This is a genomic window from Fodinicurvata halophila (genome assembly GCF_042651425.1).
GTDB classification, from domain to species: Bacteria; Pseudomonadota; Alphaproteobacteria; order Kiloniellales; family DSM-21159; genus Fodinicurvata; species Fodinicurvata halophila.
This window is the reverse complement of record NZ_JBHSCW010000001.1, coordinates 503,707-561,112: the sequence shown is the minus strand read 5'-3', so window position 1 is coordinate 561,112 and position 57,406 is coordinate 503,707. Positions and strand designations below refer to the sequence as shown.

49 protein-coding genes (2 of these 49 running past the window's edge) are annotated in these 57,406 nt (G+C 64.6%); 27 read left to right on the top strand and 22 right to left on the bottom strand.

From position 1 onward, the window contains the following. The 9 genes from hisD to ACFOW6_RS02580 all read right to left on the bottom strand — a co-directional run. Positions 1–1,030, bottom strand: the 5' portion of a protein-coding gene (hisD, locus tag ACFOW6_RS02620; protein WP_382420768.1) for a histidinol dehydrogenase. It extends 227 nt beyond the left edge of the window; only the first 1,030 of its 1,257 coding nucleotides appear in the window; its start codon is at positions 1,028–1,030; its stop codon lies beyond the left edge, outside the window. Between the two features lie 70 nt (positions 1,031–1,100). Then, a complete protein-coding gene (locus tag ACFOW6_RS02615) occupies positions 1,101–2,243 on the bottom strand; it encodes an ABC transporter ATP-binding protein (RefSeq protein WP_382420767.1) in 1,143 nt (380 codons plus the stop codon). Between the two features lie 200 nt (positions 2,244–2,443). After that, positions 2,444–3,952: a WG repeat-containing protein gene (locus ACFOW6_RS02610; protein ID WP_382420766.1), complete on the bottom strand. Its 1,509-nt coding sequence runs from the start codon at positions 3,950–3,952 to the stop codon at positions 2,444–2,446. A 120-nt stretch (positions 3,953–4,072) separates the two neighbouring features. Then, on the bottom strand, positions 4,073–7,129 hold the full coding sequence (locus ACFOW6_RS02605) for a VWA domain-containing protein (protein ID WP_382420765.1): 3,057 nt from the start codon (positions 7,127–7,129) through the stop codon (positions 4,073–4,075). A gap of 202 nt (positions 7,130–7,331) precedes the next feature. Next, the gene (locus ACFOW6_RS02600; protein ID WP_382420764.1) at positions 7,332–8,090 is read right to left on the bottom strand and encodes an ABC transporter ATP-binding protein; all 759 of its coding nucleotides are present in this window, start codon (positions 8,088–8,090) and stop codon (positions 7,332–7,334) included. Then, entirely contained in the window at positions 8,087–8,848 is a 762-nt protein-coding gene (locus ACFOW6_RS02595; protein WP_382420763.1) for an ABC transporter ATP-binding protein, read from the bottom strand. The genes ACFOW6_RS02600 and ACFOW6_RS02595 overlap by 4 nt, the downstream gene beginning before the upstream one ends. A 3-nt stretch (positions 8,849–8,851) precedes the next feature. After that, entirely contained in the window at positions 8,852–10,012 is a 1,161-nt protein-coding gene (locus ACFOW6_RS02590) for a branched-chain amino acid ABC transporter permease (protein WP_382420762.1), read from the bottom strand. A gap of 3 nt (positions 10,013–10,015) precedes the next feature. Continuing rightward, positions 10,016–11,032 (bottom strand): branched-chain amino acid ABC transporter permease, encoded by a 1,017-nt coding sequence (locus tag ACFOW6_RS02585; protein WP_382420761.1) that lies wholly within the window; start codon positions 11,030–11,032, stop codon positions 10,016–10,018. An 89-nt stretch (positions 11,033–11,121) separates the two neighbouring features. After that, positions 11,122–12,483 carry a substrate-binding protein gene (locus ACFOW6_RS02580; RefSeq protein ID WP_382420760.1) on the bottom strand — a complete coding sequence of 454 codons (1,362 nt, stop codon included), beginning with the start codon at positions 12,481–12,483 and terminating at the stop codon, positions 11,122–11,124. Between the two features lie 208 nt (positions 12,484–12,691). Between ACFOW6_RS02580 and ACFOW6_RS02575 the strand changes: the two genes are divergently transcribed. Beyond that, on the top strand, positions 12,692–14,269 hold the full coding sequence (locus tag ACFOW6_RS02575; RefSeq protein ID WP_382420759.1) for a short-chain fatty acyl-CoA regulator family protein: 1,578 nt from the start codon (positions 12,692–12,694) through the stop codon (positions 14,267–14,269). Positions 14,270–14,352: 83 nt separating this feature from the next. Continuing rightward, a complete protein-coding gene (locus ACFOW6_RS02570; RefSeq protein WP_382420758.1) occupies positions 14,353–14,736 on the top strand; it encodes a response regulator in 384 nt (127 codons plus the stop codon). Positions 14,737–14,743: 7 nt separating this feature from the next. Here the strand turns inward: ACFOW6_RS02570 and ACFOW6_RS02565 are convergent, their stop codons facing one another. Then, entirely contained in the window at positions 14,744–15,445 is a 702-nt protein-coding gene (locus ACFOW6_RS02565; RefSeq protein WP_382420757.1) for a GntR family transcriptional regulator, read from the bottom strand. Further along, positions 15,442–16,806, bottom strand: coding sequence for a formimidoylglutamate deiminase (locus ACFOW6_RS02560; protein ID WP_382420756.1), 1,365 nt, complete (start codon positions 16,804–16,806; stop codon positions 15,442–15,444). Before ACFOW6_RS02560 ends, ACFOW6_RS02565 begins: the two co-directional genes overlap by 4 nt. Positions 16,807–16,923: 117 nt before the next feature. Here ACFOW6_RS02560 and hutI point away from each other — a divergent pair, with 117 nt between their 5' ends. The 17 genes from hutI (at position 16,924) to ACFOW6_RS02475 (ending at position 34,987) form a co-directional block, all read left to right on the top strand. After that, on the top strand, positions 16,924–18,093 hold the full coding sequence (hutI, locus tag ACFOW6_RS02555; RefSeq protein WP_382421005.1) for an imidazolonepropionase: 1,170 nt from the start codon (positions 16,924–16,926) through the stop codon (positions 18,091–18,093). Beyond that, positions 18,090–19,628: a histidine ammonia-lyase gene (hutH, locus tag ACFOW6_RS02550; RefSeq protein ID WP_449267345.1), complete on the top strand. Its 1,539-nt coding sequence runs from the start codon at positions 18,090–18,092 to the stop codon at positions 19,626–19,628. The genes hutI and hutH overlap by 4 nt, the downstream gene beginning before the upstream one ends. Then, positions 19,625–20,449: an N-formylglutamate deformylase gene (gene hutG, locus ACFOW6_RS02545; RefSeq protein ID WP_382420755.1), complete on the top strand. Its 825-nt coding sequence runs from the start codon at positions 19,625–19,627 to the stop codon at positions 20,447–20,449. The genes hutH and hutG overlap by 4 nt, the downstream gene beginning before the upstream one ends. Continuing rightward, positions 20,442–22,124, top strand: coding sequence for a urocanate hydratase (hutU, locus tag ACFOW6_RS02540; RefSeq protein ID WP_382420754.1), 1,683 nt, complete (start codon positions 20,442–20,444; stop codon positions 22,122–22,124). The genes hutG and hutU overlap by 8 nt, the downstream gene beginning before the upstream one ends. Positions 22,125–22,202: 78 nt before the next feature. Beyond that, positions 22,203–23,294: a TRAP transporter substrate-binding protein gene (locus tag ACFOW6_RS02535; RefSeq protein ID WP_382420753.1), complete on the top strand. Its 1,092-nt coding sequence runs from the start codon at positions 22,203–22,205 to the stop codon at positions 23,292–23,294. A gap of 60 nt (positions 23,295–23,354) precedes the next feature. Then, positions 23,355–23,879, top strand: a complete 525-nt coding sequence (locus tag ACFOW6_RS02530) for a TRAP transporter small permease subunit (protein ID WP_382420752.1) — start codon at positions 23,355–23,357, stop codon at positions 23,877–23,879. Then, positions 23,876–25,426, top strand: coding sequence for a TRAP transporter large permease (locus tag ACFOW6_RS02525; RefSeq protein ID WP_382420751.1), 1,551 nt, complete (start codon positions 23,876–23,878; stop codon positions 25,424–25,426). Before ACFOW6_RS02530 ends, ACFOW6_RS02525 begins: the two co-directional genes overlap by 4 nt. 98 nt (positions 25,427–25,524) lie before the next feature. Further along, positions 25,525–26,445 carry a DMT family transporter gene (locus tag ACFOW6_RS02520; RefSeq protein WP_382420750.1) on the top strand — a complete coding sequence of 307 codons (921 nt, stop codon included), beginning with the start codon at positions 25,525–25,527 and terminating at the stop codon, positions 26,443–26,445. 138 nt (positions 26,446–26,583) lie between these two features. Continuing rightward, the gene (locus tag ACFOW6_RS02515; protein WP_382420749.1) at positions 26,584–27,465 is read left to right on the top strand and encodes an NAD(P)-dependent oxidoreductase; all 882 of its coding nucleotides are present in this window, start codon (positions 26,584–26,586) and stop codon (positions 27,463–27,465) included. Positions 27,466–27,590: 125 nt separating this feature from the next. Then, positions 27,591–27,998: a hypothetical protein gene (locus tag ACFOW6_RS02510; protein ID WP_382420748.1), complete on the top strand. Its 408-nt coding sequence runs from the start codon at positions 27,591–27,593 to the stop codon at positions 27,996–27,998. Further along, positions 27,995–28,849: an alpha/beta fold hydrolase gene (locus ACFOW6_RS02505; protein WP_382420747.1), complete on the top strand. Its 855-nt coding sequence runs from the start codon at positions 27,995–27,997 to the stop codon at positions 28,847–28,849. Before ACFOW6_RS02510 ends, ACFOW6_RS02505 begins: the two co-directional genes overlap by 4 nt. Before the next feature lie 64 nt (positions 28,850–28,913). Then, positions 28,914–30,092, top strand: coding sequence for an ABC transporter substrate-binding protein (locus tag ACFOW6_RS02500; protein WP_382420746.1), 1,179 nt, complete (start codon positions 28,914–28,916; stop codon positions 30,090–30,092). A gap of 69 nt (positions 30,093–30,161) precedes the next feature. After that, a complete protein-coding gene (locus tag ACFOW6_RS02495; RefSeq protein WP_382420745.1) occupies positions 30,162–31,025 on the top strand; it encodes a branched-chain amino acid ABC transporter permease in 864 nt (287 codons plus the stop codon). Between the two features lie 3 nt (positions 31,026–31,028). Then, complete coding sequence (locus tag ACFOW6_RS02490) at positions 31,029–32,009, top strand: branched-chain amino acid ABC transporter permease (RefSeq protein WP_382420744.1); 981 nt, start codon at positions 31,029–31,031, stop codon at positions 32,007–32,009. Continuing rightward, positions 32,006–32,788, top strand: a complete 783-nt coding sequence (locus ACFOW6_RS02485; RefSeq protein ID WP_382420743.1) for an ABC transporter ATP-binding protein — start codon at positions 32,006–32,008, stop codon at positions 32,786–32,788. Before ACFOW6_RS02490 ends, ACFOW6_RS02485 begins: the two co-directional genes overlap by 4 nt. Then, entirely contained in the window at positions 32,772–33,485 is a 714-nt protein-coding gene (locus ACFOW6_RS02480) for an ABC transporter ATP-binding protein (protein ID WP_382420742.1), read from the top strand. The genes ACFOW6_RS02485 and ACFOW6_RS02480 overlap by 17 nt, the downstream gene beginning before the upstream one ends. Before the next feature lie 11 nt (positions 33,486–33,496). Then, positions 33,497–34,987 (top strand): aldehyde dehydrogenase, encoded by a 1,491-nt coding sequence (locus ACFOW6_RS02475; protein ID WP_382420741.1) that lies wholly within the window; start codon positions 33,497–33,499, stop codon positions 34,985–34,987. 9 nt (positions 34,988–34,996) lie between these two features. Here ACFOW6_RS02475 and ACFOW6_RS02470 read toward each other — a convergent pair whose 3' ends face one another. After that, positions 34,997–35,755: an IclR family transcriptional regulator gene (locus ACFOW6_RS02470; protein WP_382420740.1), complete on the bottom strand. Its 759-nt coding sequence runs from the start codon at positions 35,753–35,755 to the stop codon at positions 34,997–34,999. Positions 35,756–36,074: 319 nt separating this feature from the next. Beyond that, positions 36,075–37,022 carry a helix-turn-helix transcriptional regulator gene (locus ACFOW6_RS02465; protein ID WP_382420739.1) on the bottom strand — a complete coding sequence of 316 codons (948 nt, stop codon included), beginning with the start codon at positions 37,020–37,022 and terminating at the stop codon, positions 36,075–36,077. A gap of 225 nt (positions 37,023–37,247) precedes the next feature. On the opposite strand from ACFOW6_RS02465, the gene ACFOW6_RS02460 reads away from it, so the two are divergent. The 6 genes from ACFOW6_RS02460 (at position 37,248) to ACFOW6_RS02435 (ending at position 46,542) form a co-directional block, all read left to right on the top strand. Then, positions 37,248–37,700, top strand: a complete 453-nt coding sequence (locus ACFOW6_RS02460) for a hypothetical protein (RefSeq protein WP_382420738.1) — start codon at positions 37,248–37,250, stop codon at positions 37,698–37,700. Continuing rightward, positions 37,700–39,805 carry a WG repeat-containing protein gene (locus tag ACFOW6_RS02455; RefSeq protein WP_382420737.1) on the top strand — a complete coding sequence of 702 codons (2,106 nt, stop codon included), beginning with the start codon at positions 37,700–37,702 and terminating at the stop codon, positions 39,803–39,805. Before ACFOW6_RS02460 ends, ACFOW6_RS02455 begins: the two co-directional genes overlap by 1 nt. Before the next feature lie 36 nt (positions 39,806–39,841). After that, positions 39,842–40,549: a hypothetical protein gene (locus tag ACFOW6_RS02450; protein ID WP_382420736.1), complete on the top strand. Its 708-nt coding sequence runs from the start codon at positions 39,842–39,844 to the stop codon at positions 40,547–40,549. Then, positions 40,546–43,344 (top strand): Ig-like domain-containing protein, encoded by a 2,799-nt coding sequence (locus ACFOW6_RS02445; RefSeq protein ID WP_382420735.1) that lies wholly within the window; start codon positions 40,546–40,548, stop codon positions 43,342–43,344. The genes ACFOW6_RS02450 and ACFOW6_RS02445 overlap by 4 nt, the downstream gene beginning before the upstream one ends. Positions 43,345–43,511: 167 nt before the next feature. Beyond that, positions 43,512–45,581 (top strand): WG repeat-containing protein, encoded by a 2,070-nt coding sequence (locus tag ACFOW6_RS02440; RefSeq protein WP_382420734.1) that lies wholly within the window; start codon positions 43,512–43,514, stop codon positions 45,579–45,581. A gap of 34 nt (positions 45,582–45,615) precedes the next feature. Further along, the gene (locus ACFOW6_RS02435) at positions 45,616–46,542 is read left to right on the top strand and encodes an OmpA family protein (protein WP_382420733.1); all 927 of its coding nucleotides are present in this window, start codon (positions 45,616–45,618) and stop codon (positions 46,540–46,542) included. 209 nt (positions 46,543–46,751) lie between these two features. On the opposite strand, the gene ACFOW6_RS02430 is transcribed toward ACFOW6_RS02435, so the two are convergent. Beyond that, positions 46,752–47,663 (bottom strand): DMT family transporter, encoded by a 912-nt coding sequence (locus ACFOW6_RS02430; protein WP_382420732.1) that lies wholly within the window; start codon positions 47,661–47,663, stop codon positions 46,752–46,754. Positions 47,664–47,737: 74 nt separating this feature from the next. Here ACFOW6_RS02430 and ACFOW6_RS02425 point away from each other — a divergent pair, with 74 nt between their 5' ends. Beyond that, complete coding sequence (locus tag ACFOW6_RS02425; protein WP_382420731.1) at positions 47,738–48,280, top strand: TetR/AcrR family transcriptional regulator; 543 nt, start codon at positions 47,738–47,740, stop codon at positions 48,278–48,280. A gap of 151 nt (positions 48,281–48,431) precedes the next feature. Here the strand turns inward: ACFOW6_RS02425 and ACFOW6_RS02420 are convergent, their stop codons facing one another. Both ACFOW6_RS02420 and ACFOW6_RS02415 read right to left on the bottom strand, forming a co-directional pair. Continuing rightward, positions 48,432–49,601, bottom strand: coding sequence for a Fic family protein (locus ACFOW6_RS02420; RefSeq protein ID WP_382420730.1), 1,170 nt, complete (start codon positions 49,599–49,601; stop codon positions 48,432–48,434). Between the two features lie 116 nt (positions 49,602–49,717). After that, positions 49,718–50,629 (bottom strand): LysR family transcriptional regulator, encoded by a 912-nt coding sequence (locus tag ACFOW6_RS02415; protein ID WP_382420729.1) that lies wholly within the window; start codon positions 50,627–50,629, stop codon positions 49,718–49,720. Between the two features lie 337 nt (positions 50,630–50,966). Here ACFOW6_RS02415 and ACFOW6_RS02410 point away from each other — a divergent pair, with 337 nt between their 5' ends. Continuing rightward, entirely contained in the window at positions 50,967–51,521 is a 555-nt protein-coding gene (locus ACFOW6_RS02410; protein ID WP_382420728.1) for a class I SAM-dependent methyltransferase, read from the top strand. Between the two features lie 178 nt (positions 51,522–51,699). Here ACFOW6_RS02410 and ACFOW6_RS02405 read toward each other — a convergent pair whose 3' ends face one another. From ACFOW6_RS02405 to dctP, 6 genes are all read right to left on the bottom strand, one after another. Then, complete coding sequence (locus tag ACFOW6_RS02405; protein WP_382420727.1) at positions 51,700–52,995, bottom strand: NAD(P)/FAD-dependent oxidoreductase; 1,296 nt, start codon at positions 52,993–52,995, stop codon at positions 51,700–51,702. 48 nt (positions 52,996–53,043) lie between these two features. Further along, positions 53,044–53,565 (bottom strand): MarR family winged helix-turn-helix transcriptional regulator, encoded by a 522-nt coding sequence (locus ACFOW6_RS02400; RefSeq protein ID WP_382420726.1) that lies wholly within the window; start codon positions 53,563–53,565, stop codon positions 53,044–53,046. Positions 53,566–53,638: 73 nt separating this feature from the next. After that, positions 53,639–54,952, bottom strand: a complete 1,314-nt coding sequence (locus tag ACFOW6_RS02395; RefSeq protein WP_382420725.1) for an NAD(P)/FAD-dependent oxidoreductase — start codon at positions 54,950–54,952, stop codon at positions 53,639–53,641. A gap of 16 nt (positions 54,953–54,968) precedes the next feature. Further along, positions 54,969–56,273 (bottom strand): TRAP transporter large permease, encoded by a 1,305-nt coding sequence (locus tag ACFOW6_RS02390; protein ID WP_382420724.1) that lies wholly within the window; start codon positions 56,271–56,273, stop codon positions 54,969–54,971. Between the two features lie 3 nt (positions 56,274–56,276). Beyond that, entirely contained in the window at positions 56,277–56,840 is a 564-nt protein-coding gene (locus ACFOW6_RS02385) for a TRAP transporter small permease (RefSeq protein WP_382420723.1), read from the bottom strand. Between the two features lie 72 nt (positions 56,841–56,912). Next, positions 56,913–57,406, bottom strand: partial view of a TRAP transporter substrate-binding protein DctP gene (gene dctP, locus ACFOW6_RS02380; protein WP_382420722.1) — the 3' end only. The gene runs 517 nt beyond the window's last position; only the last 494 of its 1,011 coding nucleotides appear in the window; the start codon falls outside the window, past its right edge — the gene reads right to left on this strand; the stop codon is at positions 56,913–56,915.

Genomic DNA, 57,406 nt, shown 5'->3' with positions numbered 1-57,406 from the left:
AGACGACCGAGGCCTCGCGGCCGATGAAGAGCGAACCGTAGTTGCGCAGGCGGCGGCCCACGCCGTGCGGATCCCGGGTGTGAACCTGCAGGTGTTCCGGCGCGATCCGATCCATGTAGGCGATCGCTTCCTCGAGATCGTCACAGAGGGCGATCTCGCCCTGCTTTTCCCAGGCCGCCCGGGCCACTTCAGCGGTGGACAGGCTCGAGAGTTGCCGTTCGATCTCCTCCAGCGTCGCCTCGCCCACGTCCCGTGAGGTGGTCACCAGACCAGGCCGAGAGGCCGTGTCGTGTTCCGCCTGTCCCAGCAGGTCGGCAGCGATCCAGCGCGGGTCGCCGCTGTCGTCCGCAAGCGTGTAGATCTCGCTGGGACCGGCGAGCTGGTCCAGCCCGACCGTACCGAACACCTGGCGTTTGGCCTCGGTGACAAACTTGTTGCCCGGTCCGACGATCATGTCCACGGCAGGGATGCTTTCCGTGCCGAACGCCATGGCCGCAACAGCCTGTGCCCCGCCGACCTGGAAGATCCGATCGGCGCCGGCGAGGTGCGCCGCGGCGAGGACCGCCGGATGGGTGTTCGGCGGCGTGCAGGCGATGACCTCCTCGACGCCCGCCACCTTGGCCGGGATGATGCTCATCTGGGCTGCGGACAGCAGGGGATAGCGACCGCCGGGCACGTAGCAGCCGGCGCGGTAGACCGGGATGTGGCGATGGCCAAGATGAAGCCCGGGCCGGGGTTCGCATTCCAGTTCCTTCAGGGTTTCCCTCTGCCGCCTGGCGAAGTCGGTGATGCGCTCGATGCCGTAGCGCATGTCCCTTTCGAGAGCCTCGTCCAGGCTCTCGATCGCCTCGGATATCTGTTGCGGTGAAACCTCCAGCGCCTCGAGCCGAACCTTGTCGAACTGCTCGGTAAAGCTCCTGAGAGCCGCGTCCCCCCCGCTGCGGACGTCGTTCAGGATGTTCGCGATGGTGGTTGTCAGATCACTCTGATCCTGGGCGTTCTGCGGTTGCGGTGCCTTGATATGTCTCATGGAAAGCTGTCTTCCGGGAAATTTCTTCTGGTTTCGGGCAGGTGGTCCTGTTGGCGGACCGTCAGAGTATCTAGGCGGGATCCAGGGCGCGGCAGTCATCGGCCTGCCAGCCGATGTGCAGGTTGTTGCCCACCTGGAGGCCGCCACGGTTTTCCGTGTTGGGAACCTGGATGATGAACTCTTCTTCGCCGCCGAAGTCCACGCCCACGCGGATATGATCGCCCATGAAGATGGTTTCGAGAATTCTGGCCTCGAAGGCGTTGTCGCAACCCTTGGCGCCTTCGCCGATGCGGATCCGTTCGGGACGCACGGACAGGGATGTCCTGCTGCCGGGCCCGCCGGTCTTGATGTCCAGGGCCTTGACCTGATTCCTGCCGTCGTCCAGTTGCACGAGGCAGTGGTCGCCTTCGCTGCTCTCGACCTTGCCGTTCAGGCGGTTGTTCTTGCCGATGAAGCCGGCGACAAAGGCGTTCCCGGGCGCGTCGTACAGCGTGTCGGGTTCAGCGAGCTGCTGGATCTCGCCGGCATCAAACACGGCCACCCGGTCCGACATGGTCAGCGCCTCCCCTTGGTCATGGGTCACATAGACCATGGTGACGCCCAGCTGTTGATGGATGTGCTTGAGTTCAATCTGCATCTCTTCGCGCAGGTTCTTGTCCAGCGCGCCGAGGGGCTCGTCCAGCAGCACCAGTTTCGGCTCGAAGACCAGGGCGCGGGCCACGGCGACGCGCTGCTGCTGGCCGCCGGAGAGCTGGTTGGGCTTGCGGTTCCCGAAGTCCTGCAGGCGCACGATCTCCAGTGCGCGTTCCACGCTCTGCTGGGCGTCCTTGCGGGAGATGCCCCGCACGTCGAGCGGGAAGCGCAGGTTCTCGGCTACGGTCATGTGCGGGAAGAGAGCGTAGTTCTGAAAGACCACGCCGATGTCTCGCTTGTAGGGCGGGACGCGCGTGATCTCCTGCCCGCCAATGCGAATGGTGCCGCCCGTGGGGGTCTCGAAGCCGGCCAGCATCATCAGGACTGTGGTCTTGCCCGAGCCCGAGGGCCCCAGAAGGGTCAGGAACTCGCCACGCTGAACATCCAGGTTCAGCCCCTCTATGACGAGAGTTTCTCCGTCATAGGTCTTGGAGACGTCCGTGATTTCGACGAGGGTTTCCCCGGTTCGTGCGCTTTGGCTGTCTGTCTTGTCCATCCCGGCGGTTGCGGTGCTGTTCATCCTGTTGTCTCTACCCTGTCCAGAGAGTCCGAAGCTGTGGAATTCCAGGGAGATCGCAAGGCCTCACGGTTCCCTGATTCTAATTATGAGGCGGATACCGGGACCCTGGTGGCTCCCGGTATCCGCCTGCTAGAGGTACCCAATCTTCGAGACAGGGTCAAATACTGGCCGTGGCAAGGATCCAGATCGCAGTCGATCGGTCAGCCCTGCTCCCCGTCGGTTTTCTGCTGGCGCAGCACCACCTGGCCGTCCGGGTCCAGGTAGACGTAATGGGCATCGGGGTAGCTTGGCAAGCCGAGGCCAAAGGCGCCTTCGCCGCAGCTTTTTCCGTCATCAGCCACCAGCAGGCGCAGCAATCCGTCATGGAACTCTGTCAGGGTGCTGGTATGGCAGGGAGCCAGGCCCGGAAGCCGCTCCGGCACGAAGGCGATCTGGCCCTGAGTGTCGATATAGGCCAGGACGGACCGCGTGTCCTCTGCCAGCGTCACCTTGACGGGGGCTCGGCCATTGCGGAATGCGCCTCCCATCTCGATTTCAGTCTTCGTGCCGGTTTCCGGATCGTGAACTCGTTCGATCGCGAAATCTTCCTGGTTCATGTAAAGCGTGGTGAAGGCCTCTACGGAGACCGGGGCCAGCCCCTCGGAAAAGGGCCGTGCGGACTCCAGTGTCCATTTACGTGGCAGGACTAACTGACCGGCGGGGTCGATGAAGCCGGCCCCACCCCTTTGCGATTCAGCCGGCGCCAAGCCGTCCACGAAATCTCCGGCATCGGCGTATTCGGCCGGTATGGCGACCTCACCCTGACTGTCCAGCCAGCCGTAGTTCCATTCCAGGTCCTCACTCCAGGAAAACCAGGCCAGGCCTTCCGAGAAGTTGCCCAGTCCGGCCAGTTCCTCTCCGTTCGGAAGTGTGGGGCGATGGAGGCCGCCGTCGCGATCGACAAATACATACTCTGCCTCACTGGTAAAGATCTCCGCCGCCGCGCAGCCTTCCGAAAACAGGTTGAAGGGGGATCCGAAGATCCTTTGATCCTCGACGGTGCTGTAAGAGGGACTCTCGTATTCGGGCTCCAGCACGTACGTCCCGGCGCGATCGATCACGCCCCAGCGTTGCCAACTCCCAACGGCCGCTCGCCCCTCGGAGAAGTTCTCTGCCTGTTCCCATTGTGGCTCTATGACCCAGTTGCCGGCGCGGTCGACGTAGCCCCACTTGTCCTCTCTTGGCATGGGATAGAGCGAGTCACCCTCTGCTTCCACCGGTTGACCGCATGGCAAGGGGCCCTCTGGGGAGGCCTGTTGTGCAGCATCGGCCGAGGGGCCGCCCAGAACCTGATAGAACTCTCCCTGACAGCTGGCTTCTGGCCCGCCGCCTTCCAGGCAGGACCGCAACTGATTCTTGACTTCGGACTCCAGATCCGTGGCCGAGGGATCAACGAGGAAGGTCAGCGGTTTTTCCGCAAGCTGCGGATTCGGATTCTCAAGGTAGGTGAAGCGCAGGCGGCAGTGCTGTCCTTCCTGTCCGACCACATCGTAACGGACGACGGCACCGCTTCCTTCGCTGGTGGTGAATTCACCGGCTTCGCAAGCGGCCACCTTTTCCAGGTAGTAGTCCTCGGTTGGGTGCCAGGTTTCCGGTTCTTCCATTTCGGCCATCGCGGGTGTGGCGAAAGCCAGAAGTGGCAGGGAGCAGGCCAGCAGTTTCTTGCGCATGGCTTTTCCTTCTTGCTGTAAGGAGTGGAGGTCGTGTCGGACCTGAGCGAGGTGCATTAGACGCACTGCTTCTTCATGTTGCTGGCATGTCGGGGACAGCAGTCAGCCAGATGCGGCAGGCTATTGGACGTCTATGATGGAGCGGCTGAGCACTTTCCGGCCCGGTATGTCGAGCAGGCGGAATTCGTACTGTCCCGCGTCCTCGGGAAGGGTAAAGCTCAGGGGCGGGCCCTCCGATGCCGACTGAACCTCGATCCAGGTGAAGTCGGCCTGGTCAGCCTGCGCCAGCGCGATGCGTTGATCTCCGCTTTCGGTATCGACCGACCAGGATATCTCGATGGTCTCGCCGGCAGCTGCCGTTTCCGGAACCTCCAGCGATCCGCCCCGGTCGAGGGCCGCGGTTTCATCGACGATCTCCACATTGTGACGGGCGAGTGTGCGCCGGCCTTCGTCGAGGACATAGCGAACCTCATAGAGTCCCGTCTGTTCGGGGGCTTCCAGATCGGTTTCGCTGTTGCTTCCGACGCGGTCGTGATTGCCGATCTCGCCTTCCGCTGCACCCATTGGCACGATGGTAATGAAATCGCGCCGGTGCGGCGGCGTGCCGCTCCAGGAGATCCCGATTTCCGAGCCGGCCCGCACCTTGTCCGGTCCGCTGAGCTCTATGCCGGCTTCCGTGATCTCAATCTCGGTGGAGGCCAGAGTCTTGCGGCCCTCGTCGAGGACGTAACGAACCTCGTAGAGACCGGGCTCGCTTGGGGCGCGCAGTTCGGTTTCGCTGCTGCCTCCGACGCGGTCATGGTTGCCGATCTCGTCGTCGTCCGACCCCAAGGGCACGATGGTGACGAAGTCGCGGCTATGGATGGTGCCGGTCCAGCTCACCGGGAAGGTGGAGCCGGTGGTGGCACTGTCAGGCGCGCTTATCGTGACCTCGGGCTCGGTGATCTCGATTTCGGCGGAGGCCAGGGGCTTACGGCCTTCGTCGAGGACGTAACGAACCTCGTAGAGACCGGGCTCGCTTGGGGCGCGCAGTTCGGTTTCGCTGCTGTCCCCGATGCGGTCATGGTTGCCGATCTCGTCGCCGTCGGCGCCCAAGGGCACGATGGTGATGAAGTCGCGGCTATGGATGGTGCCGGTCCAGCTCACCGGGAAGGTGGAGCCGGTGGTGACACTGTCGGGGGCGCTGACCGTGACCTCGGGCTCGGTGATCTCGATTTCGGCGGAGGCCAGGGGCTTGCGGCCCTCGTCGAGGACGTAACGAACCTCGTAGAGACCGGGCTCGCTTGGGGCGCGCAGTTCGGTTTCGCTGCTGTCCCCGACGCGGTCATGGTTGCCGATCTCGTCGCCGTCGGCGCCCAAGGGTACGATGGTGACGAAGTCGCGGCTATGAATGGTGCCGGTCCAGCTCACCTGGAAGGTGGAGCCGGTGGCGGCACTGTCGGGAGCGCTGACCTCGACTTCCGGCTCGGTGATCTCGATTTCGGCGGAGGCCAGGGTGCGATCGCCTTTGTCGAGAACATAGCGGACTTCGTAGAGCCCGGTATCGGCCGGTGCCTGGAGCTGTCCCTCGCTGTCTTCCCCGACGCGGATGTAGTCGGTGTAGGCGCCCTCGTCGGTGCCCATCGGCACGATGGTGATGTAATCCTTGGGATGCACGTTGCCGGTCCAGCTGACCGGGAAGGTGGCTCCGGTGGTCGCCGTCTCGGGCGCGCTGACCGTGACCTCGGGTTCGGTGATCTCGATTTCGGCGGAGGCCAGGGTGCGATCGCCTTCGTCGAGGACGTAGCGGACCTCGTAGAGGCCGGTCTCGGCCGGTGCCTGGAGTTGGCCCTCGCTGTCTTCCCCGACGCGGATGTAGTCGGTGTAGGCGCCTTCATCGGCGCCCATCGGCACGATGGTGATGTAATCCTTGGGATGCACGTTGCCGGTCCAGCTGACCGGGAAGGTGGCTCCGGTGGTCGCCGTCTCGGGCGCGCTGACCGTGACCTCGGGTTCGGTGATCTCGATTTCGGCGGAGGCCAGGGTGCGATCGCCTTCGTCGAGGACGTAGCGGACCTCGTAGAAGCCGGTTTCGGCCGGTGCCTGGAGTTGGCCCTCGCTGTCCTCCTTGACGCGGATGTAGTCGGTGTAGGCGCCTTCATCGGCGCCCATCGGCACGATGGTGATGTAGTCCTTGGGATGCACGTTTCCGGTCCAGCTGACCGGGAAGGTGGCCCCCGTGGTCGCCGTCTCGGGCGCGCTGACCGTGACCTCGGGTTCGGTGATCTCGATTTCGGCGGAGGCCAGGGTGCTGTCGTCCTCGTCGCGCACGTAGCGGACTTCGAACATACCGGTTCCGCTCGGCGCACGCAGGCTGCCCTCGCTGTCCTCCTTGACACGGAAATAGCTGGTGTAAGCGCCCTCTTCGGCGCCCATCGGCACGATGGTGATGTAATCCTTGGGGTGTTGCGTCTCCGCCTGCCAGCTGACCGGAACGGTCTCGCCGCTGATGGCCGTTTCAGGGGCGGTCAGTTCCACTTCGGGGGCGGGCTCCGGCTCTGGTTCGGGTTCCGGGGCCTTGGCCACGGTTGCCCCCACCTCGCTCAAGGCCGTGCCGAGCTCGGCGGCATCGCCGGCCGGAAGAAAGCGTCCGCCCGTGCGTTCGGCGATGCAGGCGACGGCCTCATGCTCCTCGTCCTTGAGGTCGAAGCCGACCACGTGGGCGGTGAAGCCGACACCCATGCGCTCCAGCTCGTCGGCCAGTGCGCAGGGATCCCGCCGGCAGGTCTCGATACCGTCGGTGATCACAACCAGCGTGGCCGGGTTGTCGCGATAGGCGAGGGTTTCGGCGGCCTGTTCAATCGATGTCGTCAGCGGGGTCTTGCCGCGGGGCGTGATGTCTCCGACCTTGGAAAAGAAGGCCTCGCGATCGAAGGGGCCCGGCTCGATAAGGGTCTCGATGTCCTCGCAGTCAGCTTCCCGCCGGTGGCCGTAGGCCATCAGGCCGACGTTGGTGCCCTCCGTCCATTCGCCCATCAGGCTGTCCATGGCATCGCGGGCAATCTCGATCTTGGCGGTGCCGGCGATCTGCCCCCACATGGAATTGGAACCGTCGAAGACCACCATCACATCGTCTGCCGCTGCAGCGGCACCGGTGGCCATGAGCCATGCGATTGCGGCGAGCAGTGCTTTACGCATTGCGGAGTCTCCCCCTATTCCTTGGCAAATGTTAGCGGCAAGGCTCTTGCCGGAGCAAGTTTTCTCACGCCCCACTATTGCTCATTTCACGTCCAGATCCCCCGTTTGTTTTGAGGGGGTGCACGAAAAAACCCCGGCGAGTGCCGGGGCTCAGGTGCCTCCCAAGGGGCCGAGGGCTGTGTTCACGCTGCCATGATCTGGTCTAGACGGCCAGGTACTGGTCGCGCAGCTCCTTGTTGTCGAGCACCTCCTGGGAGGTGCCGTCGAAGACGATCTGTCCGTTGTCCATGATGAGGGCCCGGTCGGCCAGTTTCAGGGCGGCAATGGCATTCTGCTCGACGATGATGGTGGTGATGCCCAGCGACTTCACGTTCTGCAGGGTTTTCTCGATCTCCTGCACGATGACCGGCGCCAGCCCCTCGTAGGGTTCATCCAGCAGCAGGATCTTGAGATGGCGGGCCAGGGCACGGCCGATGGCCAGCATCTGCTGCTCGCCGCCCGAAAGCGTGGTCGCGTCCTGCTCGTGCCGTTCGCCCAGGCGCGGAAAGAGTTCGTAGATGCGCTCGATGGTCCAGCCGTGGGGCTCGGCGATCTGGGCCAGCTCCAGGTTCTGCCCCACGGTCAGGCCGGGCAGGATACGGCGATCCTCCTGGACCAGCTGCAGTCCCAGGCGTGCGGCCTGCCAGGATTTCATCTCGTGCAGCGGCTGGTGGTCGAGCCAGATCTCGCCGCCGTGAAGCTCCGGCTCGCTCATGCGGGCCAGGGTGCGCAGCGTGGATGTCTTGCCCGCCCCGTTGCGGCCCAACAGGGCGACGATCTCGCCTTCACGTACGTCCATGTTCACGCCCTGCACGATATAGCTCTCGCCATAGTAGGCGTGGACATCCCAAGCGGAGAAGAACGCCGGAGCGGACCCCCGTGCCGTGACGGGTTTGCTGGTAGGCACCTGTACCGAGCTCATGGCTGCTCTCCTCCGAGATAGGCTTCCTTGACCTTGGGATCGTTGCGGACCTCTTCGGGCGTGCCCTGGGCGATTATGGCGCCCTGGGCCAGGACGCTGATCCGATCGGCCAGACTGAACACCACATGCATGTCGTGTTCAATGATGACCTTGGTCATGCCGCGTTCCTTGATGTTCTTCAGCAGGTCGATGGTCCGATTGGTATCGTGCCGCGACATGCCGGCCGTGGGTTCGTCCAGCAGAACCAGCTTCGGGTGCTGGACAAGGCACATGGCCAACTCGAGCCGGCGCTTGTCGCCGCGGGACATGGCACTGGCCAGCTGGTCCTTGTGCTGGATCAGATCCAGATCCTTCAGGGTGTGCTCGGCCTCCTCGAGGATGTCCGGTTCGTGATAGAGGCTTTTCAGGATCTTGAAGTTGAACTGGCCGTCGCGCTTGGCCAGCGCCGGGACCATGGCGTTCTGCAGAAGGGTCAGGTCCGGGAAGATCTCCGGGGTCTGGAAGACGCGGGCGACTCCCATCTGGTTGATCTCGTAGGGACGTTTGCCGGTCAGTTCATGCCCGTTGAATTTCACGTGTCCCCGAGTGGGAGGGAGTCGGCCGACGATCACATTCAGCAGGGTCGACTTGCCGGCGCCATTCGGTCCGATGATGGCGTTCACCGTGCCTTCCTCGATCTGCAGATTGATATCGCTGAGTGCTTCAAGGCCCCCAAAGTTCTTGTCTACCCCAGCGACATCGAGAATGACATTCCCCATGGATCAGGCCTCCTCCGACGAGCTTTTCTGTGTCTGATGATGCTGTCGCTTATGCCGCCCATGGCGGATCAGGCGCCAGGTGCGCTGGATGCCTTCCATGATTCCGCCGGGCAGGAAGATCACGATCAGCATGAAGACCAGGCCCAGGGTAAGATGCCATCCTTCGCCCACGAAGAGGCCCAGGAAGGCGGTAATGATCTCCGCCAACCAGTCCGGCAGGAAGGAGAAGGCGGTCATCAGGACATTCTCGTTGAAGGCGGAGAAGATGTTCTCGAAATACTTGATGACTCCGGCGCCGATCAGCGGGCCGACCAGGGTGCCGGCCCCGCCCAGGATGGTCATCAGCACCACTTCACCCGACGCCGTCCACTGCATGCGCTCGGCTCCGGCCAGCGGATCGGTCACGGCCATCAGCGAGCCTGCCATGCCGGCATACATGCCCGAGATGACAAAGGTCGTCATCAGGAAGGGGCGTGTATTGTAGCCGGTGTAGTTCATGCGCGTCTGGTTGGACTTGATGGCCCTGAGCTTCAGGCCGAAGGGCGAGCGGAAGATCCGGAGCGCAATGAAGAAGGCGATCAGCATGAACACGGCACAGATGTAGAAGCCGGAGAAGCCGGCGGCCGTGATCCCGAAGATGTCGGGAAAGGGCAGTGCGGACGTCGCCTCTATGCCGAACATGCGATCCAGGATGCGCGGATCGTCCTGGCTGAGCTGCAGGCCGGTCTCGCCGTTGGTGATGGGCGTCAGTACCGAGTAGGCCAGGTTATAGGACATCTGGGCAAAGGCCAGTGTCAGGATGGCGAAGTAGATGCCGGCCCGGCGCAGGCAGACGAAGCCGATCAGGAAGGCGAAGACGCCGGAGATCAGCGTGCCGAAGATGACCGCCGGTATGACGTTCATGGTGAGCAGCTTGAAGGACCAGACGGCGGCGTAGGACCCGATGCCCAGGAAGGCGGCGTGCCCGAAGGAGAGATAGCCGGTCAGGCCGAACAGCAGATTGTAGCCGATGGCCAGGATGCCGTAGATCATAAAGGTCTGCAGCAGGTCCGGGTAGGAGGCCCCGAAAGGCTGCAGCCAGATTGGCATGGTCAGCACCACGGCCGAGAGCACCAGCATGTAGATCAGGTCCTGGCGGGGAGAGGCTATATCGGTGTTTATCATTCTTCAGCCCTCCATCACGCCGCGCCGTCCCATCAGGCCGCGCGGGCGGGCCAGAAGGATCACGACGGCAACAAGGTAGATGATGATCTGGTCGATGCCCGGAAAGATATCCTTGACCGCGGTCATCGAGGCGAAGGACTGCAGGAGGCCCAGGAGGAAGCCCGCCGCCACGGCACCGGGCAGCGAGCCCATGCCGCCGACCACGACCACCACGAAGGAGATCACCAGGAATTCCATGCCAAGGTGATAATCCGGCGGCAAAATGGGGGTGTACATGACGCCGGCCAGACCGGCGACGATGGCAGCAATGCCGAAGACGATGGTGAACCGCTTCTCGATGTTGATGCCCAGCAGTTCCACAGTTTCGCGATCGGCCATGCCGGCCCGTACCACCATGCCGTAGGTGGTGAAGTGCAGGAAGGAAAAGACGGCGCCGATGACGATCAGCGAGAAGGTCAGGTAGATCAGCCGCCACCAGGGATAGGCGATGGACTCGCCGATACCGAAGATCATGCTGAGATCCGCCGAGCCGGAGACGATTTCAGGGGCGGACTGCGGAATGGGGTTGGCCCCGAACATGAGCTTGAGGATTTCCTGCAGCACGACGGCCAGGCCGAAGGTGACCAGGATCTGTTCGGCATGGGAGCGCCTGTAGAAGAAGCGGATCAGCCCTCGCTCCATGATCACCCCGATCAGCAGCATGACGGGTATGGCAACGATTATCGACAGCGGCACCGACCAGTTGATGATCTGCGTGCCGATGTCACCGAACCAGATTTCCAGGTAGGGCGTTTCCTTGTAGGCCGCGAAGGCGGTCACCGACTCGTCCTTGACCCGTGCCGAGATGGAGAGAAGGGCGTTGAGGGAGACCGCAACGAAAGCGCCGAGCATGAAGATGGCGCCATGAGCAAAGTTCACCACGCCGAGCGTGCCGAACACCAGGGTCAGGCCAAGGGCAATCAGGGCGTAGGCCCCGCCTTTGTCCAGACCATTCAGGATCTGAAGGAGTATCGCGTCCATGGGTTATCCGCCGCAATTGGAACTGCTGCCGAGGAGGGCATACGACAGGGGGCCTGCCGCCCGGCAGGCCCCCGTGGTCGCACGGAGTATCAGACCTTGTAGGGTCCCAGTTCGCCCTCGAACATGTCGGCCGGGTACTCGACCTGGGAACGGGGCACCTGCTGAACGACCTCGAGAATGTCGAACTCGCTCTGCGGGTTTTCCTTGCCTCGCACAACCAGGACATCCTTGAAGCACTGATGGTCCTCCGCCCGATAGAGTGTCGGGCCGTTGCCCATGCCGTCGAACTCGAAGCCTTCGAGCTGGCGGATGACTTCCCAGGGTGCGAAGGTGCCGGCCATCTCGCAGGCATTGGCATAGAGCAGGGTCTGCACGTAGCAGGTATGAGCCGCCTGGGACGGCGGGAACCCGTACTCCTCGCCGAAGGACTTGACGAACGCCTGGGAGCCTGCGTCATCGAGCGACCAGTGCCAGTTGGTGGTGCCCAGAATGCCCTTGGCGGCATCGCCCGCGCCCTGGGCCATCAGGCGGGAGTAGAGCGGGACCACGATGACGAAGTCCTTGCCATTGACCACACGCTCCTTCATGCCGAACTGCACAGCCTGGCTGAGCGAGTTCACCATGTCCTTGCCATAGTGGTTCAGGATCAGGACGTCGGCGTCGGAATCCTGCACCGGCGTCAGGTACTGCGAGAAGTCGCCGGCGCCTACCGGGGTCTTGACGGTCTCCACCGTCTCCCAACCGAGGTTCTCGGTCGCGGCCCGGATCGATTCCTCCTGGGTCCAGCCCCAGGTGTAGTCCGCCGTCAGGTGGTAAGCCTTTCGATCGTTACCGTATTCATCTTCCAGGATCGGTGCGATTGCCTGGCCCGACATGTAGGCATTGAAGAAGTGGCGGAAGCCATAGCGCCGCCGATCCTTGCCGGTGGTGTCGTTGGAGTGGGTCAGTCCCGCCATGAAGATCACGCCCATCTCCTGGCAGAGGCTCTGCACGGCGATGGCCACGCCGGAGGACGAGCCGCCGGTGACGATGAGAACGTTGTCACGCTCGATCATGCGGCGTGCCGAGGAACGGGCAGCATCGGACTTGGTCTGGGTGTCGCCGGTCACGTACTCGACCTTCTTGCCGAGAATGCCGTTCCCGCTGAGTTCGGAGGGCTGCATGGTGTTGATCATGCCGCCGTCACCCTCGCCGTTCAGGTGCTTCACGGCCAGTTCGTAGGCGCGCAGTTCGTCGGCGCCCTCGTCGGAGTAGGGACCGGTCTGGGGCACGTTGAAGCCGAGGACCACGCTGCCGCTGTCACCGGGATCGCCCCGGAACTCCTGTGCAAAGGCGTTGCGCACGAAGTGCATGGGCGCCGTACCTCCGAGCAGGGCGGCACCGGTTGTGGCCGCCGTACCCGCAAGGACCGAGCGCCTCGATACCTTTATGGAATCCTTGGTTTTCGACATCTGTTTTTCCTCCCTCATCCGCTTACGGATGCTGTTTATTGGAGTGCGCGGCCGGTTCTTGCGCAGGACATTCTCTTTATCCGGCCCAGCGCCAGCATGGAGGTGTAGTGAAAAAAAATCAATAAAGTTTTGATTATAAAAACTTTTTCTGTAAAAATAATAGCAGGGAAAATGAAAATCTGTAAATCCTGTGAAAGGGGGCGCTGTCATGTCCCGTCAAGTTCCCGTTGGCCACCGGCTTCGCCGACACCGCAAGGATCTCGGGCTGACCCAGATGGCCCTGGCCGAGGCGATAGGGATCTCGCCGTCCTACCTGAACCTGATCGAGCACAATCGGCGTCCCATCGGGGGCGGCCTGCTGATGCGCCTGGCAGATGCGCTCGGCCTCGAGCCAGGTGCCCTCTCGGGCTCGGAGGACGGGCGCCTGCTGGCCGACCTGGGGGAAATGACGGCGGATCCCGTGTTCGAGGAGGCCCCCCTGGATCCAAAGGAATTCTCGTCGGCCATTGCGACCACGCCGGCGATGGTCAGGGGTTTGCTGGCGCTCTATCGGGCCTACCGGTCCTCCCTGGACGAGGTGGACATCCTCTCTGAGCGGCTCAGTCACGATCCTTTCCTGGCGGATGCCAGCCACTCCGTACTGACGCGGATTACGGCCATCCGCACGGTGGCGGAAATCTTTCACAGCTACGACGACCTGGAGCCCGAGCAGCGCGCTCATTTCAACCAGACCCTGATGCGCGAGTCCGAGCGTCTTGCGGAATCGGCCACCGAGATCTTCAATTTCCTGGAACGCGGCTCTGCCGGCCGGCGGGCCGTCAATCCCGCCGAAGAGGTCGACGACCTGCTCTATGACAACAACAACTACTTCCCGGAGCTCGAGGAGCGTGCCGAGGGCCTGCGGAAGGCGGTGGACCCCGACGGCGGCCTGTTCCTGACGGACCTGATCCTTCACCTGGAAGCGCATCACGATGTGCATGTAGAGCGTCTGCCCTCGGAGGAGCTGCCCTCGCGCGGCCACTACTGGAATCCGGAGCGCAGGATCTTCCAGCTCTCGCGGGCCCTGCCGATCACCTCGTCGCGATTCCTGGCGGCCCGCCTGATCTGCCGGCTGGAGGCCGCCGAAGAAATCGAGGCGGTGGTTGGGCGCGCCCATCTGACCTCGGAGACCGCCCGGGAACGGGCTGCCGAGGCCCTGATCTCCTATACAGCGGCAGCCCTGCTGTTCCCATACGAGGCCTTTCGCGAGGCCGCACTGGACCTGCGCCATGACATCGAGATGCTGCAGCAGCGCTTCGCCGCCAGCTGGGAGCAGGTCTGCCATCGTCTGACAACCCTGCGCCATCCGGGACGTGAGGGTGTTCCCTTCCATTTCCTGCGCACGGACATCGCGGGCAACATATCGAAACGCTTCTCGGCCTCCGGCCTGCAACTGCCGCGCTACAGCGGTGCCTGTCCGCGCTGGGCGGTGCACGAGGCCTACCTGACACCGGATCGGCTGGTGACCCAGTACGTGCGCCTGCCGGATAACACGACCTATCTCTTCGTCGCCCGTGCCGTGCGTCGCGGCGGCGGTGGCTATTGGGCGCCCCAGGCCGTGCATTCCGTCATGATCGGCTGCGATACTGCATTCTCGAAGGATATCGTTTATGCTGACGGCCTGCCGCTGGACAATCCGGATGCAGCCGTTCCCGTCGGTATCGGATGCCGGCAGTGTCCGCGTGTCGACTGTCTGCAACGGGCCTATGACCAGGCCGAGCCGGCCCTGGAAGGCGGTACAACCTGAAATCGGGGTTTATAACCCTCACGCGAAGCGGCTAGAATAACCAGAACGACTGCGCAGACAGTCGGAGGATTTAGGGGGGCAAGGTGGCCCGGAAATCAACGGTCCTGATCGCAGAAGACGAGAACACCATCGCCGAATCATTGAGCTTCCTGATGCAGAAGCAGGGCTTCGAGGTCGGTGTGGCGAAGGACGGCGATGCGGCCATCGCCATGGCGATCAGGGACGTCCCCGATATCCTGTTGCTGGATATCATGATGCCCGGATGCGACGGGTTCGAGGTGGTGCGCACCCTGCGCGGCGATGCGCGCACCCGAGGCATTCCCATCATCATGCTGACCGCGCGCATTCGCGAGGTGGACCGCCGCAAGGGGATCGAACTGGGTGTCGACGATTTCGTGACCAAACCCTTCTCGACCACCGATGTCGTTGCCCGCGTGAAATCCCTGCTGGCACAGAGGCCGGCCTAGAACAGGTCTAGAGTTCCGTCACCATGCTGTAGTCGGCGCGATAGGACATGCGTACGAAGGTGATCGGGCTGCAGGCGAGCCATGTCGTGCGCTCGACGATGAACAGGGCACTGCCTTCGGCCACCTCCAGCAATTCCGCTTCGCGCGGCGTGGCATTGGCGGCCGAGAAGAGGATGCGACCGTGCGAGTAGGGTACTTCCTGGACAAGCCATTCGTTGGCGCTGAGCCGGTCCAGCGGGGCCTCCAGAATGCCGGGGGCGGCCGGGATGTGCACCCAGCGATCCTCGAACTGGAAGGGTCGCTGATCGGCCAGGTGCATGCAGGAGACGTGGAGCATATCGGCATCGGCGGGAAGCTCCAGCCGGGCCTGCACCGTGGGCGTGGGGCCGGCGCGTGTCCGCTCGACCAGGTTGTAGCCGTAGGCCGCGCCCCGGCTCTCGATCTCGTGACGCGTGATGGGAATGTCGAGCACGGCCTTGCGCACAGGGTTCAGGGCGACCCGCGTGCCGGCCCGGCGCTTGCGTTCGAGAATGCCGGTCTCCGCCAGCTCGCGCAGCGCCCGGTTCACCGTGGCCCGGGCACAGCCAAAGGCTTCGGCCAGCTCCATTTCGCCGGGGATCAGCGTGCCTGGCGGCCATTCGCGCCCCTGGATGCGCTTCATGATCTCGGCCTGCACGGCCTGGTAGGAATTGATCTGCGCCTGGCTCACAGGGATGCTCTCAATCTGGCGAGAACAGCGCGGTAGCGGGCCTCGATCGTCTCTCGCGCCTGGTGTCGCCCGCCCTGGACAATGTGGCGGCCGGCCGACCAGACATCCTCGACCAGGCAATCGTCGCCGGCAAAGATCCAGGTATCCAGGATCTCGTCCCCCCGCGCACCCATCAGGGCCAGGCTGTTGCCGTCGAGACAGACGATGTCGGCCAGATAGCCGGCCTGCAGTGCCCCACAGGCGCGCCCCAGGGCCCGGGCCCCGCCAGCCAGACTCGACTCATAGAGAAAGCGCCCGGCGGAACGCGTCCCGTCAGCCAGGATGACGCGCCCCTGGTCCTTCAGGCGCTGGCTGTATTCCAGGCTGCGCAGTTCCTCGGACAGCGCGATGCGCACGTTGGAATCCGTCCCGATGCCAAAGAGCCCGCCGGCGGCAGTGTAGGCGCGGCCTTCGAAGATGCCGTCGCCCAGGTTGCTCTCGGTGATGGGGCACAGCCCGGCCACCGCACCGGATGCCGCGAGTGCGGAGGTCTCCTCCGGTGTCATGTGAGTGGCATGAACCAGGCACCAGCGGGCGTCTACCGGCAGGCTGTCCAGCAGCCAGTCCACGGGACGCCTGCCATAGGTTTCCTCGACGGCCGTGACCTCGGCCATCTGTTCGGCGATATGAATATGCACGGGGTCGGTGGGCCTGAGCTCGCTCGCCTGGGCCAGCGCCTCGGGCGCTACGGCGCGCAGAGAATGGGGTGCGAGCCCCAGCCGGGCATCCTCGGGCAGGGACTTCAGTCCCTCGGCGGTATCCTCCAGCAGCCGTGCGAAGCGCTCCAGGTCGTTGCCGAAGCGTTGCTGGGCCGTCTCCAGCGGACGGTTGTCCAGGCCGCCGCGGCTGTAGAGCACGGGCAGATGCGTGAGGCCGATCCCGCTTTCCAGGGCGGCCGCCTGGATGCGCCGGCCCGTCTCGGCGAGCTGGCCGTAGGGGGTGCCGTCGGGCTGGTGATGCAGGTAGTGGAATTCCGCGACGGAGCCGTAGCCGGCTTCCAGCATCTCCATGAAGGCCAGGGCGGCAATGGCTTCAATGTCCTCGGGCGTCAGCTGCTCGAGAAAGGTGTACATCAGCCGGCGCCAGGACCAGAAGGAATCCTGGCCGTCCGGTCCGCGCCGTTCGGTGAGGCCCGCAAGTGCCCGCTGGAATGTGTGACTGTGCAGGTTGGCGGCGGCCGGGACGGCGCAGGCGGTGGTGTCCGCCGGAAGCTCACAGCCACTCCTGACCTCGGCAATGAGGCCATCGTCCCCGATGTCGATTTCCACAGCGTCGCGCCAGCCGTCCGGCAGGAGGGCCTGGCGCGCCCGGATCGTTTCCATGGCCGCTCCCGAGGGTGATGTTGACAAATATGTGCAGACATATTCATATTATGTCAAGTTCATTGAGGGGAGGCAGTCTTGGTCGATTGCGTGCTGACCGGGGGACGGGTGGCCACCATGACGAAAGGTGGTGCGCCCTATGGCCTTATCGAAAACGGTGCACTGGCCTTGCAGAACGGCCGGATTGCCTGGGTGGGGCCGGCCGATGCGCTGCCCTCTGCCTGGCAGGAACTGCCTCAGGAAGCTCTCGGGGGACGCCTGGTCACGCCCGGCCTGATCGATTGCCACACCCATCTGGTCTACGGCGGGGATCGCGCCCGCGAGTTCGAGATGCGCCTGGAAGGCGCATCCTATGAAGAGGTGGCCAAGGCCGGCGGCGGTATCCTTTCCACCATGGAGGCCACGCGTGTCGCCAGCGAGGAGGAGCTGGTGGCAGCGGCCCTGCCGCGCCTGGATGCCCTGATCGCCGAGGGCGTCACCACGGTGGAGATCAAGTCCGGCTATGGGCTGAATATTGCGGACGAGATGAAGATGCTGGCGGCGGCCCGCCGGCTGGGAAAGGCACGCGCTGTCCATGTGGAGACGACCTATCTGGGCGCCCATGCCCTGCCGCCCGAGTACAAGGGGCAGGCCGACGCCTATATCGACGAGGTGGTCTTGCCCGGACTGGAGCAAGCGGCCGAGGCGGGCCTGGTCGATGCCGTCGACGGGTTCTGCGAGAAGATCGCCTTCTCCACGGCGCAGATCGAGCGCGTCTTCCGGAAGGCCCGGGAGCTGAACCTTCCGCTCAAGCTGCATGCCGAACAATTGTCCAACCAGGGTGGCACGGCGCTGGCCGCAAGCTATGGCGCGCTGTCGGCCGATCATCTGGAATACCTGGATGACGCCGGCGTGAAGGCGATGGCCGAGGCCGGAAGCGTGGCGGTCCTGCTGCCCGGCGCCTTCTATACCCTGCGTGAAACACAGCTGCCGCCCATGGACCTGCTGCGCCAGGCCGGCGTGCCGCTGGCGCTGGCGACCGACTGCAATCCCGGGTCCTCGCCGCTGTTCTCGCCGCTGCTGGTCATGAACATGGCCTGCACGCTGTTCCGCATGACGCCCGAGGAGGCGCTGGCCGGCCTGACCCGCGAGGCCGCGCGGGCGCTGGGCCTGTCCGACGACATGGGCACCCTGGAATTGGGCCGGCGCGCCGACATCGCCATCTGGGAGGTGGAGGAGCCTGCCTCGCTGGCCTATCGCATCGGCTTCAATCCACTCTACAAGCGGATCAGCGGGGAGCAGGCATGACACTGACGCTGACACCGGGAGCCGTAAGGCTGGCCGACCTGCAGGCCATCCTGTTCGAGGGACAGGCCGTCCGGCTGGATGCGCAGGCTCGCGATGCCGTCGAGGCCAGCGCCGCGCAGATCGAGCGGGCGGTCGAGGCCGGAGCTCCGGTCTATGGTGTCAACACCGGCTTTGGCAAGCTGGCCAGCGTGCGCATCTCGAAGGAGGATACTGCCGCCCTTCAGCGCAACCTGATCCGTTCGCACTGCGCTGGCGTGGGCGAGCCCCTGGACCACGAAATCGTGCGCCTGGTCATGGCCCTGAAGCTGGTCTCCCTGGGCCGCGGCGCCTCGGGCGTGCGCTGGGCGCTGATTGAACAGCTGCAGGCGATGCTGGAAGCCGGCGTACTGCCCGTCATTCCGGCCCAGGGCTCGGTGGGCGCTTCCGGCGACCTGGCGCCCCTGGCGCACATGGCGGCGGCCATGATGGGTGAGGGCGAAAGCTATTACGGCGATGCCCGGATGAAGTCCGCCGAAGCGCTGCAGCGGGCGGGTCTTACGCCCCTGACCCTGAGGGCCAAGGAAGGCTTGGCGCTGATCAACGGCACCCAGGTTTCCACCGCCCTGGCCCTGGCCGGGCTTTTCCGCGCCTGGCGGGCCGGCCTCTCCTCCCTGGTCACGGGCGCGCTGTCTACCGACGCGGCCATGGGCTCCAGCGCCCCCTTCCGTGTCGAGATTCACGAGCTGCGCGGGCAGCCGGGACAGATCGATGCCGGCGCTGCGCTGCGGCACCTGCTGGCGGACTCGGAAATCCGCGAAAGCCATCGCGAGGGCGACGAGCGGGTGCAGGATCCCTATTGCCTGCGCTGCCAGCCTCAGGTCGCGGGTGCGGCCTTCGACCTTTTGCGCCAGGTCGGACGCACGTTGGCGATCGAGGCCAATGCTGTCACCGACAACCCGCTCGTTCTCGAGGACGGCTCCATCGTCTCGGGCGGAAACTTCCATGCCGAGCCCGTGGCCTTTGCCGCCGACCAGATCGCGCTGGCCGTGGCCGAACTGGGCTCGATCGCCCAGCGGCGCATCTCGCTGCTGGTGGATCCGGCGCTGAGCTTCGGGCTGCCGGCCTTCCTCTCGCCCAACCCGGGTCTCAATTCCGGATTGATGATCGCCGAGGTGACCTCGGCCGCCCTGATGAGCGAGAACCGGCAGCGGGCGCATCCGGCCTCGGTGGATTCCACACCCACCTCGGCCAACCAGGAGGATCATGTCTCCATGGCCTGCCACGGCGCCTACCGCCTGCTGGCCATGACGGCGAACCTGGAGCGGATCATCGGGATCGAGGCGCTGGCCGGCGCCCAGGGCGTGGAGTTCCGGGCGCCGCTGAAGACCGGGCCACGATTGCGTGACGCCATGGAGGTGATACGCCGCTCGGTGCCGAGCCTGACCGAGGACCGTTACCTGAGCGACGAGCTTGAAACCGCGGCGCGCCTGACGGCGGAGGGCGCGCTGCTGGCCGCCCTGGAAGGGCAGGTGCCGCAGCTGGAGGAGGTCTCATGACGGCCGTTGAGGTGGAGCGCGGCGACAGCCCGGTGGTGCTGAGCTATCCGCACAGCGGGACCGACCTGCCCGAGGCGATATTCCAGCGCCTGAACGCGCGCGGGCAGCAGCTGGCCGACACTGACTGGCACATGCCCCGACTCTATAGCGGGTTGCTGGAGAACGCGACCCAGGTCAAGGCGCTGTTCCACCGCTATGTCATCGATGCCAACCGCCCGCCCTCGGGCGAGTCCCTCTATCCGGGCCAGGCGACCACGGGCCTGGTGCCCGAGACCGATTTCGACGGCAATCCCATCTGGCGTGACGGCGAGGTTCCGGACGATGCGGAGGTGGCCGAACGCCGCCAGGCCTTCCACGAGCCCTATCACGCCGCCATCACGCAGGAACTGGAGCGCATTCGCGCACACCATGGCTTTGCCATCCTCTATGATTGCCATTCCATTCGCTCGCGCGTACCGCGCCTGTTCGAGGGGCGCCTGCCGGACTTCAATATCGGCACCAACAACGGGGCCTCCTGCGCGCCGGTCCTGGAGCAGCGGGTGGCCGCGGTCTGTGCCGCGGCCGAGGGCTACAGCCATGTGGTCAACGGACGCTTCCGGGGCGGCTGGACCACGCGCCACTACGGCCGGCCGCAAGAGGGGTTCCATGCCATCCAGATGGAGATGGCACAGATCGCCTATCTGAAGGACGAGGAACCGCCCTTTGCCTATGACGAGGACAAGGCGGCGGCCATGCGGGGTCATCTCGCCGCGCTGCTGGAAAGCCTGGAACGCGCGGCCCTGGACGGCGCGCTCACGGAGAAGGAACAAGGGAATGCCTGACAGTCGACACAACATCCGCGACGTGAAGAGCCCGCGCGGCCCGGTGCTGACCTGTGGCTCCTGGACCACGGAGGCGCCGTTCCGCATGCTGCACAACAACCTGGATGCCGAGGTGGCGGAGAACCCCCACGAGCTGGTGGTCTACGGCGGTATCGGCCGGGCGGCGCGCACCTGGCAGGACTTCGATCTGATCGCCTCGACCCTGCAGCGCCTGCGCGAGGACCAGACGCTGCTGGTGCAGTCGGGCAAGCCGGTGGGCGTGTTTCCCACCCACAAGGATGCGCCACGCGTGCTGATCGCCAACTCCAACATCGTGCCGCACTGGGCGAACTGGGATCATTTCTCCGAGCTCGATCGCAAGGGCCTGATGATGTACGGCCAGATGACGGCCGGCTCGTGGATCTACATCGGCTCCCAGGGCATCGTGCAGGGCACCTTCGAGACCTTCGCCGAGGCCGGGCGGCAGCACTACGACGGCGAGCTTAAGGGGCGCTGGATCCTGACCGCCGGTCTGGGCGGCATGGGCGGTGCGCAGCCGCTGGCCGCCGTGATGGCGGGGGCCTGCTGCCTGGCGGTGGAATGCAATCCCGACAGCATCGATTTCCGCCAGCGTACCCGCTATCTGGACGAGAAGACCGAGTCCCTGGACGAGGCGCTGGAGATGATCCGGCGCTGGACCGAAGCGGGCGAAGCCAAGTCCGTCGGACTGTTGGGCAACGCCGCCGAGATCTTTCCCGAGTTGGTGCGCCGCGGCGTGCATCCCGACATGGTGACCGACCAGACCTCGGCGCACGATCCGGTCAACGGCTACCTGCCCAAGGGCTGGAGCATGGGCGAATGGCGCGAGAAGCGCGAGAGTCAGCCCAAGGCGGTGGAGAAGGCGGCTCGCGCGTCCATGAAGGAGCATGTCGCCGCCATGGTGGACTTCTGGAACGCCGGCGTACCGACGCTGGACTACGGCAACAACATCCGCCAGGTGGCCAAGGAGGAGGGGCTGGAGAATGCCTTCGCCTTTCCCGGGTTCGTGCCGGCTTATATCCGGCCGCTGTTCTGCCGCGGCATCGGCCCGTTCCGCTGGGCGGCGCTGTCCGGCAACCCGGAGGACATCTATCGCACCGACGAGAAGGTCAAGGAACTGACGCCCGGCAACGAGAAGCTGCACCAGTGGCTCGACATGGCGCGTGAGCGCATCTCGTTCCAGGGCCTGCCGGCGCGCATCTGCTGGGTCGGGCTGGGCGATCGCCATCGCCTGGGCATGGCCTTCAACGAGATGGTGGCCAACGGCGAGCTGGAGGCGCCCGTGGTGATCGGGCGCGATCACCTGGATTCCGGCTCGGTCGCCAGCCCGAACCGCGAGACCGAGTCCATGCGTGACGGCTCGGACGCTGTCTCGGACTGGCCGCTGCTCAATGCCCTGCTGAACACCGCTTCGGGGGCGACCTGGGTGTCGCTGCACCACGGCGGCGGCGTCGGCATGGGCTTTTCCCAGCACGCCGGCATGGTGGTTGTCGCCGACGGCAGTGAGGATGCCGCCCGCCGCTTGGAGCGCGTGCTCTGGAACGATCCGGGTACGGGTGTCATGCGCCATGCCGACGCCGGATATGAGGACGCCCTCGACTGCGCGCGCGAAATGGGACTGGACCTGCCCGCCATTCTGCCGCAAGAGGGAAAGTGAGAGACAACAACAACGAGTGTTCTTGGGGAGGTTCCTGGAGAGCTTCACGTCAACCAACTGAAGAGGGAGAATGAAGAGATGAAAAGACGTCAATTCCTGGCCACCGCCGCTGGCGGCATGGCTGCAACCACCACCTTTTCCGCGCCGGCCATCGCCCAGAACGACGTGCGCCGCTGGCGCATGGTGACGGCCTGGCCGAAGAACCTGCCGGGTCCGGGCGTGGCCGCACAGATGCTGGCCGACCGTATCACCGCCCTGTCGGGCGGACGCATTGAGGTCGAACTCTATGCTGCCGGCGAAATCGTGCCCGGCAGCGGCGTCTTCGATGCCGTCGGCGAGGGCACGGCCGATCTCTACCACGCCGTTCCCTCCTACTGGGGGTCCAAGTCCAAGGGCATCCTGCTGTTCGGCTCGCAGCCCTTCGGCCTGCGTGCTGCCGAGCAGCTTGGCTGGCTGCAGTACGGCGGCGGGCAGGAGCTTTATGACGAGGTCTATGCCCAGTTCGACCTGAAACCCTTCCTGTGCGGCAACTCCGGTCCCCAGTGGGCGGGGTGGTTCAACAAGGAAATCAACAGCGTCGACGACCTGCGCGGCCTGCGCTTCCGCACCACCGGCCTGGCCTCGGAGATGTGTTCGAAGATCGGCATGTCGACCCAGGCCATGGGCGGCGGCGACATGTTCCAGGCGCTGGAGTCCGGTGCGATCGATGCCGGCGAGTTCATCGGTCCCTGGACCGACAGTGCGCTAGGCTTCCACCAGATCGCTGAGTACTACTACTGGCCCGGTGTGGGCGAGCCGTCCTCGGCCGAGGAATGCGCAGTCAACCTGGCCGTCTACAACGACTTGCCCGACGACCTGAAGCAGGTGGTCACCTATGCCTGCCAGAGTCTCTACAATCCGGTCTGGACGGAATACTCGACCCGCCATGCCGAGGCGCTGCGGCAGCTGGTGGACGAGCACGGCGTGAAGGTTCGCAAGCTGCCCGACGAGGTCATGACGGAGATGGGCAACGCCGCCGGCGAGGTTATGGCCGATATGCGCGAGGACAACGACGAGCTGACCCGGCGCATCACCGAGAGCTTCCTTGCCTATCGTGACCTGATCAGCGAATACATGGTTCACGCGGATGGCGGGCAGCTGAATGCCCGGGCGCTGGACTACCAGTACTGATGAACCACTGCGGCGGCGCCCTGAAAGGGCGTCGTCGCAGCCTTCGGGGGCGAGAGCGGCATGAACTGGGTGATGGCGGCCTGTGATGCGATCAACCGGAGCGTTGGTGCCCTGGTGCGCTGGCTGGCGCTTTTCATGGTCCTGCTCCAGTTCTTCATCGTGGTGTTGCGCTATGTCTTTGGCGTCAGCTTCATCTTCCTGGACGAAAGCGTTCTCTACCTGCACGCGGCCTTCTTCATGCTGGGCGCGGGCTATACGCTGCTCGTCGACCAGCATGTCCGGGTCGACATCTTCTATTCCAAGGCCAGCGCACGCGGGCAGGCGGTCATCGATCTGATCGGGCATGTCTTCCTGTTGTTCCCCGCGATGACCGTGCTGCTGATCTTCTCCTGGCCCTCGGTCGCGCGTTCCTGGGCGACTCTCGAGGGGCCGATCTCGGTGGGCGGCATTCCCGCCTCGTTCCTTCTGAAATCCCTGATCCCTGCCTTCTGTGTACTGCTGTTGATCCAGGGAGTCGCCTGTGTCCTGCGTGACTGGCTGCGCCTGCGCGCACAGCCAGTGGACAAGCCGAGGGCGCTTTCGTGACGATTCCTCTCGATATCCTGATGTTCGCGGCGATGATCGGCGCGATCCTGCTCGGCTATCCGGTGGCCCTGACCATTGCCGGCGTGGCGGTGATCTTTGCCGGCGTGGGCGTGGCGACGGGGGCCTTCGACAGCAGCCTGCTGGGCGCGCTGGGCCAGCGGGTCTTCGGGGTTCTGACCAACACCACGCTGATCGCCATACCGCTGTTCGTGTTCATGGGCGTGATGCTCGAGAAGAGCCGCATTGCCGAGGACCTGCTGGAGAAGATGGGCCGCCTGTTCGGCCCGCTGCCCGGCGGGCTGGGCGTATCGGTGGTGATCGTCGGCGCCCTGCTGGCGGCCTCTACCGGCATCGTCGGAGCCACGGTGGTCGCCATGGGCCTGATCGCGTTGCCCACCATGCTGCGCAACGGCTACGACCGCAAGCTGGCCTCCGGCATCATTTGCACCGCGGGAACACTGGGCCAGATCATCCCGCCCTCGACCCTGCTGATCATCCTGGCCGACGTGATGTCCAACGCCTATCAGCAGGCCCAGTACGAAGAGGGCAAGTTCTCCGTCAGCACCCTGTCGGTTGGGCAGATCTTCGCCGCCGCCCTGATGCCCGGGCTGCTGATGGTGGCGCTCTATATCATCTACCTGCTGGTGCGGGCCTGGTGGCTTCCCAACGATGCACCGCCCCTGAAGGAAAAGGTTGCGCGTCCGTCTGCAAAGGAGACGCTGCTGGCTGTGGTGCCGCCTATCCTGCTGATCATCGCCGTCCTGGGGTCGGTGCTGGGCGGTGTGGCAACCGCGACCGAGGCCGCCTCCGTCGGTGCCGTGGGAGCGATGCTGCTGGCCGGGTATCGGATGGGGGGACCGGCACGCCTGATTGCGTTGGGTGCGTTCTGCTTCCTGGTTCTGGCGATTGCCGCAGGGGCGGCGCCCGTGCGCCTGCAGCGCACGGATACGGGCCTGACGGAACTGCTGCAGGGCATCTTCTATGGCGTGCTGATGCTGGGGGGTGCCGCCGCGGTTCTGCTGGCCATCCGCCAGAGCATCCGTGAGAGGATCCTGAAGCCGGTGCTGACCTCGACCATGGTGGTCACGGCCATGATCTTTGCCACCATCCTGACGGCCAGCGTCTTCGCCCTGGTCTTCGTGGGCCTGGGCGGCGACGAGACCATCGAGACGATCCTGACCGCCATGCCGGGCGGGGCGACCGGCGCTCTGATCTTCGCCATGGCCCTGATCTTCATCCTCGGCTTCTTCCTGGATTTCGTCGAGATCAGCGTGATCGTGCTGCCGCTGCTGGCGCCGCCGCTGATCCTGCTGGGCCATGACCCGCTGTGGCTGGCCGTCCTGATTGCCATCAACCTGCAGACATCCTTCCTGACGCCGCCCTTCGGCTTCTCCCTGTTCTATTTCCGCGGTGCGGCCCCGCCGGAGGTCACGACGGGGCAGATCTACCGCGGCGTTATGCCCTTCATCGGCCTGCAGATCGTCGCCGTGATCATCATCTGGAACATCGAGGCGATCGCCACCTGGCTGCCGTCGCTGCTGTACTGAACAGGGGCCATTCTGGTCTGTCCGGACAGAACGTTGTTTCCTGGCGTCGGCGGCCCTAGGGTGAGGCAACGCCCACCTGCACGTTCCCGGAGATCCAAGTGACCCTTCAGACCTTGCCGGTTCTGCCGCTGATACTGGCCTTCGTCCTGCTGTGGAACTCGGGTTTCATCGGCGCGGAATACGGCCTGCCCTATGCCCAGACCTTCACCCTGTTCTTCTGGCGCTATGCGGCGCTTACGCTGCTGCTGCTGGCGGTGCTGTGGTTGCGCGGCCGCAGCCTGCGCCTGCCGCCGCGCCAGGCGGCGATGGTCGGGGTGATCGGGATCCTGGCTCATGGCGTCTGGCTCAGCTGTGTTCTGCTGGCGATTGCCCGCGGCGTGCCCGCCGGAATCGTCGCCCTGATCGTGGCTCTGCAGCCGCTGACGACCGGGGCCTTGTCCGGGGTGCTCACCGGCGAAGCGACAAGCCGTATTCAATGGCTCGGACTGCTGCTCGGTTTTGCCGGCGTGGTGGTGGCCGTGGGCGCGCGCCTGCAAGACGGAGAGGTGCCACTGAGCGGCTATCTGCTGCCCTTCGGCTCGGTGGTGGCGATCACGCTGGCGAGCCTGGTCAGGCGCCGGCAGGTGCTCGCCGGTGAGACCCTGCCGCTGGACCTGGACCTGTTCTGGCAGAGCCTGGCCACCATGCTGGCCCTGGCCGTGCCGGCCGTCCTGCTGGAAGGCCTGGAGACCGAGTGGACGCTGCCTCTCGGCGCGACGCTCGCCTGGCTCGTGCTGGCGGTCTCGCTGGCGGCCTATGGGCTGATGTGGATCCTGATCGAGCGCCTGGATGCAACCCGGGTGGCCAGCCTGTTCTACTTCGGCCCTCCGGTAACCATGGTGATGGCCTGGCTGGCCTTCGGCGACCTGATCCTGCCGAGCGACCTGCTCGGTTTTGCCGTGGTCCTGGCCGGTGTCGCGTTGGTGCACCTGAGTGCCCGGAAAAGGCCGGCCCCGGGCTCTCCCGCGGCGAAGGGGTGACTGCCCGCAGTCGTGTCTTCGCGTACGCGCCTTGGACCGACAGGTCCCGGTTCCGGCTCTCCTGTCCGCTTTGAGTGTTGCACTCAATGAAATAGCGTTCTATTTTGCGCAAAACTTTGGTTGCGGGGAGAAGCGAGCATGGCGCAGGCGCGCATCGGTTTCATCGGCCTTGGCGTGATGGGTGAGCCCATCTGCCGGAACATACTCACCGGCTCGGGACTGGACTTCACGGTTTTCGACCTGGCCGAGGCGCCGCTGGAGCGCATGGCGGAGCGTGGGGCGCGCGTAGCCGCGAACCTGTGCGAGGTCGTCGAGTCCAGTGACATCATCTTTCTCTCCCTCCCGGGGGGTCCCGAAGTCGAGAAGATCGTCCTGGGCGAGGAGGGAGTGCTGGCAAGCGGGCGAGCGGGTCAGTGCGTCATCGACCTGTCCACGACACCGGTGGATCTGACCCGGGAGCTGGCGGGCCGGCTGGCCGAGAAGGGGCTGCGCTTCGCCGATGCGCCCGTGGCTCGCACGCGACAGGCCGCCGAGGACGGAACGCTCAGCATCATGGTGGGCGCCGACGCGGCCTTGTTCGGGGACGTCCGGCCGCTGCTTGCGCATGCCGCGACGGAGGTCACGCACTGTGGCGACGTGGGCTGCGGCCAGGTGGTGAAGATCCTCAACAACATGGTGCTGTTCGAGACCGTCGTCGCCCTGGCCGAGGCGCTGACCATCGGCGAAGCGGCCGGCGTCGATCGCACGACACTGTTCGAGACCCTCTCCAAGGGCTCCGCCGACAGCTTCGCCCTGCGCAATCACGGCATGAAGGCCATGCTGCCGGACAATTTCCCGCAAGGTGCCTTCCCGACCGATTACGCCATCAAGGACTGCAGCTATGCCCTGGCCCTCGCCGAGCATGTGAACCTGAAGGCCCCCGGAGCCAATCACGCGCTGTCCATGTTGAAGACCGCCCGCGCGGCCGGTTTCGGCAAGGAGTATTTCCCGGTCCTCGCCCGCGTCACCGGCAAGGACTGATATCCGCCCAGCCCAGCATGGGAGCGGACCGCAGGCCGTGAACGCAGAAACGGGTTGCATTCCTCTTCAGGATACGGTCTATTAAGCAGAATAAAGTTCTGAACAACGGAACACCGGGGGAGGACATGCCCGAAAACCCGCAGGCGCTGTGCAAGCAGGCGCTTGAGTCGATACCCGAGCGACTGGAGAGCGACGCGCACCTGCAATGGCAGGGGCGGCGCTTGAACTGCTGCTTCCTGGTGGGGGTCGGCGAGACACCGTACTATTTCGATGTCGCGCAGGGGCGCATTGCCGCCATGACCCGGGGGCCGGTCCTGATGCGCTCCTGGGACTTTGCCCTGAAGGCGCCGGCCGAGGCCTGGCTCGGCTATTGGGCGGCGATCCCGAAGCCCTGGTACCACGACCTCCTGGCGCTCTCGAAGGCCGGCAAGCTGACCATCGAGGGCAACCTCCATCCCCTCATGTCGAACCTGCAGTACATCAAGGACCTGCTTGCCCTGCCGCGCGGAACCGTGCTGGGAGGTGAGGCATGACCCCCTATGTCGAGCCCGTTGTCGGGCGCTACCTGCACCTGGAAATCGACGGCCGGTCGCAGCGGCTCTATTACGAGGAGGCGGGCGAGGGCATCCCCTTGCTCTGCCTGCACACGGCCGGTGCCGATGGCCGGCAGTTCCGCGCGCTGGTGAACGACGAGGAGATCACCCGGCATTTCCGCGTGATCGCCTTCGACCTGCCGTGGCACGGCAAGTCCAGCCCGCCGGCCGGATACCATAAAGAGGAATACCGCCTGACCCGGGAGCTCTACGTCAAGACGATCCTGGCCGTCAGTGAGGCGCTGGGACTGGATCGCCCCGTGGCCATGGGCTGTTCCATCGGCGGGCGCATCGTCCTGAACCTGGCTGCGGACCATCCCGAGCACTTCCGGGCCCTGATCGGCCTGCAATCCGCCGATCACCAGACACCCTGGTACGACACCGACTGGCTGCACCGCAGCGACGTACACGGCGGCGAGGTCTGTGCCGCCCTGATCTCCGGCCTGATCGCGCCCGGCGGCCCCGAAGAGGATCGCCACGAGACGCTCTGGCACTACCTGTCCAGCGGTCCCGGCATCTTCAAGGGCGATCTCTACTTCTACCGGGTCGACGGCGACCTGCGCGAGGTGACGCCGCGCATCGATACCGCGCGCTGTCCGCTGTACCTGCTGACCGGGGAGTACGACTTCTCTTGCACGCCGGAGGATACGCAGCGTACGGCCGAGCGGATTCCCGGTGCCCGCGTGACCGTCATGGAGAAGCTGGGCCACTTTCCGATGAGCGAGAACCCAGAGCAGTTCCGGCAGTACCTTTTGCCTGTGCTGCAGGAAATCCGGACCGGCGCACCTTAGCAGTCCGATGCCGGTTCGTGAGTGTGAGAAACCCGATAACCAATTCCTGGGAGGAAACCTGAAAATGAAAATCAAGAGTACACTGGCGCTGGCCGTTGGAGCGGCCATCGCGTTCTCCGCGCCACCCACCGTCGCGCAGGAGAACAAGACCCTCAAGATCGGTGCATTGGTGACCCTGTCCGGCGCCGGCGCCAGTTGGGGTCGCGGCATGCTGGAGGCGACCGAACTCGCGGCAAGCAAGTACAACGAGGCCGGCGGCATCGAGGTTGGCGGCGAGACCTATGACATCGAGGTCATCGCCTACGACGACAGCTACAAGGCCAACGAGGCCGTGTCGGCCGCCAACCGCCTCGTCTATGACGACGAGGTGAACTATATCATCGGCACGGTTGGCTCCGCGCCGATCCTGGCGATCCAGCCGATCACCGAGAAGGAGGGCGTCATCACCATGACGCTCGGCTTCACCAGCGAGGCGCTGTCCCCGGACAAGCCCTACACCTTCCGTCCGAACCTGACGACGGCCGAGGTGGCACAGCCGCAGATCGACTGGGTCGTGGAAAGCCAGGGCATCGAGACGGTCGGCGCGCTGTTCCCGAACGACGAAACCGGCGAGGCGATCGCCAAGGATGTCTCGGCCGCCTATGGGCGGGCCGGGGCCGACATGTCCGCCATCGAATTCTTCGAGCGCGACCAGGTGGACTTCGTGCCGCTGCTGACACGCATCATGTCCCAGGGCGTGGATGCCATCGAGCTGGACGGCAACTCGCCGGAAACGGCGGGTCAGATCGTTCAGCAGGCCCGAGACATCGGTTTCGAGGGGGCTATCATCCGCACCGGCGGTCCGGCCACGGCCGAGATCGTGAACGTGGCGGGCGCCGAGGCCGCGGAAGGCATGTTCGTCCATGCCGGCCTGGACCCCAGCAAGGAGTCCGTGAATGCCTACATCACGGAGTACGAGGAGACCTTCGAGCACTCCATGAACGGCTTCAGCCCCTTCTTCTACGACGGTGCGAACATGCTGTTCCAGGCCATGAAGGACGCCGGCACCGTCGAGGATACCGATGCCGTGCGCAAGGCGCTGGAGAGCATCGAGTCCTACGAGGGCGTGCTGGGCGAACTCTCCTGGACGGGCGAGGAGCGCTACGGCATCGCGCATCAGATCGACGCTCCCTTCTATGTGGCGCAGGTGCGCGGCGGGAAGGAAGAGATCGTTGCGACCTGTGACCTCGAGGGCTGCGAGTAAGCTCCGGTCTTGGTGAAACCGGCCGCCGGGTGAACGGCACCCGGCGGCCCATTGCAAGGGCGTGCCACCGTGAGTTTCCTGATCATCCAATCCCTGGTGAACGGGGTCATCCTGGGGTTGCTCTACCTCCTGATGGCGATCGGCTTCACCCTGGTTTTCGGCATCATGCGCGTGGTGAACTTCGCGCATGGCGAGTTCTACATGCTGGGGGCCTTTGCGGCCTATTTCGCCTTCGCGGTGGCCGGCCTGCCCTATCCCGTGGCCGTGGCCGGCGCCTTCGGTGGCGCCATCGTGCTGGGGGCGATCATCGAGCGCGTGGTCTTCCGCCCTTTCCGGGGGGATGAGCTTTCGGGCATGATCGCCTCGATCGGCCTGGCGCTGGTGCTGCAGAACCTGGCGCTCATCGCCTTCGGTCCCGATCCGCTGTCCATGCCCAGCCTGGTGTCCGGCGCCTACAACTGGGCCGGCATCATCCTGCCCAAGTCGCGCCTCGTGGTGATCCTGGGCTCCATGGTGATCCTGGCCATCTTCTATGTCTTCCTCATGCACACACGTACGGGTCGCGCCCTGCGGGCCCTGGTCCAGGACCGCGAGATCGCGGCCGCCTATGGCGTGCGTGTCGAGTTGATGTATCCGCTCGGCCTGGCTCTGGGCGCGGCGCTGGCGGCCATTGCCGGCGCCTTCATGGCGCCGCTGTTCGGGGTTTCCCCCTTTATCGGCAGCACGCCGCTGCTCAAGGCCTTCATCGTTGTCATCCTGGGCGGTCTGGGCAGCATTCCCGGCGCCGTGATCGCCAGCATGCTGCTGGGCCTGATCGAAAGCACGACCGGTACCTTCTTTGGCGCCTCGACAGCGGATATCGTAGTCTTCGCGCTCGTCATCGCCGTCCTGCTGGTGCGTCCGTCGGGCCTGCTTGGTCACAAGGAGGCCTGATCCATGGAAAAGAGCACTGTACAGCCGGCCGGGACGCAGGAGGCCTTCTGGACACCGGGACGGGGCGTGTTCGCACTGGCCCTGCTGGCTGCCGCGCTGTTCCCTGTGATCAGCGGCAGCGCCTTTCACTTCCACATCGCGATCATGATCTGTATCGGCATCATCGCCACGATGGGCCTGGGCGTCATCGCGCGTGTCGGGCAGCTGTCGCTCTGTCACGGAGCCTTTGTCGGGGTCGGCGCCTACACCTCCATGCTGATGGTGATGCGGCTCGATCTGCCCTTCATGGCCGGCGTCGTCGCGGCGGTGGTCGTGACCGCCCTGGTCGCGGCCGTGATCGGCGGGCCGCTGCTGCGCCTGCGCGGGGTCTACTTCGTGCTGATTACCTTCGCGCTGAACGAGCTGTTCCGTCTGGTCATGTTGGAGTTTCCTGGCCTGTCGGGTGGCTCCAGCGGCATCGCCAACATTCCGGCGGCCAGCTTCGGCAGCCTGGTGCTGGACGAAAAGGCAAGCTTCTATCCCCTGGCCCTGATCTCGGCTGTCCTGGTGGTGGCCCTGGTGGCCCTGATCGATCGCAGCATGATCGGCCGGCGGTTCTCGGCCGTTGAGGAAAACATCACTCTGGCCGAGTCCTCGGGCATCGCCACGGCCCGCACGCAGAACCTGGCCTTCATCATCGGCAGCGGGATCGCCGGCTTTGCCGGGGCGCTGATGGCGCACTACATCGGTTTCCTCTCGCCGGAAACCTTCCACTTCGAGCTGTCGGTGTCCTACATCATCATGCTGGTGGTCGGCGGTCGCCTGGCGCTGTGGGGTCCCGTGGTGGGGGCGCTTGTCCTGACACCGCTGCCCGAGTTCCTGCGCGGTGCCGTGGAATTCCAGCATGTCTTCTACGGCATTGCCCTGATCGCCATTCTCAGTTTCCTGCCCAACGGGCTGGTATCACTGCCGGAGAAGCTCGCGAAGCTGGGAGGTCGGAAATGACGACACCGATCCTTTCCGTCCAGGGCCTGACCAAGCGCTTCGGCGGCCTGCTGGCCCTGTCCGACGTCACCTTCGATGTCGCACCCGGCCACATCACCGGGCTGATTGGCCCGAACGGCGCGGGCAAGAGTACCGCCTTCAACCTGATCAGCGGGACCCTGCCGGTCAGCGCCGGGCAGGTGACCTTCCAGGGCGAGACCATCACCGGCAAGGCGCCGCACCTGGTAGTAGAGAAGGGGCTGGCGCGCACCTTCCAGGCGGCCACGATCTTTCCGCGCTCCAGTGTGCTCGACAACGTCATCCGCGGTGCCCTGGTGCGCCACGGCGTCGGCTTCTGGCCGCAGCTCTTCATGACCGCCGCGGCACGCCAGGAACTGGAACATGCCAGGCGCGAAGCGGAGGCGATCCTGGAAAGCATGGAGCTGGCGCATCTGCGGGACGTCGAGGCGGGCACCTTGGCCTATGGCCACCAGAAGCGCCTGGGCGTTGCGATCGGCCTGGCTACGCAGCCGCGGCTGCTGCTGCTGGACGAGCCGGCCGCCGGGCTCAATCCCGAAGAGGTCGACAATTTCAGCCGTATCCTGGGGCAGGTTCACAAGAGCTATGACCTGACGCTGCTGGTGGTGGAGCATCACATGCGCCTGATCATGCAGATCTGCGACAAGGTCGTGGTGCTGGACCATGGCACCAAGCTGACCGAAGGCACGCCGGCGGACGTCCAGAACAATCCGAAAGTCATCGAGGCCTATCTTGGGAAAGAACATGCTGGGACAGCTTGAGGTCAGCAACCTGGTGGTGCGTTACGGACCCGTCGAGGCCGTCCGCGACCTGTCATTTTCCGCCGAGCCGGGGCAAGTGGTGGCCCTGATCGGCGCCAATGGCGCCGGCAAGAGCACGACCCTGAAAGCCATCATGGGCCTGTGCGAGCGCCAGCAGGGCCGTGTGCGCGTGGATGGAGACGACGTCCGCGCCCGGCCCGGCGCAGCCCTGGCCCATGGCGTGGCGCTGTCGCCGGAAGGCCGGCGCATGTTCGCGCGCATGACGGTTCAGGAGAACCTGCTGATGGGAGCCTATTCGGGTCAGGGACAGCGCCCGCAGAAACAGGTTCTGGAGCAGGTCTACCAGTACTTCCCGCGTCTGAAGGAGCGCCGCAAGCAGATGGCGGGTTCGCTGTCCGGCGGTGAGCAGCAGATGGCGGCCATCGGCCGGGCCCTGATGGCACAGCCGCGCATCCTGATGCTGGACGAGCCCTCCCTGGGCATCGCGCCCATCATCGTTGCCGACATTGCGCGGATCATTCGCGAGATCAACGAGGATACCGGCGTGACCGTCGTCCTGGTCGAGCAGAACGCACAGATGGCGCTGCAGCTGGCCTCGCGCGGCTATGTGCTGGAAAGCGGGCGGATCGAACTCGCCGGGACAGGCGAGGAACTCTTGGCCAACCCCGAGGTCCGCAAGGCCTATCTTGGAAACTGATGGATAAAGCAATGAGTGTGAACACACCGCACCCCGAGGCGACGCGGATCGAGCTGGGCCGTGACGGCAAATTTCCCCTGCTGCTGGCCGGGCGCTTCCTGGAGGGTGCGGCTGCGGAGATGGAGGTCGTGAACCCGGCCAACGGCCGTGGGATCGGGCGTGCGGCATTTGCGTCCCAGGCCCAGATCGACGAGGCGGTGCGGGCCGGCCGCGAGGCCGCTCTGGCGCCCGATGGCTGGGCGGCGCGCCTGCCGCACGAGCGCGCGGCGGTGCTTTATGCCATCGCCGACGACATCACCCGCAATGTGGATCGCATCGCCGAACTGCAGATGAGCGAGAACGGCAAGACGCGGACGGAATCGCGCGGCCAGGCGCTGAGTGCCGCCGGCACCTTTCGTTACTATGCCGGGGTCTGCGAAAGCCTGGGCGAGGAGATGCCGCCGGCCCGTGGGGACTATTTCAACATCACGGTGCACGAGCCGCTGGGGGTGGTGGCCGCACTGACTCCCTGGAATTCGCCGCTGACCATGGCCGCCCAGAAGATCGCGCCGGCGCTGGCCGCCGGCAATGCCGTGGTCCTGAAGCCGGCCGAGACCACCTCGCTCGTCACCCTGGCCCTGGCCGACTGCTGCGTCGCGGCGGGCCTGCCCGACGGCCTGCTCAGTGTCCTGCTGGGCGGGCGCGCGGTCGGCGAGGGCCTGGTCAACCATCCGCAGGTGGATTGCATCTCCTTCACCGGGGGAACCGAAACCGGCCAGGCCATCGCGCGGGGCGTGGCCGATCGCCTGATCCCCGTCATCCTGGAGTTGGGCGGCAAGTCGCCACATATCGTCTTCGCCGATGCCGACCTGCCGGCCGCGGCCAGGGCGGTCGCCTCGGGCATCTTCGGCGGAACGGGGCAGTCCTGTGTGGCCGGCTCGCGCCTCTTCGTCGAGGCCCCGGTGGTGGATGAATTCCGCCGTCTGCTGATCGCCGAGGCGGAGAAGATGGTAGTGGCGCCGCCGGACACGCCGGAGGCGGTGATCGGACCGCTGGCGTCCTTTTCCCATCGCGACCGGGTCGAGGCCTACGTGAAGCTGGGCCTGGAAGAGGGGGCCACCGTCAGCTATGGCGGCAGGCGCCCGGAGGGCCTGAAGTATGCCGAGGGCGCCTATTACCTGCCCACCATCCTGGAGGGGATCGATAACTCCGCCCGCGTGGCGCAGGAGGAGATCTTCGGGCCGGTGCTCTGCATGATGACCTTCGCCGATGAGAGCGATCTGATCGCCCAGGCCAACGACAGCGCCTATGGCCTGGCCTGCGGCATCTGGACCGGCGACTACAAGTGCGCGTGGCGCGTGGCGCGCGGGGTCGAGGCCGGCACGGTATGGGTCAACACCTACAAGCAGCTGAGCATCGCTGCCCCCTTCGGCGGGTTCAAGCTAAGCGGCCTGGGCCGCGAGAAGGGCATCCAGGGCGTGCGCAGCTATCAGCAGAGCAAGTCCATCTATTGGGGACTGTGAGGCGGCCGTTCAGGCCGCGATGCGGGGAAATCGCCCGCCGAGGGATCCGGTGATCTCCTGCACCGCCTCCATCAGCAGGGGCTGCATCCGGGCGATGTTCTCTTCAGTAAAGCGTTCGCGCGGCCCTGACATGGACAGCGATCCGACCAGGCCGCCGTCGGCCCCGAAGACGGGGGCAGAGATGCCGGCGCAGCTGGCATCGCGTTCGCCCAGGGACAGGGCGTAATACTGGGCGCGAATGCGTTCGGCCTCGTCCCCCTGCTCTCCCTCGAAGGCCAGGATGATCTTGCCCGCCGCGCCGCGGTCGAGTGGCAGGATATCGCCCACGTGCACACGGTCGAGGGTCGAGTGGTTGGAGTTCAGCCGGAACAGACACAGCCGGGTGCGCTCGTCGTGGCGGATGTGGAAGGAGGGGCTTTCCGTGCCGGCCTCCACCAGGCGCTGGAAGATCGGCAGCACGTGTTCGCGCAAGGGGTTGCGCCGCTCGTAGGCCATGCCCAGGCGGTAGACCGTGGGTCCCAGGGCATAGCGTGTCTCGAGGATGCGCACGACATAGCCATAGGCGTGCAGCGTTTCCATCAGGCGCAGGATGGTGCTCTTGTAGAGGCCGGTCTTGCGCGACAGGTCCGAGAGGGTCAGCGGCTCGGACTCGCTTTCCAGCGCGGAGAGGATCGACAGGGCGCGATCGACGGCGGCCACGCCTTTCTGCGGGGCCTCGCGCTCTTCGCCCGCCGTGCTGCTGTCCTTCCGTGCTGACGTCTTGTTCATGTGGTTTTCCCGTAACTCCGCAAGGGATCGACAAAGGCAGGTGGCGGATCCCGCGTCCCTCCATGAACGGTCCGACGGGCCTGTCGCGCGGAAAGGTGCCTCCGGTCGCGAGCTTGGCCGTTACGCTAGCAGAAACAGAATGTGCGTTCTAGCAAATAGAATGCACAGGCGTCGCCTCTCCACTACACCTGAAATGGTATTTCCGGGTGGAAAGTCGATGCCCCGCTCCTGAACCTTCGAGTGTAGAACCTCTTGGCGCTCATGGAAATGGTCTGGTTCGCATGGACGGTTCGGCACCGCCATCGGCTGTGAAAGACTTTCATTTGCGGAAGTTCTCGAGCGCCAGAATGGCCAGCTGCTCACGGCGCCTGATCCCGCATTTCTGCAGAATCGCTTCGCAATGCCTGCGTGCGGTGTTGTATTTCACGCCAAGTGTCCGGGAGATGGACGCCGTTGTATGCCCGGCCAGTATCAGGGCGCTGACCTCCTGTTGCCGCAACGTCAGGCCGAAGGTCCTGGCCAGCATGAAAGCCATTTGTTCAGGGCGTATCTTCTGGACTGAAAGGTGAGGAGAAGGGTTGCGCCCTGTGCTGAGTTCCGGCAGCGGCAGTTGCAGCAGGGCTTCGGGGTCGGGCGGATCTTCGGCGCCCACAATGCGTGCCGGCAAGGGAGAGCTCTCTATGAGCTGCCGCAGCCGCGCCTGGTGCATGTTCCTGCGGTCGATTGCCTGAAATCCCGCTTCGAAGGCCGGCATCAGGAGGCCAAGGAGGGCTTCTGTCCGGCCACTGACGAACCCGGGCGAATCCGGTTCGGCGAAGCCGAAGGCGAAGATTGCCTCGCCGACCGCCAGCCGGGCCGTCATGCCGATGACATGGGGCATGCCGGCAGGTGCGAAGCCGTTCTGAAAGTAGGCCGTTTGCTCGATCTCGTGGCGCGGGGCCAGCGTCTGTTCATTGTAGACCCCGCTGCCCAGCTGTCGCCTGCGCCGGTTCAATCGATCCAGGTCGGGGTCGCGACTGCGGATGTTGCCGTCACGATCCACACCCGCAAGGTTTTCCAGAAGGAAGGGGACAAGCTGCGGTCCCGTTTCCCAGGTCACGAGCCAGGGCTGGCCGTCGTCGAGCCATCCGGCAAAGGCCGCATCTGCGCCGACAAGTTCGGCAATCTCGCCAAGCATGTCCCGAACGCGGCCTTCTTCAAGATCCAACTGCAGGAACTTGCGCTGCAGCTCGATCAGGCGACTGACCGTAGTGGGATCGAGTTCCATCAATGCAGACGCTATCGAAATTCACGATTTAGTGCAAATGCACCATGCATGCGAGGTGCGGGCTGCAGTAGCCTCAAAGGACGTCCTGAAGGTGTTCGGATGCTGGCAGCACGCCGTGGAGGACAATGAACTCTAAGGGGGGCTTTATGAAAAATGGCAAACTCTGTGCAGCCCTGGCGATCCCGTTTCTGATCGACAGAGGCTCAGGAGCTTGACTCGCAGACCATGCTGGTCCTCGACGGGTCCGGCAGCATGTGGGGGCAGATCGATGGGGTGGGCCGCTATGCGGATGTCGAGAACTTCGTGATTGCGCGACTCTACCGCCAGGGCAATTCCAACGATGACATGCACCTGCAGCTGCTTGCGGTCTCGAACGGCAATGAGACCAAGCAGGCTGTCCAGATTGCCGGAGACCTGCGCGGTTATGACCTCGAACAGCTCCTGAAGGATTTCGAAGAAAAGGGCGCCGAACTTACGCTTTCCAAGCGTGGACGGGAGTATCAGGCGAGCCTGAGCATGAACGGCTGGACCCTGCAGGCAGACGGCCCGGAGAGCGTCGAGACGGACCCGGTCACCGTACTGCGCAGCATGGGAGACCCTGTGCTGTTCTCGGGAACATGGGGATCGGAGCAGACGATCAGCGAATTCAACCGTATCGAGATTTTGGAGGTGGAGTGATGCTGATGACCCTGCCTGTCCTGCTTTCCAGGTCGCGCGGACAGGTGCTGTCCGGCGCCATCGTCTTCACCGGTCTGCTCCTGCTGTCACCGGCCGTTGCCCAGGGCTGCGGACCCGCGACGGACTCGGCCCAGGCGGCGGAGGAGGCGGCACTCTACCCCCTGCACCAGGAGGACCTCTGGGGCTATGTCGGTCGCGAGGGGCAGTGGCAGATTGCCCCGCAATGGCGACAGGCGCGGCCCTTCTCGCAAGGGCGCGCTGCCGTCGAAACGGAGGATGGCTGGGGCATCATAGATCGCTCGGGCAGCTACGTCGCCGCGCCCGGCGCGCGTGATGCGGACTCTGTGCGCATTGACGGCGCCGACTATCACCTCCCGCCCTTCAAGCCCTACAGCGAGGGCTGCTCTGCCGCAACGCCGCAGGACGGAGTGCCCCACTACCTTGACCTGGAGGGGGAACGTTGGGATCCGCCCGGGCTGGAAGGCTACCAGGTGAGCGACCTGGGGCCCTTTTCCGAGGGTCTGGCTTGGGTCCGTGTTATTCCCGAAAGCGACTCGGGCGACTCCCGTGTGGGCTGGATCGATGAGCAGGGCGACATGGTGATTCCACCGGAATTCGCCCATGGCGGGGATTTTTCGAAAGGCTGGGCACCGGCTGCCCTGTCGGACGAGAACTGGGGCTACATCGATCGTGAAGGCAACCTCGTCTTTCCCAGGAAATTCATCCTGAGCAAGGCGTCTTCCTATTCCGACGGTCTGGCTGCGGTAACCCAGGGCCAGGACAAGGGGTACAAGGATCAGGAAGACTGGGCCCTGCGCGAACTGACCGAGCCAGACGGCACGACACGCGCCTTTGATGATATCGAGTCCTTTCATGAAGGACGTGCTGCCGTAAAGCCGGAGCGTGCCCCGCAGCGTATTGTCTGGATCGATTCCGAAGGACAGGTGGCCGTAGACCCAGAACGCAATGGGCGCCTCTCCATCTGCGATCCCGAGCGGATGCCGCGCTATCGTCAGGGTCTTCTGCCCCTGGTGGTGGCCAGGGGCGGGAATGTCTGTGGCCAGCCGCTCGAGTTGTCCTGGGATGACAGCCGAGATCCACGCGGCCTGTCGGCGACGCCACCGGGTGTGAAGAGGTTTCCCAAGGCCAAGCTGGTCTATCTGGACCGCACGGGAAAGGTCGTGATTGATTCCACCGACTGTCGCCCCGAACCGGGGGCTGCGCCCCTGTCGGCCACGACGGAAGATGGGGATTTGGCGCCCTCCGCCTATGACATGACCCTGGAGGGCCATGCCACCGGGAGCGTCGCGCCGCAGCGCGCCGATTCCCCATGCAACCTTTCGCGTTATACGGCCTCGGGCCTGAACGCCGAAGGTCCCTGGCAGCTCAGGCTGGAAGGCACGGCTACATGGAAGGATCACCCTGTACACGCTTCCCTGTCGTTCAACCTGCCCACAGGCCTGGAAGAAGGCGAGCACGTCATTCAGGGCGGCTTTGCGGATGACGCCCTGAGAGCCAATCTCTGGCTCAGTCCTATCGGCGCAGCGCCCAGCGCCGAGCGGCCCGACAGCTATCACTCCGTTGAAGGCGGGACACTGGAATTGACGCGGTTCGATCGCGAGGCGATGAGCGGCCGCTTCGCGATGACGCTTGCAGCTTCGGACACACCGGAGAACACGATCGAGCTGTCGGGCCGGTTCCGTGAAATTCCCTACAGCTATGCGCCCGAAGTGGTCGTGAGCGAGGCGACGGGATCCTTTGCCGAGATGGCCGAAGCCATGGAACGGCCAGCGGCCCAGATACTCAGCCCCGGCAAGGCTGAAATCGCCGAGGGCGAATTGAGGGTCCAACTGGGCAGGTGGGGGCCGCAACTCCTGCTGCGTTTCCCGGAAGACCAGGCGGATGGCCCATTCCAGGCAGGTCCGGAACAGCCCGTGAAGGCCAGTTTCGCTGACAATTCGATCCTTGCAAAGGGGGCGCTCGAGCGACGGGATGGCAAGCTGTTCGGCAGCTTCGAGGTCGATATCACCGAACAGTCCCAGATCGAGGGGACCGGGATGATCCGTGGCCGTTTCGATCACCTGCCGATCGTGGCATCGGAATGACCTGAAGGCAGTCTCATGAAGCCAAAGGAGCAAGTTATGCACCAGAGATTCTTCGCGCTTCCCACACTGGCCGGCCTGGTGATGCTGTGTGCATCCCTGACAGGGCCGGCCGCGTCTGCCTTGGCCGAGGGCGCGATTACCTATACCGCCGATGGCGGCGAGATGGGGCAACTGGAAATGACCGAGCGCTGGCGTGGCGGTGCGTTGCGCACGGATATCGCCGGTGTCGAGGCCTACATGCTGATGCGTGACGGGGAAACCTACTCCATCACCAGCGCCGGTGGGCAGATCATGGTCTTCGCGTTGAGCGGGCTGGCAGAGGTTGCCGAGGGGCAGGCTGCCGGCCCGAGCGATCCGCGCGAAGATGCAATGGTGATACCGGAAGAGATCCTGGACATCACGCCCACCGGGGATACGAGGGAGGTGGCAGGCGTGTCAGGTGAAATTCACGAGGTCGCCTGGCTGGACGAGGACGGCGTGCGCCATACCGACACAGCCGTTCTCAGCGACGATCCGCGACTCCTGGAGAACCAGGATCTCAAGATCGAGATGTCGAACCTGGTCAGCGGGCAAGAGCCGAACCCGCTCTCGCAGGCACTGCAGGATCTCGGTTTGGCAGCGTTGAGCTTCGGCGACCGCTATGAAGTGCTGTCCATCGATGATTCACCGGGGCCTGAGGGGGATTTCGAGCTGCCCGCCGAACCCATGGACCTGGGTGACATGACGGGTGGGATGTCCCAGTGAGCCTTTTGCGTTTCCTGGTTCTGGCATTCACGCTGTTTCCAGCGGGCGTTCTGATGGCGCAGGAGGTGTGCGAGCCAACGCGCCCCGTGCAGCAGCCCAGCTGTTCCACTGACGCGATGCTGGCCGCCATCGATCCGCAGCATACGATCGATGTCCTGGGCAATATCAATCCGGAGGCCTTTGTCGGCGGGGCGAATGCCGCGCTTGCACCCGGACAGGCCAACCTGTCGATTTCCGGTGGGGTCTCGGCCGGTGGTGTGGCCTGCGCCAAGCATCTGGGGGCTCGGCGCATCGGCGGCAGCGACGGCGTGCCCGGGCTCAGCGAGGGCATGGCCTCCTTCCTGGAGGACAAGATCGGTAGGGATGTGCCGACCGCTTCAGGCGGACGGCGCCAGGCGGTCTTCGAGATCTTCAGTCCCAACATCATCGTATTCGAATCGGGCGCATTGGGCGATGTCCTCAGCCTGCGCCATGGAGGTATTGGCGGATGGCCCAGCAACAGTGGCGCTTTTCTGCGCATCACGCTGACGGATGCTGCACCTGGCGATCTCCAGGCCGGGGGGTCCTATGACGCCCGGGCAACCGGACTCGATGGCGATGGCGCGCCGGGGAACATCTATACGGCCTGGAGCGGCCGCACCTTCCCGGATCCCTATCCCGACCCCAACACTGCAGAACAGGCCCGGGAGCAGGAAGCGGAAAAGCAGGCCTGCCGGAATGCACGCCGGGCGTTCCTTCGGGCCATGGAGGCATCCTCCGTGCCGCTGCACATTTATGATGGACGTGAAATCGAGGCATTGGACTGTGATTTCCAGGGGACGGCCCAAACCGGCACCCGCACACGGGTTCGGGGCGGTGAGCTGACGGGGACGGTCACGATCGAACGGGTAACCGAAAGCCACGTCATTGGCAGCTTTTCCCTGCAGGGTACCGCTCATGTCGAGCAGCACGACCGGGTCTGGGATCACAGAAGACAGAGCGTCTCCCTAGAAAATCGCGACGAGGGCGACAAATCCCTGAGCCTCTCCGGCCGCTTCTCGGCGCCGAACATGCGCACAGGGGGGTATACCACAGCGCCGCTCGAGGTGGCCCAGGCGCCCGTAAGTGATGCGGATTCGAAGACAGGGCTGGAAGTGGTCGAGCACCGGCCGGAGCGTCACGCACGCAATATCTCCTGGGAAGTTCCGGGTATCCAGGTGAAGTTCAACCGGCCTCTCGATCCCTCCTCGCTGCGACCCGATGCGGCGAAGGTCGAGACAGCCCTGCCGGACGGGCGGAACCGCACGGCCATGGCCGAAGTCCCGATACGCCTGGCCCTGGATGGGCCGTCAACGCTGCGTGTCATTCCCATGAGAGACCTGAGGGATGGCGTGCGCTATCGCGTGACTCTTCCAGGCGGCAGCGCGGGTGTACGGGGCGCCGATGGCCACCGTCTGCCCGTCGATCAGATGTGGAGCTTCGACACCGTGGTCAACCTGCATGACGACGAGCCGATGCAGGATCTGGCCACCTACCTGAAACCCAGGGAGGGGCTCGAGACGAACACCTTCCAGGTGGTGATCGACACGCCCCTCGTGGATCGCAAGCCCGCCGTCATCCGCAGCCATGTCAAATGGCGTCCGGACGATACCGTTGCAGAGGGTTGGCAGGTGACCGACTTCGAAGCGCACCTGCGCGTACGCGACGCGAACAGGCCGGACGGGTCCCTGCTACTGCCGGAAAAGCGCAACGTGCATATCAAGCGTCCGGATCTCTATACCGATGAGGAAAAACGCAGGGCGGAGAACACGGTCAACTTCTTCGGATGGCGGCCCGACTACGAGGAAGTCGACGCGCTGAAGCTGGAAGTCGAACCGGTGCGCGACTGTGGTTCGCCAATGGTGTTCTTCGGGGAGGAGCCTCTCGAGTGGCATCCCCTGCAGCGCGACCTCAAGGTCGGATACACCTTCGCGCGGATCGGCCCCTGGACCTCCGAGGGTCCGGGCGGCTTGTCGCCTGAAATGCGCGCCGAGGGGCACCTGGCCGCAGAAGCGGCAGAGGATTACATCGAGCAGCTCTTTCCGGTGCGCTCCGCGACCCTGTCGCCACAGGCCGACCTGTATTTCAGTCTGGATGACGATGACCGGATCAGTGCCGAGGTCGCGCGCGCAAAGGGAGATGGTTACTATCCGGATGGCAATCCGGGATTTATCGAGGATTTGTTGGCGTCCGATCCGCGTGATTTCGATGACATTCGCACGGAATTGCTCGTTGAAGCTCATAACGCCTTTTCGACGACCGGGTCGGGGTCCGGGCCGGGCGCTGTGGATACCTTCTCGGGCGATTTCGATATCCTGGTGGTCTATATGCCCTATGACTGGATAGAGCGCCTGGGCGTTGCCAATTGGGACCTTGGATCCGAGTTCCTGTGGACGGATGAGGGAGTCTTTTCCAGTCCCGTCGTCGGCATCAGCCTGACCCGGCCGGGCGGCAGCAAGCCCCGTATCGCCGAGCTTACGCCGATCACGCACGAAATCGGACATATTCTTGGCTTGGAGCATAGCCCAAAACCCAGCACAAGCCAGGAACGCTCAATGATGTGCGATATGCACAAGAATTCCATTGAGGAGGATATCGAGGGGATGCGCCTGGCAACTGATGGAAGCGGTGGCGCAAACAAGAACGAGCAGGAAGGAAACGAGGAAAATCCTGACGAACTCGTCAATCTCATGCTGCCCTGCACGGGTCTGAAGGACAACATGTTCGTCAAGCGCGAGCAGTACATGCAGTTGCTCGACAGTTTCAGTCAGTTCTAGCCGCTGTTCATTCAGAAGTGCGGGATATGCCGATGTTGCGAAAAGGTTTGGAATCTGTGCCTGCGGCTGCTGGTTTGAAGAAGCCGATACTTGGGGCAGAACAGAAGGATGCCGCGCCCCGAACTGATCCTGTCCGAATTCGGACAGGTCGAAAGCTGGGAGATAACATGATGCGTTCACTGTCACACATCGGTGCTGCTCTTGCGTTCCTGTCGATCGCGAGCGCGGCACCAGCTATGGCCGGTCCCTGTGGCGCGGCGCTCAGTGATGAAGCGGCCGGGTCGCTTTACCCGCTGCCGGACGGCAATCACTGGGGTTATGTGGACCGTGACGGCGCGTGGCAGATCGCGCCGCGCTGGCGGCAGGTCCGTCCCTTTTCCGAGGGACGTGCCGCTGTGGAAACCGAGGACGGCTGGGGCGTGATCGGCCGTGACGGTGCTTACGTGATTGAGCCCGGCACGCGCGATGCCGACCGGGTCGTGATCGGTGAGGAAACCTATGCATTGTCGCCCTACAAGCCTGCCGCGCAGGGCTGCATCGCCGCCACACCGGCAGACGGCATACCGCATTACCGCACAGTCGACGGCGCGCGTTGGGAGCCGCCCGGCCTCGCCGACCACGACGTCGTGGATCTGGGCAGCTTCTCCGAGGGGCTGGCCTGGGTGCGGGTCGCCAATGAGGACGGCGGCGCCACGGGCTGGATCAATACCGACGGCGGCTGGGCCATCGAGCCGCAGTTCCATGATGGTGGTGATTTCTCCGAGGGCCGGGCGCCAGCTGCCATATCGGACAGCAACTGGGGCTATATTGATGACAGCGGCGCGCTGGTCATGCCGCGCAAATTTGTCCTGAGCGATGCAGGCCCTTACGAGAACGGTCTCGCCCCGGTCACGCTTGGTGATGAAGCCGGCTACATGGACGCCGAGAACTGGGCGCTCCGCGAGATCACTTATCCCGACGGGACCACCAGGCCGATACGTGATGCAGGCCCGTTTTCTGACGGTCGTGCCGCCGTGATCGAAGGCAAGACGTCACGTCCGAGGACCATCTGGATCGACAGCGACGGCGAGGTCGCCTTCATCCCTGGGGACGGGCACTCCTACAGAGTCTGCGACAGGACCCGGGCAGAATTCCACGAAGGCCTTCTGCCGCTTCCCGTCTCGCTGGGCGGCAATATCTGCGGCAAGCCGCCCGAGATCGTTCGCGAAGGCCCGGGCGACCCGCGCAACGGCTCCGAGCAGATGCTCTGGCAGCTCCCGTGGGAGCGCAGCAGGCTCATCTGGCTCGACCAGGACGGTCAGAAGGTCCTGGACTCCAGCGAATGCCGCCGCCCCCACGGTATGGAGCCCCTGCCGACGACGGTCGCCGATGGCGGCCTTGCCAAAGGTGCCTATCGGATAGAGCTTTCGGGCATGGCCGAGGGGACCTTCGGGCCGGTTCGCGCCGATGGGCCCTGTAACACTTCGGAATACGCGCTCGACGACATCGACGGCACGAATGCCGCGGGACCGTGGCGGTTGAGCTTTGAGGGCGTGGCACACTGGCAGGAACGCGGTGTGGAGCTGTATCTGGATGTCATGTTACCCGAAGGTCTCTCGACCGGCACGCACGAGGTGGGCGCGGAGGCCGACGACATGACGGTGTCGGCCCATCTGAGGATGATCCGTAGCGATGACCCCGAAGTGGGTGCGGAGCAGCCCGACAGGTACACCTCGCAGAGCGGGAAGCTCGCCTTGAGCCGCCTCGACCGGGAGGCGGCCAGCGGGGACCTGGAGCTCGAGCTGGCGTCGAGAGATGCGCCTGAGCAGACGATTTCGCTTTCCGTCAGCTTCCGCGAGATTCCCTATCGGTTCGGTCCGGAATTCGCGATGACGGAGGTCACCGGCAGCCTGGCCAGGTTCGACGAGGAGACGCCCGATGATCCGCTGGAGAACTTCTTCCAGCCCCTGGAGGTGACAGAGACGGAGGATCGTCTGACGATTCTGTTCGGCTCTTTCGGCCCGAACCTCGAACTGTCCTTTCCGGCCGGTCACACAGGCCGCTTCACCGCCGGGCCGGACGAGGCGGTCTCGGCCACGTTGGCGGGCGTTCCCGCAGAGGCGGAGGGCACCCTTTCGCGCGCCGACGGCAAGCTCGCCGGCGAGGTTACGGCCGAAATCCACGCTCATCCGGAGCTTGAGGGCCGGGCGAGCGTTTCGGTTCGCTTCGCCCATATCCCGGTTAAGAACCCGGAATGAGCACGCCCCTGCAAACCATGAGGGAGGCATCACCATGATCAGAACAATCCCTGAGCTTATATCGATACCCGTTGGCTGTCTGTTCGCCATAGGCCTTGTCGGTGCGGCTGCAGCGCAGGAACCGCAGGATTATCCCATGGCCCAGGGCGGCACGATCACCCTGCCGAGCGGAGAAATCTCATTCGCTGACCGCGTGGTGCGCTTTGAGGAGGGCGATCCGCCTTCCGAAAGAGAGGATGCCCGCGATCCGGAAGCGGTTCTTGGGCCGCCGGACCGCGAAGAGGGTGGCGAGAGCGCGGCCCTCACGCTTGGATGTCATGGATCGATCGTGCTCGAGTTCACCGACAATGCCCTGATCGACGCCGAGGGCGCGGACCTGCATGTCTGGGAGGTGGGTGATGATGCCGAACCCACTGAGGTCGCCATTTCCGGTGATGGTGACTCCTGGCACGAAGTCGGCACGGTCTCAGGTGGCACCTCGAGCCTCGATATTGACGAAGTCGCTGACGAAGGCGCGAGCTATCGCTACGTGCGGCTGTCCGATCGCGATTGCCTGGGGCGCCACGGGCGCTGGCCTGGAGCCGATATCGATGCGGTGGCCGCGGTCGGCACGGCGGAGCGCATCGTTCTCGACAGTGGCGTGCTGTTTGGTTTCGACGAGGCCGTGCTTTCGGAAGAGGCTGCGCAAGTCCTCGACGATCTCGCCGAGCGCATTGCCGAGGCGCCCGTTTCGCGGCTGGAAATCGAAGGGCATACCGATTCGCGTGGCTCAGCCAGCTATAATCTCGAGCTGTCCGAAAGGCGCGCGGAATCGGTCCGGGAATATCTGGCTTCCCTGCCGGTCCTGGAGGATCTGAGCCTGGACATTCGGGCCGTCGGCGAGGCCGAGCCCGTGGCGAGCAATGAAACCGAGGAGGGACGTCAGGAAAACCGCCGCGTCGAGATCCTGGCGCTTCCCTGACGCCTCTTATGGCCGGCGGGCTTCTGCCGGCCATTTCATCGCGCGGAGGCTCGTGGGACAGTTCCGGTGCGGCCACTCGGCGAGTTACAAGCCCTTTGCTACCTTGCCAGATGGCTCTGCGGGGTCTGGTCGGTGTTGCTGAAGTATTCGCGGAACAGGCGCATGGCGGGGGATGAGCTCGACGCCCTTGCGCCAGGCCAGGCCGATGTTCAGGGGTTCGGACAGGAGCGGGGCAGCACCGCGGTCTTTCCCGGCATCCGCCTGGCCTTTGCCAGCCGCACGCCGGCCAGGCAGATGAGGAACCCGGCCACGGCGCCGAGGGTGATTGGCTGATCGAACATGACGAAGGCCCAGAGCGTGGTGACCGGTGGTGTCAGGTAGATCAGGCTGGAAACGCGCGTCGCCGAGGTGCGCGCCAGGCAGGTCCAGTAGAGGCCGTAGCCGCCCAGCGTCGAGAAGAGAATGAACCAGAGGACCGCATAGGCGAAGGAACCTGTTACCTCTGGCAGCAGAGTGCCGTCTGCCAGCGCCAGGGGCAGGAACAGCAGGGCTGCGACGGCGGACTGTATGGTGAGGGAGGGCAGTAGTGGGCTGGGACCTGGCTGGCGACGGGCGATCAGCGTGGCCGTCACGAGGGAGGCCATGCTGAGTAGGGTCAGGCCATAGCCCCACAGTGGGGCCTGGTCGAGACCACCACCGACCGCCAGGGCCACGCCGCCGAAGCCGATCAATAGCCCCAGCCATTGGCGGGCCGAAACCGGTTCCGACACCACGATGCCGGCCAGGGCCGCGGTCGCCAGCGGCTGGAGCGCGGCGATCAGGGCCGCGGTGCCCGCAGGCACGCCCTGGTCGATGGCAGTGATCAGCGTGGCCAGATAGCCGAACATGGCGAAGGCGCCCAGAAGCGCCTGGAGGGCGAGCTCCCGGGGTGCCATGCGCGCGATCCCGCGGCCGGCAAGGGGTAGCAGAAGCAGGCTGATCAGCAGGAAGCGCCAGAACAGAACCAGGTAGATCGACGTGGTGGCGGAGGCCAGCGTCCCGCCGATGAAGCCGGAGCTCCAGCAGATGACCAGACCAACTTCCAGGACCGGTGTCGCTGCCAGGGTGCGCAGGGAAGGCATGGCGAGGGTCTCCAAGAAAAGTAAAGCGATCGTTCTACTTGCGTAAGTAGGACGATCGTTCTACATTGTCAATCATGAAAGACACCCAAGAGAAAATTGCCGCCGGGCTGGAACAGGCCTTCGCCAGCGCGGGCTTTGCCGAGCCCGGCGTGGACCAGCTGCGCGATGCGACGCAGGTCAGCTTGCGCACGCTCTACAAGTACTGTCCGTCCCGCGAGGACATGGTCCTGACGGCGCTGGAGCATCGCCATGGGCGTTATCTCGCCCATCTCTTCGAGGGTTTGCCCTTGGAACCACAGGCGGCGCTGATGGAGATCTTCGAGCGGGTGGGCGACTGGATGCGCAGCAACGCCGCACAGGGGTGCCTCTTCCACAGTGCCGTCGCGGCGCAGCCCCACAATGCGGCGCTGCGACAGCTGCTGGAGCGGCACAAGGCCGAGGTGGCCGGGCGGCTGGGCCAGGCCACGGGGCTGGAGGACCGCAAGGACGAGCTGATGTTGCTGCACGAGGGCCTGACCCAGAGCTGGACCTTCATGGGCGCGGCCGCCGTGGAGCGCGCCAAGGCCCTGGCAGTGCCCTTATTGAAGCAGGTGCGGGCACACTCTGTCAGCGAGTAGCATCGATGTCCTGATAATCAGGTAGCTGCGGCCAGGACCTTGGCAGTTTGGGGGTGCCTATGCCGTCATGCACAGGCAGAGGATGGTGTTTACTGGGGCATGAGATTCCGCTGGAGACTGCATCCCCAATCCGATACGGAAAGCCTGTGCCTCACGCTCGTTCCAGTTCCGTGCCGATCCGCAAGCGGTCGATGTAGGCCTTGTAGGCAAAACTGCGGTCGCGTTTCCGGCCGGTCATCTCAACCAGGATGCCGGCGTCGACAAGCGTTTCGATGGCGCGGCTGGCCGTTGGCTTGCTGGTCTGGAGAAGTTTCATTGCAGCAGCCACTGTGATGACCGGATGGTTCGGCAACTGCTCGAACAGGCGCACGGCGGACAGGGAGCTGCCTTCGTTGGAGTGCAGGTGCCTCCGGTCGGCCGAGATCACGGCGAAGAGGTCGCGGGCCGAACCGACGGCTTCATCGGCGATTGTCGCCACGCCGTCGAGGAAGAAATCAGTCCAGCCTTCCCAGTCGCCTTCGTCACGCACTGCGGTCAAGCGCCGGTAATATTCCTCGCGATGGCGCTTGAAGAAGAGGCTGAGATAGAGCAGTGGCGCCTGTAGCAGTCCCCAGTGTTCCAGGAGCAACGCAATGAGCAGGCGTCCGATGCGGCCGTTCCCGTCGAGATAGGGGTGGATGCTTTCGAACTGGACGTGGGCCAAGCCGATCCGTACCAACGAGGGCAGTGCGTCATCTGCGTGCAGGTATTTTTCCAGCTCGCCCAGCAGTTCGGGAAGTGCGTGGGGCGGTGGCGGGACATAGACGGCATTGCCCGGCCGGCTGCCCCCAATCCAGTTCTGGCTGCGCCGAACCTCTCCCGGTTGCTTGTTGGCTTCCCGTGCACCCTGCATCAGCCTCAGGTGGGCTTCATTGAGCAGCCTCATGGAGATCGGAAGGCCGCTCGTCTGCGCCAGCTGTTCGCGCGCGTAACTCAAGGCTTCAAGGTAGTTGCAGATTTCCTCGACCTCTTCGTCCGGTGAGGAGTCTTCCGCGGCTTCGAAGTTCAAAAGGTCGACCAGGGTCGCCTGGGTGCCTTCTATCTGGGAGGAGAGAACGGCTTCCTTGCGCACGAAGGCATAGATGAACCAGTCGAGGGAAGGAACCATGTCACTGGCGAGGTCGAGTCGGGCCAGCGCATGCTCCGCAGCGCGCAGCCGGTCACTCAAGCGGTCCTCCAGGATGATTTCTGGATCCCGCGGCGGCAGAGGAAAGGGGACGAAGGCCGAGACGTCCTCGCTGCCAGCCAGTGCAGTTTCATAGCGTCCCGTGATACGCTTCATCCTGTTTCCTCTCACGCTCCTGGGAACGATCTCGTTCCCAGGAGCCTTTGCTAATAAAGTTTTCTTTATTAATTGGCAGAGAAAGTCAAGAAAGCGTTATCAGGGGGTACGGTGACCTACCTTGCCAGATGGCTTTGCGGGGTCTGGTAGGTGTCGCTGAAGTATTCGCGGAACAGACGCATGGCGGGGGTGAGCTCGACGCCCTTGCGCCAGGCCAGGCCGATGTTCATGGAGGGCACCGGCTCGGCCGGGATGATGGTGTCGATGCGCTTGCCCTCCAGCGACCAGGGCCGATAGACCATGTCGGACAGGATGGTGATGCCCTGGCCGTTGGCGACGATGGAGCGCACCGCCTCGATGGACGAGGTGCGCAGGCGCACCGAGGGCTGGTAGTTGGTGCGGTTCCAGTAGCGCAGCGTGGTGTGCGCCGCCTCGTCCACCGTCAGCATGATGTAGGGCTCCTTCGAGATCTCCTCGAAGCCCACGCGCTCGAGGCCGAGGAAGGGGTGGCCCGAAGGCACCCAGAGCCGGCGCTGGGAGCTGAGCAGCGAGTCCGTGGCCAGCTCCGGGTTGTTGACGTTGGAGGTCAGCACGACGGCCATGTCGAAGCGGTTGGTGACCAGCCCGTCCTCCACCATCTCGCGGCTGAGCTCGAACAGCTGGATCTTCAGGTTGGGATAGCGCCTCTCCAGCCGGCCCAGATGCTGGGGCAGGAAATAGCCCAGCACGGTGTAGGTGGCGGCCACCGACAGGGTGCCGGTGACCTCCTCGTCGGCGACGCCGCCGGGGTTCATCGCCTCGTCGATGGAGGCCAGGATGCGATAGGCCGAGCCCAGGAAGTGCCGGCCCGCAGCCGTCAGCTCCATGCCCTGGGCGGTGCGGGTGAACAGCTGGGCGCCGGTCTCGGCCTCCAGGTCCTTGATGGCGGTGGTGATGGCGGACTGGGAGATCGACAGCTCCATGGCGGCGCGCGAGATCTGTCCCAGTTCGGCCGTCGCCACGAAGTATTTGACGTGCCGAAAATTCATCTGTCTTCCCCGTCCGCGAGGCCGGTGTGTATCTGAAAATCAGAACACGCTGGCCTGTTTGACGCTGTTCGAGGGCGTTCACGGAAGCCCCCTTGTTTTTTCCAGTATGCCCCAGGGTTGCATATCTGAAAAACAGAATATTCAGTCAGGTTGATATCGAGGCATGCGAAATCGCCGGGAGGGTCACCCGGCACCAGGCTTGCAGCCGCGTTGGCTCAATGACTGTGGGGATTTAAGGGCCCTTGACGGCGAGCGCATATGAACACGACATGAATTGTCTTTTCATGAGCGGGCAAATCACAGATGTTGAGCGTCTGAACGCTGCCTCGGAGACTGCATGCAACAATCCTTGATATTCCTGAAGTCGTTTCTCAATTCGCCCAAGGCCGTCGGCAGTGTCGTGCCGAGCTCTCGGTACCTGGTGAATGTGATCGTGTCGGGTATCGACTGGCCCACGCTGGGCTCGGTGGCTGAGCTTGGTGCGGGAACAGGCGTGGTGACAGATGCCATCGACCGCCAACGCAGCAGGGACTCGGAGTTCCTGGTTTTCGAGAGCGACCGCTCCATGCGGGCCGCCCTGGAGAAACGTTACGATGCCGTCTCTGTTCACGACAACGCCTTCGAGCTGAGGACGGTCATGGACAGCCGGGGGCTGTCCGGTCTGGATTGCATCGTCTCGGGCCTGCCCTTCGTCAATTTTTCCCAGGCGGATCGAACGTTTCTGCTGAAGGAGTTCCACGATCTGCTGAACCCCGGCGGAATATTCGTGGCCTTGCAGTTCTCACGGAATATCCGGCCAGACCTGAAGTCGCTGTACGACGAAATGAAGATGAGCCATGTCTGGGCCAATGTGCCGCCGGCCTATGTCTACCATTGCCGGCGCGCACGCTGATATCCGGGGCGAAGTGTGAAGGACAGGACGGCCACCTTTTTGTGAAAGGGAACAAGGCAGCTCCTGACGCCAATTCCGGCAGCGGATGCGAAGCAATCCACGTACCTTCTCGAAGGCCGGCCTGTGACAGGGGCGGGTCAGCGAGACGGAGTGGGCCTCGGCGTAGGCCCGGCAGATCTCAGAGCAGGTTCTTCGGCTTGACGAAATAGCGCTCGGAGAAGCGGGACAGCGAGAAGGCGCTCAAGTCCAGTTCGGTGGTGCCGCGGTCGACCAGTTCGGCCACGACTTCGCCGACGCCCAAGCCGATGCCAAAGCCGTGGCCGCTCATGCCTGTTGCCAGGGTCAGGCCCTTGGCCTGGGGCGCCTGGTCGATGACGGGGATGGCGTCGGGCATGACGTCGATGCGGCCGGCCCAGGTTTCCGCAAGGCCCAGGTCCCTGGGAAACCCGAAGGCGTCCGCCAGGGCGGAGCGGGTGCGCTCCAGCAGCTTGTGGTTGGGCGCCGGGTCCAGAGTGCGGATCTCCTCGTAACTCTTACGTTCGGCCGCTCGGTAGATGCGCGCCTGCCGTCGCTGCTCGGCGAAGCGGCTGTTCAGGTGCACGCGCAAGCTGGAGGCGTTCATCAGGAAGTTGGGCAGGAAACGGCCCAGGTAACGGAAGCTGTCGGCATTGAGGTCGTGGTCCATGACGGCGCCCGAGGCGAAGCTGAGCCCGCCGTCCTGGCGTGGGCGCAGGGCGACCGCCGGGAACCAGGTGGGAATCTCGATGCCGTGCGCGAAGGCCTGGGTGCGGCCGACGGAGACGCGCAGGTCGCTCTGGGGCAGGCTGATATCCAGCTTGCGCAGGAACTGGGTCGACCAGACGCCGCCGGCCAGGACGACCTTGCTGCAGCGAATCTCACCGCCCTCGGTGGCCACACCGGTTACCTCACCACCCTGGAGCAGCAGGTCTTCCACCATGCAGGTCTCGACGACTTCCTGGCCGACCCTGCGCAGAGCCGAGGCGATCGCCTGCGTGGCCAGACCGGGCTCAGCGCGCCCGTCGGAGGGGGTGTAGAGGGCGGCGGAATAGCGGCGTGCCATCGCCGGTGCGAGAGCCTCCATCTCCGACCCGCTCACCACCCGGCTTTCCAGGCCTTGGGCGGCGGCGTCCCGCGCCCAGTCGCGCATGGCCTGCATCTTCTTGTCGTCGGGCGCCACGGCCAGGTTGCCGCAGGTCACGAAGCCAGTGGACTCACCCAGTTCGGCGTCGATGCCGCGCCAGTTCGCCAGGCTCTTCATGATCAGCGGCAGCTCGCGCAGGTCGCGGCCCTGCTGGCGCACGAAGCCCCAGTTGCGGCTGGACTGCTCGCCGGCCACGCGACCCTTCTCCACCACCGTGACCGAGAGACCGCGCCTGTGCAGGTACCAGGCCGTGGCGCAGCCAATGATCCCGCCGCCAATGACCACCGCATCGACATGCTTGCGTTCGAACAAAACCGACTTCCCTTGATGAATTTGCGTGGGTGTGGAGAAAGCCTTGGGCTAGAGCCCCGCGGTGCCTGGCTCGTGATGCCGGCGCAGCTTCTTCAGGATGCGCACCAGTTCGTCGCGCTCTTCGTCCGTCAGGACCGAGAAGAAATCCTCGTCATAGCGGCAGGCGATGTTCGTGACCTGGTCCAGAAGCGATCGCCCCTTGTCCGTCAGCTGCAGGGCATAGGTCCGCCGTTCCTTCGGCGAGGGGTGGCGGACAATCAGCTCCTTGGCCTCCAAGTGGTCCACCAGCTTGACCATGGCCGAGCGATCCTTGTCCAGGGCCTTGGCGACACTGGTCTGGCTGACCCCGGGGTTGTTCGCCACGACAATCAGTGTCGACAGCTTGCCGGTCCCCCCGGCCAGCGGCGTGTCGGCGAAGGAATGGTCATAGGCCCTGTTGAGCTCGATGCTCAGCATGCGGAAGTGGAAGCTGACCAACTCCGCCAGGAAACCGAAATCGGGGGAGGCGGTCTCGCCGTCTACGGATGCGGATGCGTCTTTTGCTTTTTTCCTGTTGCTGCGCCCTGACATTCCCAAACCTGTGCTTTCCTATCCCTGGTAAGTTGTTCGTGACTTTCGGTTGCAAGAGGCTTTTCTGCAAGCCTCAGAAGGCGGGTGCCTCGAGTCCTGCTCGGCGTGCCAGCTTGCGGTCGTGCCGGCGGTACAGGGGCAATAGAATCCGTGGCACGATCCAACCGCCCTGGGGCACGGTTCTCGGCTTCTGCAGGGGCACCGAGAGGTCCTCGGCGGCGACCCCGCAGGCCCAGTCGGCGAGCACCGGTCCCATGGCCGTGGCTGTCGGCACGCCGCGGCCCGAATAGCCGATGGAGGCGACGACACCGGGTGCCAGCTCGAACAGGCGCGGGAAGGTATCGGGCTGCATGTCCAGGTCGCCGAACCAGTGATAGGGCCAGTCCAGGTCGCCGACCTGGGGGTGCAGCCACTTCATGCGCTCGCTCAGCAGTCGTTTCGTATAGTCGCCGTCGCGTCCGCGCCGGCTTTCGACGAAGACGGAGGTCACCAGCCGTCCCTCCTTGTTGTACTTGTAGAGACAGGGATCCTTGCGCGTGTCCACCAGGTGGTGATTCCCGGGGAGAACCTGCTGCCTGACGTTCCCGGAGAGCGGTTCGCTGGCGAAGCAGGCCACGGTCAGGTTCACGAAGCTCTTCTTCAGGCGGGGCCAGAAGTCGTCGGTATAGGCGCCCGTGCCGATTACCACCTTGTCCGCCGAGACGGAACCGTGGGCCGTCTTGACGCGCCAGCCGGACGTCTGGCCCTCGATCCCGGTCACGCGAGACCGGGTGTGGAGGCGCGCGCCTTCGCTGATGGCCGCACGGGCCAGTCCGCGGGCATAGCCCAGGGGGTTCAGGTGACCACCCTCGGGGTGCAGCCAGCCGCCGAAGTACTTGTCCGAGCCCGTCATCGCGGCGACCTCGTCGCGGCCGAGCAGCTTCACGTCCTTGCCCAGATCGGCATAGCTCTCGCAGCGCGCCCGGATCGTCGGTTCCATGGCCGGCGTGTGGGCGACCTGCAGATAGCCGTTCTGCTGGCCCTCACAGTCCATGTCGTAGCGGTTGATCAGGCTGAAGACCAGCTGGGCCGCGTCGGCCTGCAGGCGCAGGATGCGCTCGCCCCAGGGATCGCCGTATTTCTTCTTCACATCTCCGGGCTCCAGCATGATGAAGGTGGGCGTGCAGTGGCCGGCGTTGCGGCCCGAACCGCCGTGACCGATTTCCTCGGCCTCCAGCAGGACGACGTCGCGCCCCGAGCGGGCCAGGTGGATGGCGGTGGACAGGCCGGTATAGCCACCGCCGACGACACAGACCTCGGTCTGGATGTCGCCTTCCAGGGGCTCGGTGGGTGGGGCCGGGGCAGCAGTGGCATGCCACAGGGAGTTGCCGAGGGGTGTGTTCTTCATCGGTGCCTCTCCTTGCTTATCCGTAGCCCAGTAGCAGGCGCGGCAGCCAGAGCGAGATCTCGGGGACGTAGGTCGTGAGCAGCAGCGTCGGCAGCCAGGCGAACAGCAGCATGTAGAGCGTCGGCCGCATGGTCTCGGTGATCGGCACCCGGTTCAGCTGCCCCGCCAGATAGAGCAGCGGTGCCGTCGGTGGGGTGATGTTTCCCATGCCCAGGTTGACGCCCAGGATGGCAGCGAACTGGATGGGACTGATGCCCAGATCCGTGACCAGCGGCAGCAGCAGGGGCGTGCTGAGCATCACCGAACTGAGGTCGTCCATCAGCATGCCGATGATGATCATGAAAACATTGATCATCAGGATCAGGACCAGCGGGTTGCTGGACACCTGGGTCAGGGTGTCCATGATCAGGTCGGGCACGCCTTCCATCACGTAGAGGCGACTGAGCATCAGGACGGCGAACAACATGACCATGATGACGCCGGTCATCACCGCCGAGTCCAGAACCGTCTGGAAGAAGCCCCGGATGGTAAGGCCGCGATAGATCCAGAAACCGACGGGGATGGCATAGAGGGCCGCCAGACCCGCCGCTTCGGTCGGTGTGACGAAGCCGCCGTAGATGCCGCCCAGGATCAGGAAGGGCATGAACAGGGCCGGTGTCGCCCGGCCGGTGCGCCGTCCGAATTCCTTGGCATAAGCGCGCGGTGAGTCATAGGCCGGCCGCCGGACGAGGTTGTCCTGGTTGCGCATCAGCCAGACGTTCACGCAGCACAAAAGCACCATCAGGATGATGCCGGGCGTGAAGCAGGCCAGGAAGGCGGCCAGGACGGACTGCCGCCCGATCCAGGCGTACATGATCATCATCGAGCTGGGCGGGATCAGCATCCCCAGCACCGAGGCGCTGGCCATCAGCGCCGCCGAATGTCCGCGCGGGTAGCCGGCCTCGTTCAGCCGCGGGAACAGGATGGTGCCGATGGCCGAGAGGGTGGCCGCAGCGCTGCCGGTGATCGAGCCGAAGACGGCGCTGGCCACCACCATGACCGAACCGAGACCGCCGCGAACGCGCCCGACCAGCAGCTCCACCAGTTCCACCAGCCGTATGCCGATGTTGCCACGGTTGATCAGGCCGCCGGCCACAATGAACAGCGGGATCGCCAGGATAACGATGGAGTTCATGCGGCTGGACGCATAGGGCAGCAGGAAGCTGGGGTCGTAGCCGAACTGGAAGATCAGGTAGGCCGTGGAGGCCAGGAAGGCGAAGGGCACCGGGATGCCGATGACCAGGGCCAGAATGAGGATCAGGATCGCGGCCAGGGTACTCATGGGCTAAAGTCTCCCCTCTTCGCTCGATTGAGCGGCGGCCGCCGCCTGTTCCTTGAGGATCTGCGGCTCGATGTGGCCCGTCTGCCGGAGTTCGGTGAGCTTGCCGATCAGCTCCACCGCGAAATAGAGCGTCATGAAGATGAAGCCGAGCAGGATGGAGGTGTGCAGGACCAGGTTGGGAATGCCGAAGACCGGGGTCTCCCCGCCTTTCGCCAGGCTCCAGCTGAACATCTCCCAGGCCCAGTAGGTGAACAGGCCGGACAGGCCCAGCGTGATCACGCTGCTCAGCAGCTGCACCAGGTCGCCGATCCGCCGGCCGCGCAGGTAGACGGAGATGATGTCGGCCGAGATGTGGCGGTGATAGCGTGTGGCATAGGCCGCCCCAATGAAATACATCCAGAAGGCGGCAATGACGATCAGCTCGTCCATGCCGTAGAGACTGCCGCCGAAGACGTAGCGCTGGAAGGCGATCGCGCTGACGCCGAAGAGGACGAAGAGGTTGGCCAGCACGACGATCGTCGCCTGGATGCGCAGGACGATACTGTCGGTTTTCCTGAGAACGCTCATGCCTTGTTGACCCTAGGCGATGCGGCCGGTGCCGCGGACGCCTGGCCCGCGACACCGACTGCCAGGGAGGAACTAGTACTGCTCGCGCAGCCGGTTGATGAGTTCTTCGCTCAGCCGGTCATGCAGCTTCGGCCAGGTCGTCTCGCGGACGTATTCGGCCCAGCGTTCCCGGTCCTCGTCCGTGAACTCGACCACCTCGACGCCGGACTCATCGAGACGCTTGAGATAGGTTTCCTCGCTCTCGCGCGCCGTCTCGAAGCTCTTGTCCACCAGGTCGATGGCGATCTCGCGGATGATCTCCTGGTTCTCCGCAGAGAGCCCCTCCCAGGTCTCCGCGCTCATCAGGAAGGCATAGCTTTCGAAGAAGTTGTTCACCGGGACGTAGTAGTCGATCACGTCACGGAAGTTGGTGTAGTTGATCTCGGCCTGTCCGCCGGTCCAGCCCTCTGCCACGCCGGTCTGCATGGCGTTGTAGAGCTCGGCATAGGGCACGGTCACGGTCTGGAAACCCAGGTCGTCCATGGCCACCTTGAAGACGTCGATGGGCGGTACGCGCAGAAGGACGT

Excerpts from the sequence above, each read along its gene's own strand:
- ACFOW6_RS02615 (WP_382420767.1), bottom strand. The coding sequence starts at position 2,243 with ATGAACAGCACCGCAACCGCCGGGATGGACAAGACAGACAGCCAAAGC.
- ACFOW6_RS02610 (WP_382420766.1), bottom strand. The coding sequence starts at position 3,952 with ATGCGCAAGAAACTGCTGGCCTGCTCCCTGCCACTTCTGGCTTTCGCC.
- ACFOW6_RS02605 (WP_382420765.1), bottom strand. The coding sequence starts at position 7,129 with ATGCGTAAAGCACTGCTCGCCGCAATCGCATGGCTCATGGCCACCGGT.
- ACFOW6_RS02600 (WP_382420764.1), bottom strand. The coding sequence starts at position 8,090 with ATGAGCTCGGTACAGGTGCCTACCAGCAAACCCGTCACGGCACGGGGG.
- ACFOW6_RS02595 (WP_382420763.1), bottom strand. The coding sequence starts at position 8,848 with ATGGGGAATGTCATTCTCGATGTCGCTGGGGTAGACAAGAACTTTGGG.
- ACFOW6_RS02590 (WP_382420762.1), bottom strand. The coding sequence starts at position 10,012 with ATGATAAACACCGATATAGCCTCTCCCCGCCAGGACCTGATCTACATG.
- ACFOW6_RS02585 (WP_382420761.1), bottom strand. The coding sequence starts at position 11,032 with ATGGACGCGATACTCCTTCAGATCCTGAATGGTCTGGACAAAGGCGGG.
- ACFOW6_RS02580 (WP_382420760.1), bottom strand. The coding sequence starts at position 12,483 with ATGTCGAAAACCAAGGATTCCATAAAGGTATCGAGGCGCTCGGTCCTT.
- ACFOW6_RS02575 (WP_382420759.1), top strand. The coding sequence starts at position 12,692 with ATGTCCCGTCAAGTTCCCGTTGGCCACCGGCTTCGCCGACACCGCAAG.
- ACFOW6_RS02560 (WP_382420756.1), bottom strand. The coding sequence starts at position 16,806 with ATGGAAACGATCCGGGCGCGCCAGGCCCTCCTGCCGGACGGCTGGCGC.
- hutI (WP_382421005.1), top strand. The coding sequence starts at position 16,924 with ATGACGAAAGGTGGTGCGCCCTATGGCCTTATCGAAAACGGTGCACTG.
- hutH (WP_449267345.1), top strand. The coding sequence starts at position 18,090 with ATGACACTGACGCTGACACCGGGAGCCGTAAGGCTGGCCGACCTGCAG.
- hutG (WP_382420755.1), top strand. The coding sequence starts at position 19,625 with ATGACGGCCGTTGAGGTGGAGCGCGGCGACAGCCCGGTGGTGCTGAGC.
- hutU (WP_382420754.1), top strand. The coding sequence starts at position 20,442 with ATGCCTGACAGTCGACACAACATCCGCGACGTGAAGAGCCCGCGCGGC.
- ACFOW6_RS02535 (WP_382420753.1), top strand. The coding sequence starts at position 22,203 with ATGAAAAGACGTCAATTCCTGGCCACCGCCGCTGGCGGCATGGCTGCA.
- ACFOW6_RS02530 (WP_382420752.1), top strand. The coding sequence starts at position 23,355 with ATGAACTGGGTGATGGCGGCCTGTGATGCGATCAACCGGAGCGTTGGT.
- ACFOW6_RS02515 (WP_382420749.1), top strand. The coding sequence starts at position 26,584 with ATGGCGCAGGCGCGCATCGGTTTCATCGGCCTTGGCGTGATGGGTGAG.
- ACFOW6_RS02510 (WP_382420748.1), top strand. The coding sequence starts at position 27,591 with ATGCCCGAAAACCCGCAGGCGCTGTGCAAGCAGGCGCTTGAGTCGATA.
- ACFOW6_RS02505 (WP_382420747.1), top strand. The coding sequence starts at position 27,995 with ATGACCCCCTATGTCGAGCCCGTTGTCGGGCGCTACCTGCACCTGGAA.
- ACFOW6_RS02500 (WP_382420746.1), top strand. The coding sequence starts at position 28,914 with ATGAAAATCAAGAGTACACTGGCGCTGGCCGTTGGAGCGGCCATCGCG.
- ACFOW6_RS02490 (WP_382420744.1), top strand. The coding sequence starts at position 31,029 with ATGGAAAAGAGCACTGTACAGCCGGCCGGGACGCAGGAGGCCTTCTGG.
- ACFOW6_RS02485 (WP_382420743.1), top strand. The coding sequence starts at position 32,006 with ATGACGACACCGATCCTTTCCGTCCAGGGCCTGACCAAGCGCTTCGGC.
- ACFOW6_RS02480 (WP_382420742.1), top strand. The coding sequence starts at position 32,772 with ATGCTGGGACAGCTTGAGGTCAGCAACCTGGTGGTGCGTTACGGACCC.
- ACFOW6_RS02475 (WP_382420741.1), top strand. The coding sequence starts at position 33,497 with ATGAGTGTGAACACACCGCACCCCGAGGCGACGCGGATCGAGCTGGGC.
- ACFOW6_RS02470 (WP_382420740.1), bottom strand. The coding sequence starts at position 35,755 with ATGAACAAGACGTCAGCACGGAAGGACAGCAGCACGGCGGGCGAAGAG.
- ACFOW6_RS02465 (WP_382420739.1), bottom strand. The coding sequence starts at position 37,022 with ATGGAACTCGATCCCACTACGGTCAGTCGCCTGATCGAGCTGCAGCGC.
- ACFOW6_RS02460 (WP_382420738.1), top strand. The coding sequence starts at position 37,248 with ATGCTGGTCCTCGACGGGTCCGGCAGCATGTGGGGGCAGATCGATGGG.
- ACFOW6_RS02455 (WP_382420737.1), top strand. The coding sequence starts at position 37,700 with ATGCTGATGACCCTGCCTGTCCTGCTTTCCAGGTCGCGCGGACAGGTG.
- ACFOW6_RS02450 (WP_382420736.1), top strand. The coding sequence starts at position 39,842 with ATGCACCAGAGATTCTTCGCGCTTCCCACACTGGCCGGCCTGGTGATG.
- ACFOW6_RS02440 (WP_382420734.1), top strand. The coding sequence starts at position 43,512 with ATGATGCGTTCACTGTCACACATCGGTGCTGCTCTTGCGTTCCTGTCG.
- ACFOW6_RS02435 (WP_382420733.1), top strand. The coding sequence starts at position 45,616 with ATGATCAGAACAATCCCTGAGCTTATATCGATACCCGTTGGCTGTCTG.
- ACFOW6_RS02430 (WP_382420732.1), bottom strand. The coding sequence starts at position 47,663 with ATGCCTTCCCTGCGCACCCTGGCAGCGACACCGGTCCTGGAAGTTGGT.
- ACFOW6_RS02425 (WP_382420731.1), top strand. The coding sequence starts at position 47,738 with ATGAAAGACACCCAAGAGAAAATTGCCGCCGGGCTGGAACAGGCCTTC.
- ACFOW6_RS02420 (WP_382420730.1), bottom strand. The coding sequence starts at position 49,601 with ATGAAGCGTATCACGGGACGCTATGAAACTGCACTGGCTGGCAGCGAG.
- ACFOW6_RS02415 (WP_382420729.1), bottom strand. The coding sequence starts at position 50,629 with ATGAATTTTCGGCACGTCAAATACTTCGTGGCGACGGCCGAACTGGGA.
- ACFOW6_RS02410 (WP_382420728.1), top strand. The coding sequence starts at position 50,967 with ATGCAACAATCCTTGATATTCCTGAAGTCGTTTCTCAATTCGCCCAAG.
- ACFOW6_RS02400 (WP_382420726.1), bottom strand. The coding sequence starts at position 53,565 with ATGTCAGGGCGCAGCAACAGGAAAAAAGCAAAAGACGCATCCGCATCC.
- ACFOW6_RS02395 (WP_382420725.1), bottom strand. The coding sequence starts at position 54,952 with ATGAAGAACACACCCCTCGGCAACTCCCTGTGGCATGCCACTGCTGCC.
- ACFOW6_RS02390 (WP_382420724.1), bottom strand. The coding sequence starts at position 56,273 with ATGAGTACCCTGGCCGCGATCCTGATCCTCATTCTGGCCCTGGTCATC.
- ACFOW6_RS02385 (WP_382420723.1), bottom strand. The coding sequence starts at position 56,840 with ATGAGCGTTCTCAGGAAAACCGACAGTATCGTCCTGCGCATCCAGGCG.